This is a genomic window from Armatimonas sp. (assembly GCF_043757465.1).
Lineage (GTDB): Bacteria > Armatimonadota > Armatimonadia > Armatimonadales > Armatimonadaceae > Armatimonas.
In genome coordinates, this window is sequence record NZ_JAYVPL010000131.1 from 56,091 (window position 1) to 110,380 (window position 54,290).

The window sequence follows — 54,290 nt, forward strand, 5'->3', positions numbered from 1 at the left end:
TTCTACGAGCGCAATGAGGCTCAGACGATTAAAGTCACCCGCGATCCTGAGTTTAACTTCGTCAAGTCGGAGGATCGTGCGTGTGCAGGTACAGATCTAATCCAACGCTACTGTGATCTTTATCTCGCCAAGGCCAAGCGAATGGGCGCAGTGCCGGAGACCCTGGCGGCCTATGAGGACTACTTCAAGCGCTCATCGGCTGACATCCGGCAAGAGGAGCGTGACCGCCTCGCCGCCGAACAGGTGCACAAAAAAGCCCTGCTGGAGTTTGCCCAGAAGGCGTTTCGTCGCCCGCTCACCCAGGAAGACCGCACTGAGCTACTAGGCTTCTACACCAAGCTCCGCCAAAAAGAGGCACTTACGCACGAGGACGCGATCCGTGATACGGTCGTGTGGATCTTGATGTCGCCCAACTTCCTCTTCCGCCTTGATCAGGAAACGCCCCTCATGCCCGCAAAGCCTGTCAAGGGGCGAATCTTGACGGCTAACCAGGCTGCTCCCGCGCCTCAGAAAACGCAGCAGCTCTCTGACTACGCCATTGCCAGCCGCCTGAGCTACTTTCTTTGGTCTTCGAGTCCCGATGACGAGCTTCTAGCGCTCGCCGCAAAGGGCGAGCTTCGGAAGCCCCCCGTACTGATAGCGCAGGCACAGCGGATGCTCAAGAGCCCCAAGACCCGTGCACTTGCCACGGAGTTCGGGGGCAACTGGCTGGACTTCCGCCGCTTTGAGGAGCACAACGCTGTAGATAAAACGCGCTTCCCTAGCTTCAACAACAACCTCCGCCAGTCCATGTTCGAGGAGCCGCTCCACTTCATGCTCGACACGTTCCAGAACAATGGCTCGGTTCTTGACTGGCTCTTTGGCAAGCATACTTTTGTAAATGCTACCTTGGCCAAGCACTACGGCATGAGCGAGATAACCGTTAAGGCAGATGACTGGGTGCGGGTAGACAATGCGGCAAGCTATGGGCGTGGTGGGCTGCTCCCCATGGCGCTCTTTCTGACCCAGAACGCCTCGGGGCTTCGTACTAGCCCGGTCAAGCGCGGCTACTGGGTCGTGCGGCGTGTCTTGGGCGAGCAGATTCCTCCGCCCCCCGCAAAAGTCCCGGAGCTTCCCAAGGACGAGAGTGAGCTAGGGGAGAAGACCCTGCGTCAGGCACTGGAGATTCACCGTAAAAATCCTGCCTGTAGTGGCTGTCACGCACGCTTTGATTCCTACGGCCTGGTGTTTGAGAACTTCGGCCCCATCGGCGAGCGGCGCACCCAAGATGGCGGTGGAAAGGCAGTGGATAACCGCGCGCTCTTCCCCGGTGGCCAAGAGTTTGTGGGAGTCTCCGGCCTTCAGGAGTTCATTCGCCTCAAGCGCCAGCAAGATTTTGTTGGCACTTTTAGCCGAAAACTACTATCCTATGCACTAGGACGAACACTCTTGCCCTCGGATGAGCCCCTGCTCGCCGAGATAAGCAAGCGTCTGAGCACTAATAACTATCGTTTTAACACACTGGTGGAGGGGATTGTCACCAGCCCGCAGTTTCGTAACCGGCGGGTGTCATCGATCACTCCCACAAAGGACGCATAAGACCATGTCAAACGAAGAAGCAACGACAAAATCAAATCAAGCACTCTCACGGCGCATTCTGCTCCGGGGTGCCGGTGTTGCCATGACCCTCCCGTGGCTGGAGTCGGCGGCAGTGTGGGGCGCTCCCCTCGCTAGCAAGCAGACCACCCAGACACCGCCCAAGCGCTTTGTGGTTCAGTTCATGGGAACTGGCATCAGCCCCAACAACTGGGGAGCCAAGGGCGAGGGTGCTCAGATGGAGCTCGGCAAGTGTCTTGCGCCGCTGGAGCCTTTCAAGGCCAAGCTCAATGTGATCAGTGGTCTCTTCAACAAGCCCTCCACCGGTGTGGGGATTCACCCGGGCATGACCGGCGGCATTCTCTCCGGGGCTGCACTCACCCGAGGGGCCGTGCTCCATGGGGGTGTCAGTATGGATCAGGTGCTGGCCCAGCGCCTCGGGCAGGACACCGTTCAGCCAAGCCTGGTTCTCTCCTGCGAGAAGCCACTGACGGGCTACCATGAGTCCAACTTCTCCATGGCCTACAGCTCTTATATCTCCTGGCAAGACGCCGACTCGCCCGTCCCGAGCGAGGTCTACCCGTCACTGGCCTTCGATGGCCTCTTCGACAATAGTGGTAGTCAGCGCCTAGAGAGCGTCCTGGATCGTGTCGGCTCTGAGGCCGCCAGCCTGCGCCGCAAGATCAGCCGAGAGGACCGCTCCAAGCTCGATGAGTACCTCAACAGTGTCCGCGAGGTGGAGAAACGTGCCCAGAAGCTCCGCACCGAGATGTCCAAGGCCGCTGACAACGCTCGTGGGAAGGGCAAGCCGCTGGTGGCGATGAAGCGCCCCGACGACGGCCTGCCCGAAGACCTTCGGGAGCACATGCGGCTGATGTGCGATATTGTCGCACTCGCCATTCAGACCGACAAGACCCGGATCGCCTCAATGCTCATGTGCCGCGATCTCTCGGGCCTGTTCTACCCGTTCCTCAATGTCAACGACGGCCACCATATTGCCTCGCATAGCGATAACTCCGAGGGCTACCAGCGTATTGTTCACCACTACGTCACACAGCTGGCGTATCTGGCAGGAAAGCTGGACGCGATGCCCGAAGGCCAGCGAACAGTTCTAGACAACACCTGCATCCTCTGGCTCTCCAACATGTACTCCGGCTCCTCACACGATAACACGCACCTGCCGATTTTAACCGTCGGCGGTATGAGCGGTGCACTGGCAACGGGCCGCGTGCTGAACTACCGCGATAAAGGCGATGAGAACCGCAAGGTCTGTAGCCTCTACCTCTCGCTGATGGATCGAATGGGTGTCAAGCTAGACCGCTTCGGCGATGCCGACACGCGCCTCGCCGGAATCTAAAGCAAAACGAGGACAACCTGTTCTTAGCACAACAAACGCGGCGCTCGCCCCGATCCAGGTGGCGTCGCGGTTGTGGTCCACACCCAGCATCTTGCCGCGCCCGAGCCGAAGCAGCGCCGTCATGGCCTGGTAGGTCTCGCCGACACGCAGGAACATAATCCGAACCTCCACTTTGGTCGGGCCTTCGGGCGTCTCGATCGTCGGGATAAAGTTCACGCGCTCCTGCAAGATCCACTGGGTCTTCTCACTCTCGGGCACAGCAGCAATGTCCTCTTTCGTCGGCCCGACTTTCACACCGAGACCCGCGAACGAGAAAAGCGGCTTGAGGACGAAGTCTTCGAGGTTGTCGGGGAGACGTGCCACGTCCGACAGAAACTGCGTTTTGGGGACACTGGGGTGTTTCAGAAACGGCAGGGAGAACTTGCTGATCAGAAAATACCAGTTCGGGTGCCCCGCCCACTCCACATCGAGATCGTCGCGAAAATCAAAGGGCAGTGCGATATTCTTGCGGATTATCTCGTCCACGATCACCCGGTTGTAGAGGCGCTTGATCCGCGTGCCGTCGGGCGCGAAGAGCTGCTTGCCGCGCTTGGTCACGTGTGCGACGTCCAGCATCTGGACGCCGTAGTGCTGCTGTGTGAGAGCGAAGTCCGGCAGGGTCTTCTGGGTCTGGGGCGCAATCTCCAAGAGAAAGACCTCCCTTGGATCGTGGCCGTTGCAGAGCGCCTGGCCCAGTGTGGCATCGTAGCTCGCGCGTGTCCCGTGCTCTAAAAAAGCACTGAGGGTACTCTCCAGCCCGTACGCCTCCCGATAGATCTCCGCCAGTGTCGGCTGGAAGGCGTAGAGAGAGGGAAAACCCTGAATCTCGACGAGCTTTGGCTGTAAGTGCGCATCGAGCCCGAAGTCGGCTTGCACAAAAAGGGGCGTCGGGTCGGTGTTCGGAACGCGGAACGCCTCAGGAATCGCTTCGGCGGCACGGGATAGATAGTCAGAGTTTCCCAGAAGCTGTGCGATCAGCTCACAGCCCGCCGTCACCATGCTCTCCAGCGTCGCCGCCTCGAAAAAACACGGTGTCTCCGCGCAGCGAAACGGAATCGGAACCCCGCAGTGCTGTGTCAGCAAGCGCTGAAACGCCGCATAACGACTCGGTGTGAAGGCGGCATTAAACGCTGCACGATAGCTCTCAACCATAAAATTTCTCCCTGAGACTGCCCCGATAGAAACCGCCCCCATGAACGGGGGCGTGATATTGTCCTCGCAAGCTCCGACACGAAGGCCACTTCGGGCCATACAGAGTTGATTCGGGATGGGCGGGACGCCCTTTGTGTCCGAGGCACAAGGACAATAAGACGCCCCCGTTCATGGGGGCGAGTCCTAAATCAAAAAACCCCGCTACGATTGTAGCGGGGTTTGAGTTCCCGGACAAGGATTCGAACCTCGATTAACAGGGCCAGAACCTGTCGTCCTGCCGTTGAACGATCCGGGAATGCGCCAGCTAATATATCGTATCCTCGCATTGCGTGCAAGAGAAGGAAAACCCAGTGCGCGAGCCGAACTCTGCGGGTAGATTTCTTTGGGAGAAAAACAATGACACGACGAGGTTTTTTAGACGAGGCATTCTTTGCCGCTGCCATAGCATCGCTCACGGCGTCTGGCGCGTTTGCGGCAGAGCCCGCACCCGTGCGCTCGAAACGGCGCTTTGGTGCGGCGGACAGAGTGCGTATGGCGGTGATCGGAGTCCACGGGCGCGGCATGGCGCACGTGGAGGGTTACCTTGGCCTGGCTGATGCGGAGATCGTCGCGATCTGCGATGTGGATCTGAGCTCTGCGGAGAAGGCGGCGGCGGCGGTTGAGAAGAAGACCGGCAAGAAGCCTAAGATCTACCAGGATCTGCGCAAAGTTTTTGAGGACAAAGACATAGACGCGGTCTCGTGTGCGCTGCCGATTCACTGGCACTCGCTGGCGGCGTCTTGGGCGATGCAGGCGGGCAAGGATGTCTACGTGGAGAAGCCCTGTAGCCACAATGTGAGCGAGGGCCGACGCCTTGTGCAGATGCAGCAGCGCACCGGACGGATCTGCCAAGTAGGGACGCAGAGCCGATCCGCCAAGGCGGTTCAGGGGGGCATCAAGTTTCTCCACGACGGCAAGCTTGGTAAAGTTACCCTGGCGCGCGGTCTTTGCTACAAGCCACGCAAGAGCATCGGCATCAAGCCCGATGGCCCAGTGCCCTCTGGAGTGGACTACGATATCTGGCTTGGCCCCGCTCCCAAGCGGCCTTTCAATCCCAATCGCTTCCACTACGAGTGGCACTGGAACTTCGACTACGGCGCAGGCGATCTGGGCAACCAGGGAATCCACCAGATGGATATCGCGCGCTGGGCGCTAGACAAACACGAGCTGCCGCGCGGGGTCGAGTCCATCGGCTGTCGGCTGGGCTACGTGGACCAGGCCAATACTCCTAACACCGTGGTTTCCACCTACGACTACGGCGACAAGCAGCTTATCTTCGAAGTGCGCGGCCTGCCCACCGAGGGATTGATGGGCGCGAGCATCGGCGATATTGTCTACGGCGAGAACGGCTACGTGGTCTTCACCGCGAGCTATGGCAAGGCGGCGGCCTTTGACAAAGAGGGCAAGCCCCTAGAGACTTTCAGTGGTGGCGGCGATCACTTTGCCGCGTTTATCCGGGCAGTCAAGAGCCGCAAGCAGAGCGATCTAGCCGCACCCGTCTTAGAGGGGCACCTCTCCAGCGCTCTGTGCCACCTCGGTAATGTGAGCTACCGCTTGGGCACCGAAGGCGGTCCGGCAAAGAGCAACTTTGCCAACAAACCGTTTGGGGAGGCGTACTCGCGCATGATCACGCACCTGACGGCAAACAACGCCCTGACGCCTGATGCCAAGCTGCGCTTTGGAGCTAGCCTCACCCTTGACCCTAAACAAGAGCGTTTCATCGGGACGGGCGACAAGGAGGCAAACTTGCTCCTCACTCGCGAGTACCGAAAGGGCTTCGAGTTGCCCAAGGTATAGTCTCTTGTGATAAAATGCCCCACGTTTGCCGCGATGGCAAGCGTGGGGCGCTGTCGCCACAAAAAGTAGAGTTGTGGAAAAATTATGGGTGACAGCAGAGCATTTTTAAGTCTGACGCGGGAAGCGCCAAAAAAGCGCGCCGTGGGCGAGCGGGTGCGGGACTGGTCGGAGGTGTATCTTCCGATGGCCCCTGAGAAGCTACGTGCCCAGGCATCGCGCTGTATGGACTGTGGCGTTCCTTTCTGCCACAATGGCTGCCCGCTAGGCAACCTCATCCCGGACTGGAACGACTTAGTCTACCGGGGCCGCTGGCAGGAGGCGCTCACGGCGCTCCACGCCACCAATAACTTCCCTGAGTTCACCGGGCGGCTGTGTCCCGCACCGTGCGAGGATGCCTGTGTCTTAGCGATCAACGATAAAGCCGTCACGATCAAGACCGTCGAGCAGCGCATTATTGACCATGGTTTTGAAGAGGGCTGGGTCGTTCCGGAGCCCCCACAGAGCCGCACGGGCAAGCGTGTCGCAGTGATTGGCAGTGGCCCGGCGGGCCTCGCGGCGGCGCAGCAACTGAACCGGGTCGGGCACTGGGTGACAGTGTTTGAGCGGGACGATCGCTTGGGCGGGCTGATGCGCTACGGTATCCCCGACTTCAAGATGGACAAGGCCGTGCTGGACCGACGGCTCACGCAGCTTGCCGATGAGGGGATTTTCTTCTGCACGGGTGCCACGGTCGGGCAGAACGTAACAGTGATAGAGCTGCGCCGCGACTTTGAGGCGGTCTTACTCTGTACCGGGGCGCTGGAGCCACGTCTTCTGGAGCTACCCGGCGTCGAGCTGGCGGGCGTGCACTACGCCATGGATTATCTGGTGCCGCAGAACAAGCGCAACGCGGGCGACAGTCTTCCGACGATTGATGCCGAGGGCAAGCACGTCGTGATCATCGGGGGCGGCGACACGGGCGCGGACTGCTACGGCACGGCGCTACGGCAGGGCGCGGCCTCGGTGACCCAGTTCCAGATCCACCCGGAGCCGCCCGTGGAGATGCCTGAGCTCAACCCCTGGTGGCCACAGCCCGCGCATATTTTAAAGTCCGGCCCGGCGCACGAAGAGGGTGGCGAGCGCGAGTGGGGAATTCATACCACGCACTTCGAGGGCGATGCGAGCGGCACTGTCAAGTCCCTGCACGCGGTGCAAGTGGAGCGTATTGAGCGCGCGGAGGGTGGCCGATGCGTGGTCGCCGTTCCAGGCTCCGAGACGATCTTCCCTGCCGATTTAGTTCTGATCGCCATCGGCTACAACGGCCCGGAGCGAGCGCTGCTCACGCAGTTTGGGCTGGAGCTGAACCAGCGCGGCAACGTGAAAACCGACGAGAACTACATGTCGGTGAATGTTCCTGCCGTCTTTGCCGCAGGCGACTCGCGCCGGGGCCAGAGCCTGATTGTCTGGGCGATCGCCGAGGGCCGAGAAGCGGCGCACGGGGTGGATCAGTACCTCATGGGCGTCTCCAAACTGCCCCGCACCAGCGTGAAGTAGGTCTACAGACGGATACGCGGGGTGTAAAATCCACCCTGCGCCCGATGCGAGGCTTCCTAGACAACTCCTATAATAGGAGCATCATGAGGACAGCGAGTTTTGAGAATGCGGTTCTGCCCCACCGCGAGAATTTGATGCGCTTTGCACTGCATCTCACCCACGATTCGGCGGATGCCCAGGATCTGGTGCAGGACACGCTCCTGCGGGCCTACACCCGCTTCTACCAGCTTCGGACCCAGGATGCGACGCTGGCGTGGCTGCGCTGCATCTTGCGAAGCATCTTCCTCCACAAAATCCAGCGCAAGCGCCGCGACCGTGAGGGCACCAGTGAGATCGCGGAGTGGGAGTCTACCCGTGAGTTTGTCGGGCCAGAGAAACGTGCCATTGACGGGGTCGAGGCGAGCGCCGTTCTTCAAGTGGTGCAGACCCTGCCTCCGGGCTACCGTGATGTCCTTCTGCTCACCATCGCCGAGCTGAGCTACAATGAGATCGTCGAGCGCACCGGCCTGCCCATGGCCACTGTCAAAGCCCGTATCCACCGTGCCCGCAAGATGGTTCAAAAGCAGCTCGTGCCAGCCTAAAGCCCTCCCTCCCCCGTGGGGAACTTTTAGGAGGCATTGACAGGTACTAAAAATCGTGATAATCTGCACAGATGCAGGGTGCCTTCAAGGTACCCTGCTTTTTGTTGCCCGAAGATTGAGTTAGGGAGAAACTATGGCAAGCACCACCGCACCGCAGCAACCGGCCCCAAAAAAGAAGCCTTCTCGGCAAGGATTTGAGGAGTATGTGAAGGGAGTTCGGCACGAGCTGAAATCACCTCAGACTCACTGGCCGACTCGCCCTGAGCTGATCAAGATGACACAGATTGTGTTGTTGCTCATCGGGGTAGTGGCTATTTACTGCGGGGGAATTGATTTTGCCCTGTCGCAGTTCGCCCAGCGACTTCTAAGCCGCAAGTAGGCAGTGTTTTTTCGTTAGGAAACGTTTTAAAAGGACAGCACGATGCAGCGACACTGGTACGCAATTCATACCTATTCAGGCCATGAGATGAAGGTCAAAGTGACCATCGAGAAGCGCGCGGAGACAATGGGGCTCCGGCAGAAGCTTTTCCGCATCCTCGTCCCCACGGATACCGAGACCCGAAACCGTGGCGGGAAGAAGACCGAGTACAAGCGTAAAGTCTTCCCGGGTTACGTTCTGATTGACATGATCCTCGATGACGACACCTGGTATCTGATCAAGAGCACCACGGGAGTCACGGGATTTGTTTCCTCGGGCAACAAGCCCGTTCCGCTTCAGGACAAAGAGGTGCGCGACATCCTCGATGCCCTTGATCCCAACAATGCGGCCTCGCGGCCCAAGAAGATCTGGGAGAAGAACCAGGTGATTCGGATCAACTCCGGACCCTTTGCGGACTTCACCGGCAAGATTGATGAGGTCAACGACCAAAAAGAGAAGGCCAAGGTCATGATCTCTTTGTTTGGTCGCGACACACCGGTCGAGCTGGACTTCAACCAGATCGAAAAGATTTAACGGGAAACTGTTAAAGTAGGAGGCGGGCCTCACTAAAAACCCCGCCGTTAATACTACGGAGAAAAGAAAATGGCAAAAAAAGTAGTGGGCGTCGTCAAGCTGGCGCTCAGTGCAGGAAAAGCAACTCCTGCGCCTCCCGTTGGTCCGGCCCTTGGTGGCTACGGTATCAACATGATGGAGTTCATCAAGGGTTACAACGCGAAGACCGCCGACATGGTGGGCTCGATTGTGCCTGTGGTCATCACGATCTACGATGACCGCTCCTTCGTCTACGAGACCAAGACCCCGCCCGCGTCCGACCTGCTCAAGAAAGCGGCGGGCATCCCGTCGGGTTCCGGCAATCCGAACACCGTCAAGGTGGGCTCCATCACCAAGGCGCAGTTGAAGGACATCGCGGAGAAAAAACTCCCCGACCTCAACACGAATGATGTGGATGCGGCGATGCGGATTATCGAAGGCACGGCACGCTCAATGGGCGTGACGATCGCGGACTAGGAGCAAGACCCATGCGAAAACAAGATCGAAAGCATATTATCTCCGCTCGCTTCAAGACCGAGGCGGCCAAGGTGGAGCGCACGACACAGTACGAGCCCCTCGCGGCTCTGGAGCTGGTGAAAGCAACCTCCTCGACCAAGTTCGATTCCACGGTTGATGTTGCCATCAACCTCGGGGTTGACCCTCGCCAAGGCGACCAGATGGTGCGTGGCACCACCGAGCTGCCCTACGGCACGGGTAAGAGCCAGAAAGTGGCTGTCTTTGCCAAGGGCGCTAATGCCGAGGCAGCAACAGCAGCAGGGGCCGATGAGGTCGGAGCTGAAGAGCTGATCGCCAAGATTCAGAACGGCTGGCGTGACTTCGACGTGCTCGTGGCCACTCCGGACATGATGCCCGCCGTCGGTAAGCTGGGCCGCCTGCTTGCGGCGCGTATGCCCAACCCCAAGTCCGGCACCGTCACCACGGATGTCGCTAAGGTCGTCAATGCGATCAAGAAAGCAACTCGTGTGGCCTACCGTGTTGATAAGGGTGGCATTGTCCATGCGCCTATCGGCAAGGCAAGCTTCCCCGTGGAGCACCTCCAGGAGAACATGAAAGTGTTGATCAGCACGCTGGTCAAGGCTAAGCCATCGAGCTCTAAGGGCCGCTACATCCAGAAGATCACCGTCTCTTCCTCAATGGGGCCGGGGATCAGCGTGGATGTCGCCACCGCACAGCGCACCGTTGACAAGTAGTCGTCAGCAAGCCTTAAAGCAAAAAAATCTCCCTGGGTGCGTCGCACCCGGGGAGATTTTTGTTTTCTACTGTAGACGAATCCCAAGAACGATCAGAAGCACCAGAAAGATCGTCAGCACTAGTGCGGCAACCGCTCCAATACTGGCTCCCACGCGTGTCTTGCCTCCTAGAACACAGCCATGAGCAACAATCAATGCGGGGATGGCAACCCACATGGCCCAGATAGCCCCCATCAGAATCGCCTCCTGCCAGGCTCCTCCATAGGTCGCGCTTACCAGGCAGAGAATCCCCACCAATGCCAGCGCCGTATTGCGTGTTTCAGGCATCGGCACCGCGCTCTCGGGATCGCTCTCGCGCAGGGTGGAGCAGCGCACCGGGAGCAGAAAGAGTCCTGCCCCTCCCAGAAAAAGACTGGCGAGAATAATGTAGGGACTGAAGACTAAGACACTGAATGCGACGCTCGCCGACACCAGCGCCGCCAGCAGCTCACAGAGGCGGGCTTTTGCCTGCCGCACGAGGCCACGCCCCAGCACGTACGCAGCTAGAATCGGCAGGAGATAGTCTCCCCAGTCAAAGCGTGCGTTTTCTCCCATCAATCGCCAGTGGATCAGCCAGACAACCAGCGCCATGGGCAACATCGCCCGGACAACAACCTCACCTCGGTACATTTCTTATCCTCCTGACCACAGGATAACGGGAAAGGGGGTCTGGTTGCAACAAATTCGAGGCTAGGCAGCGACGCGTAGGCCGCTAGCCTCGCTAGTCTCTTCCTCGTCAACCTCTTCTGCTTCTTCTGCTTCTTCTGTGGGCGCACTCGCCAGCGTCAGATTCGCAACCGGCGTGACTTCAGGAAGGGCAGCCGTTTCCTGCTCGAAGAAGCTCAGGACACTCTCCAGGCGTCCAGTCTCGGTATCACAGAGGGTTCGGACACGCTCTTGCTTACCCTTTGTCACTGTAATTTGATCTTCTTTTTCGGTGATCTGTCGCTGGAGTTCGGCGATCTGTGCCTGCGTCTCCACCACATAGTCATCTGTTTTCTGACCCTGTGCATCCGCGTACTTCTGGAGAGTCGAGCGCTTCTGATCGGCATCTCCAACAATACTTTGGCGGTTGGCCCCGATAGCGGTTCCCAGAGCTGTGAGGGTTACCTGAACGGTCTGACGTTTCATTTCCAGAGGCATGGCAGCGGGAAGCTGCTCCAACATGCTCAGGGTTTGCTCGGCGGTAAACGGAGTGTTTACGACACGAGCAAACTGATAGATCGCCGGAAAATCAAGGGTTCCGTCCGTAGAGAGTGTCGGAGGTCCGGTGGCCACAGATGCCTTGGGAAGCGCGGGGGCAGTGGGGTGCGGAACGGACGGAGCAACGACGGGAGGGATCGAGGCGACGGGGGAAGCTAGGCGGACGGGAGGAGCATCGGAGTCCTGGCCATCCTCTTTTTTGTCATTATTGCGCGAGAAGAACTGCATAATTTTATCCTTTGCTAGAAGCGTACAAAGTTATTATGGTCAGACCCTGCTAAAAGTACAGGGTTCGGCGCAAAATATTGTCGTGATAAAATAACCCCTGGTATGGCATCTGACAAGCTTCTTGATCTGGCGGAAAAGTACAAAGATATTCCCTTCAACGATAGCCGCGTCGTGAAGTATAAAGAGACCCACGGCTGGGAAGTGCTGCTCCAGACGGCGCAAGAGATTAAGTTCGTGGACGGTGCTATCCGGGCGCTGGTTGCGGAGATGGCTGATATCATGTACGCCGCACACGGGGTCGGGCTTGCCGCACCTCAGGTGGGGCGTAGCCTGCGGCTCCTGGTCTACGATGCGGGCGGTGGGCTTCAGGCACTGATCAATCCTCAAGTCTCCAAGGAAAAAGGTGAGCAGTACGAACCCGAAGAGGGCTGTCTGTCTATCCCGGGCTTGCGCGGTGTGGTCCGTCGCCCCAGTCAGATCTACGTGCACGCGCTCACGGCCAACGGCCATCCGGTGCGCTTTAAGGCACGGGATTTCGAGGCACGGATTATCTGTCACGAGGTGGATCACCTCAACGGTATCCTCTTCACCGAACGCGCCGATCCCAAGACCCTGCACATGCTCACTCCTGAGGAGCAGGCCGCCGAGCGTGAACCAACCCCCTAATCCCCGCCGAGCGGAGGAATTATTGAAATGATGCGCCTCGTTTTTTTTGGGACTTCCCCGTTCGCGGTACCCACGCTTCAGGCGCTCCATGCGAGCCACCATGAGGTGCTTGCGATTGTCACACAGCCGGACCGACCGGCAGGGCGTGGGATGCAGCTCGCGGCATCTCCCGTGAAAAAAGCGGCGCTGGCGCTGGGCTATACCACGATTCTCCAGCCAGAGAAAGTGCGCCGAAAGCCCTTCCCTGAAGAACTGAGCATGCTGGCTCCCGACGTGCTGGTGGTTGTTTCCTTCGGGCAGATTATCCCGCAAAGAGTGCTCGACGGCCCGCGATACGGTGGCATCAATGTCCATGCGTCGCTCCTGCCGCGCTGGCGTGGTGCGGCCCCGATCCACCGAGCGATCATGGCGGGCGACCTCGAAACCGGTGTTGCCACGATGCGGATGGAGGCAACTTTAGACACTGGCCCGGTCTTTCTGGAAGCACGTACTCCGATTACTCCCCGCGACACTACCCTCTCGCTAGAGCCACGTCTTGCAGCGGCAGGGGCGGCAATTCTGATTCAGACATTGGATCGCCTGGAGCAGGAGCCTAACTGGCAGCCGAATCCCCAGAGCGAGACGGGCATGACCTATGCCGCCTTGCTCAGCCGCGAAGACGGCTTCCTGGATCCAACAACGGAGAGTGCGCTTCAGCTTGCAAACCGTGTCCGGGCGCTCACTCCGCGCCCGGGTGGCGTGATTATGCTCGCGGGTAAAGAGGTGAAGGTGCTGGAGGCGACCTATGCCCTTGAGACGGGGCCGGGGCCTTACTCTCCTGGGGAGCTTATCGCTGTCAACAAAGACGGGATTGAGATCGCCACTCTTGCGGGCAGCCTGCGCCTGGTGACGGTTCAGCCCGCCGGGAAACCCGCGATGGCGGCGACGGCATACGCCAACGGGGCACGCCTTAAACCTGGCGATCTTGCAGCCCGTCCGTAACTATTTTCCTCCAAAGAAGGATTCGCCGTGCCGACGTTGTATAATAGGCTGGCATTGTTGTCCGTTGTGCCGAAAGGAATCGAGTTTGAAGATGCGTGTTCTTAGCCACCGTTTCATGCGCTTTACCGCCGCTGCCATCGTGGGTGGCTTGGCGCTTACTGCCGCTCTGGCCCAGGAAGGTGTCGCTACCGTGGCTTTCTCCCTCTTTAAGGGTGAGGAAAGTTCGGTAAGCCTAGGGAGCTGGGGTAGTGGCCGTGCGGAACAGAGCAAGGGGGATAATGGGAAAGTCCTGGTTGGAGATTACTCCATCAAGGTAACGACTCATGGCACCCACCAGGGCGGGAAGATTAGCTTCGCCAAGCCCGTGGATCTCAGCGCCGCACTCGCAAACCCACACTGCTACTTGCGGATGCGTACCAGCTTTAATACCACTCAGGAAGTGATTGACCTTTCCGGGTTTGGAGAAAAGAAAGCGGCGGCTGGCTTTGAGCGAATGCGCTTTGTGTTCGTCATGGCAGATGGCTCCCAGTACGAGCTCGTGCGTCCGCTAGATATTGCCCCCACAGAAGACCCTGATTCCTATGTCCCTGTTCACGTACCTCTCGCGGCACTGAAGAAGGCGGCAAAGAAACCCCTGAGCGGAAATGGAGCCAAGCTCGCCTCGCTGATAATCTGTGGAGACAAGTATGAGCAGTTCCATATCGGCGAGATAGATGTCCTGACCGACGAAACAGAGGTCAGCGCGGCGGATCTTGAGGATCAGATTGCCTTCTCCGACAACGAGATGATCTTTGTCGCCGATGCAGAGGGCGGTGCCAGCACCCTCAAGTTCTCCTGGGACTGGGATGCGAACGATGGTATTCAGGAAGACGATACAGGGCGCACCATTAAACATGTGTTCCCGGCTTCCCTCTTCCGTGGCAACGAGCAGCTTCATAAAGTGGTGGTCACCCTGACTGTCACCGATGTAGACGGACTGAAAAAGGCTGTCTCGAAAAAACTGACGATGGAAGTGAGCAAGTAAACCCACATTGAGCACATCGCCTCTGCCTGTGCCAAGCCGACTCCCGGCTTGGCTGGAGGCGATGCGCCCAAAGCAGTGGGCGAAGAATGCTCTGCTCTTTGCAGGCCTGCTCTTTACCCAGGATCAGTACCACACCCTAAACCACTGGGTTAAAACCCTCGCAGGGTTCCTCCTCTTTTGTCTTCTCTCAGGCCTGACCTACTACATCAATGATCTGTTGGACGTGTCAGCAGACCGTCAGCACCCCAAGAAACGCTTCCGCCCCATCCCCTCAGGCCGCCTCCCCGTAGGAGTGGCAAAACTCCTGGCGGGCCTGGGAATACCGGCGTTACTGGTCGCAGCGCGCCTTATTGAGTACGATCAGAGTGGCGTGGCAGCCTGGAAGTTCTTCGGGGCCGCAACACTCTATCTTGTCACTACCCTGCTCTATTCTTTTGTCCTCAAACACCATGTGATCGTGGATGTGCTGACCCTCGCATCGCTCTTTGTGATCCGAGCGGTGGCGGGAGCCTTTGTGATCAATGTCCCGCTCTCGGAGTGGCTCCTGCTCTGTACTCTGCTGCTGGCGCTCTTTCTGGGGCTCTCCAAACGCCGAGGGGAGCTGGTTGCTCTGGGCGAAGAAACACCGACCCGCGCAATCCTCAAAGAATACAGCCTCCCGATGCTAGAGCAGATGATCACCATTGTGGCCTCCGCCTGCGTGATGTCCTACACCCTCTATACGTTCTTCTCCAAGTCACAGACCGGGCAGAGCCGCCCGTACTTAATGGCGACCATTCCCTTTGTGCTCTATGGGCTCTTTCGCTATCTCTACCTCACCCACAAAAAAGGCATGGGGGAAGCCCCTGAGGCGGTTCTCGTGGAGGATAAGCCCCTGGTAATTAATGTTCTACTCTGGGCGCTGGTGGCCACGATTGTCTTGCGCGTCTAAGCCACATCTTCAGGTACAATGCCGCGATATGTCTGCTTACGAAAGTTTACTCGCCCGCCTCGCTGAGCTGGGCCACCTGGGTCAGGCGGCGGCCTTAATGGGCTGGGATCATCAGTGCCACATGCCCCCCGGTGGCGCACTAGCCCGTGCCAATGCCATGGGGGCGATGGGCAAGCTGCTCCACGAGCGTTTCACCGATAGCGAGACCGGGCGCTTGCTGGCGGCGGCGGAAGCCGAAGGCGCTGAGGAAGGCTCGGACAAAGCGCTCACCCTGCGCGTCGTCCGCCGCGACTTCGACCGCTCTGTCAAGCTCCCCACGGAGCTGGTGGCGACCCTGGCACGGGAGACAGCTCTGGGCCATGAGGTCTGGGTGAAGGCACGCAAGGACAATGACTTCGCCTACTTCACCCCCACTCTGGAGCGCCTGCTGGACCTCTCACGCCAGGTCGCGGATCATCTGGGGCACAATGGCTGCCGCTACGATGCCCTACTGGATCAGTACGAACCCGGCATGACGACGGAGCAAGTGGCGACGGTTTTTGCCGAAGTACGCGACGGCCTCCTGCCGCTGATGGAGATTATTCGCGAGGGCGAGCCCGTGGACGAATCCTGCCTGAGGCGTCACTTCGATGAGAAAACCCAGCTCCAGTTCACCGAGTATGTCGCCAAGAAGCTGGGCTTCGACTTCACCCAGGGACGGCAGGATCTGGCTGTCCATCCCTTCTGCCAGAGCATGCACCGCACCGATGTGCGGCTCACGACCCGCGTCGAGCCCAACTGGCTACCCTGTGCCCTCATGGGGACGATCCATGAGGCAGGCCATGGCATGTACGAGCAGGGCTTTAACCCCGACGACGACGACACGCCGCTCTCGGGGGCGACAAGCCTGGGTTTTCATGAGTCGCAGTCTCGGCTTTGGGAGAATATTATCGGGCGCTCCCGCACGTTCTGGACGGTTTTCTATCCTGGCCTCCAGCGCCATTTCCCCAGCGTGCTCGCCGATACCGATATGCACCAGTTCTACCGGGCAATCAACCGAGTCGAGCCGTCGCTGATCCGTGTGGAGGCTGACGAAGTGACCTATTGCCTTCATATTTTCCTCCGCTTTGAGCTGGAGCAGGAGCTGATCGCGGGCACACTCGCCGTTAAAGACCTTCCCGAAGCCTGGAACAGCAAGATGCAGAGCTACCTGGGAATCACACCGCCCACCGATTCCGTGGGCTGCCTTCAGGATGTCCACTGGTCTGGCGGAATGTTTGGCTACTTTCCCACCTACGCGCTAGGGACAATGCTCTCGGCGCAGCTCTACGAGAAAGCTCTGGCAAGTGAGCCGAGTATCGAGCCCGGGCTCATCCGGGGAGACTACACGCCGCTTCTGGCCTGGCTACGGGAGAATGTCCACCGTCCGGGGCGACGCTATCTCCCCAGCGAGCTGACGGAGCGTATCTGTGGCGAGCCTCTCTCCGCCAAACCTCTGCTGCGCTACCTGCACAGTAAGTACCGCGAGATCTACTTCGCGGAGCGCCGCCAGCGCAGGCGAATCCTGTAGAGTCCTGCGGGTACAATTCCAGCATGATTCCCCTTCTGTGGCAGGAGCTGAGCGTGAGCGCCGCCCCCGTGCCGCCAGAGACCGAAGCGCTTCTGGCGGCACTACGACGTATCTACACCAATGGCGGCGCGGAGCTGCGCCTCTTTGAGCTGAGCACCCACCCGCTCTGGCTGGCCCACGCCGCCTACGATGACCTGGATCGCCTGGGCTTCCCAGACTTATTTTTGCGGCAGCCTGCCGTGGACGCCGTGTTGCCTGCGCCGCAGCGCGTGGTTCCGCCCGGCACGGAGTCGGGATTTTCGCGCCTCGGGGAGCCGCTGGAAGACCACCTGACGCTCCGCCTGATCAGCGGCGGTGCCTATGTCGCCTGTGATCTAAGCGCCGAAGAGGCGGAAGACACCGTGATTGCCTTCTGCCACGCACTTTTCTCCGACTCCAGTGGCAATCTCACCACCTACCTCTCCGAGCAGGGCTGGCACGGCTGGCTCCACGATATCGCCTGGGACACCACCCTGGTCACCGTGGACCGCACGCAGGGCCGTGTCTGGGTCTTGATGCTCACCGACATGGACTGACCCCGTAACCACGGTGCGCCTCTTTGCGTTATTCTACACATGAACCGTCGCCATTTCTTCTGGACACTCGGTTTGGGAGCCGCCGCCCTTGCCGCCCGTGTCACACTTGCTCGTCGTCAGTCCGGCTCCCGCCCGCCGCGCGTTGTCACCACCAAGACCAACGCCTATCTCATCGGCAAGATCGAGCCCGTACTGACGGGAAAGATTCGTGAGGTCGCGCCCGCGCCCGGTGGCCGGTATGCGCTTATCACACAAGACCTTCGCCCCGAGCCTACAGACGACGTGAAAGAGCCGTTCGGAGAGGAAAAGCTCTGGCTCTACGACGCGCTTCGGCGCACTACCAAGCTTCTTCACCGGGTGCAAGATAACGCCACGACACAGACCCGGCACACCATCCGGGAGATCATGTGGTTTCCAGAAGCGAGAAAAGCTGTCTTTCAAGAGATGAGTGTCCGGATGCTACCCGAGGGAAAAATGGAATTGTCCCTGAATTTAGGGTTAGTGGATGTAGAGCGACCAACGGTGCGCTGGTTAGCGTCCCCCTTCAAACAGGCTAACTCTGTTTTTTTGACACAAGCTATTCCGGGCACCCCTCTTCTTATTTTTCATGAGCTAAGCGCGACTTATGAGCCAACACACCAGTTTTGCTTTCTCTCCCCCGAGGGCAATTTCAGCTCCGTGATTACGGTGGGAGAGAAAGGCTCCGTGGTTCCAACGGGACTCAGCGCCAATGGCAAAGACGTTGTGTTTTATGAGCTGATCCGCTCCCCCCGCGAAGGGGAAACGAAACTGCAACGGGAAGAGCGCTGGCACTCCGTGCGACTGCTCAGTACACAAGTGACCCCACTTAAGGAGAAGCCTGGCGACATGATTGCGTTCAACAAGCTGGCCCCCAAAGTGCTTCCTCTCACCCTACACAGAAGTGCCGCCAAGCTGACCAGTGATTCGGGACGCAACGCGAGCGCCAATCCTATCTGGCTGGAGGCAACCGAGCCGGGCCTGGAGAAGAAATTTGCACGGGCCCTTGTCACGGCAAACTCGGATGACAGTTTCTCACGACGCAGCCAGCTCTTACCCGATCTCTCGGCGGTGCTCTTCACCCACGACGATGCGCTCTACGCTGCCCCGATTGTGAGTTTAGATCGCTTGGCCTTTGAGAAAATGATGAAGGAGCTGGCGATGCGCAATAGCAAGAAAGTGGGGCTAGGGTTGATGATGTACGCGCAGGACTACGACGAGAACTTCCCGCACGATCCGGCAAGCGTGAAAGGCGCGATCTTCCCCTACATCCAAAACAACGACGTGCTCGCGGACTTTGTCTACACCTACAGCGGCTCAACAAATCTAAGTAAGATCGAAAAGCCGTCTGAAACCGCACTGGGCTACATTCCCAGCCCCGGAGGCCGCGCAGTGATCTTTGCCGATGGCCACGTAAAATGGGAACCAATGCCAGAAAATTGAGTACAATAGGGCTATATGCCAACACGGATCGCGGATCGGCTGGCGGCGGCGCGGCGGCGCGTGGTGGGGCGGGAGAGTGAGCGTGCACTGTTTCGTACCGCACTTCTTGCGCCCGAGTTGCCTTTTTGTGTTCTGAGTGTCTTTGGCCCCGGCGGCGTGGGAAAGACGACACTACTGCACGCCTACGCTACGATCTGCACAGAGCTGGGGGTAGCCTGCGCCGCACTCTCCGGGCTGGAGCTGGAACCAACCCCTGAGGGCTTTCGGGCCGCGCTCGTACTGGCGGGCTTTGATGCGGGCGCGACCGGGCGGCAGGTGATCTTGCTCGATAGCTACGAGACCATTCAGCCGCTGGAAGGCTGGCTCCGTGCGACTCTGATTCCCGAGCTTCCTGGCGAGACCCTCGTGGTGGTCGCGGGGCGCAAGCCCGTGGCATCGGGCTGGCGATCCGATCCCGACTGGCAAGGCTTGGTGCGCGTCTTGCCGCTACGTAACCTCAGCCCCGACGAGAGCCGGGAGTTTTTGGAGCGCAGCGGTATCCCTGAGGGTTTGCATGCGAGCCTGCTAGCCTCGACCCATGGCTACCCGCTGGCGCTCACGCTTTCTCGCGATATGTTTGAGCAGCAGGGTGCGGCAGCCTTTCAAGGTACGGAACCCTCGCCGGATCTGGTGCAGGGGTTGATTGAGCGCTTCCTTGATGACACCCCCACACCGCTACACCGAGCAGCACTGGAGGCCACGGCGCTGCTGCGGGTCACCACGGAGCCTGTTCTTGGGCGCTTGCTAGAGCTAGAAGACAGTGAAACCCGCCCACTCTTCGACTGGCTGAGCTCGCTCTCATTGATGGAGCCCGCACTGCCGGGAGTCGCGCCGCATCCGATTGCCCGTGATGCCCTGCTTGCCGATCTGCGCTGGCGCAACCCTGACCGCTGGACGCACTTGCACCGCCGCGCCCGGAGCTACTACGGCGAGCGCCTTGCCGAGGCCAGTGACCGAGAGCAACAGCGCCTGCTCTGGGACTATGTCTTTCTGCACCGCGACAACCCGGTGATTCAGTCCGCCTTCACCTGGCAAGATGCCGGAGCCTACGCAGACAGCGCCCGGCCCGACGACGGCGCACTTCTGGCAAGCTGGGTTGAGAAGCACGAAGGCACTCTCGCTGCCACGCGGTTTCGCCACTGGTGGGGCCACCCCGCACTGAGTACCGCCGTTTTTCGGGGGGGTGAGGGCAACGCGCCGCTGGGCTTTCTTTGCTGGCTGGAGCTGGATAAAGTGCTGCCTGTGGACCGCAAGCAAGATCCCGTGGTAGATCGTGCCCTCGCTTTTCTCGAAACCAGCGCCCCACTACGCCCCGGCGAGACGGCACTGTACTTTCGCTTCTGGATGGCCGGGGACACCTACCATGCTGTCTCGCCGATCCAGAGCCTGGTGATGGTCAATGCCGTGCGGCAGTATCTGATTACGCCGCGCCTAGCCTACAGCTTCTTCCCGATTCGTGACCCCGAGCGCTGGGAGCCTGTCTTTGCCTACGCCGAATCGCCACGCTGCCACGCCGCCGAATCCGATGCCGATGGGTTTACACAGGGGATCTTTGCACACGACTGGCGTGTGCAGCCCGTGGCGCAGTGGCTGCACGTGCTGGGCGAGAAAGAAGTGGCAGGAACAGCCGTCAAAACGCGACCTAAACCCTCCGAGACCTATCTTGTGCTCAGCAAACCCGAGTTTGAAGTGGCTCTGCGCAATGCTCTCAAGTTTCTGGACCGCCCTGAGGCACTAACAGACAGCCCCCTCCTGCGCTCTAGAATCGTCGTCGAGCGCGCACGGGGAGTCGAGGCACCGTCCCGCGAGCGCGCCTCCGTTCTCCAGAGCCTGATCCGTGAGACCACCACCGGCTTACAAGGCCACCCAAAACGTGCGCGAGGCTACTACGCGCTTCTTCACACCTACCTGCGCCCCGCCGCCACGCAGGAGAGAGCTGCCGAGCTTCTGGACCTTCCCTTCAGCACGTACCGCCGTCATCTCGCCGAGGGAATCGCGCTTCTGACCGAGACACTCTGGCTACAAGAAATCGGCGAGGCGCTGAAGTGAGCTTCTTCACAGGGCAGTGAGCAGAAAATGAGCAGTTTTCGGTCTGGGCATTGAGCAGTGCTATAGCCTAAACTTCAAGGAACCTAAGGAGCTAGCTTTTAATAAGGCTAGCACCAGGGCTTTCACTTAAGAGAGCCCGGAAATCAACCAGGAGTATGGTCATGAAATCAGTAACAAAGCGCTCATTTGCCCTCGTAGGCACTGCGCTCATTTTCACCGCAGGGTGGATCGGAATCCGTAATGCACGCGGTTCCGACCACGCGGATACACCGCAGATCGCGGCGTCCCCCGGCACCGACATCACCGATGTCTTTGTCTTTCCCAGTGCAACCAATAGCAACAATGTCGTGCTGGCGATGTGTGTCTCCCCGCTGATTCCCACGGGCGGCACCCGCGCTTTTGATCCGACGGTTCTCTACCAGTTCAAGATAGACAACACGGGCGACAAAGTAGAAGACCTAGTGATCCAGGCACGCTTCGTGGGCACTGGAACCGGCCAGAAAGTAATTATCGCCGGACCGAGCGCCCCTTCTCGCACGGGGACGATGAGTGATGCGCTGATTCCTTCAACCATCACAGGGACGTTTAATAGCGCCTTCTCGCCAAATAGCGGCATGCAGGTATTTGCGGGAGTGCGCGAGGATCCGTTCTTCTTTGATCTGGAGCAGTTTTTCACCATCCTGCCCGACCGCGCCACCCCGATCAGTGGCACTGCTGTGGCCCTTGCTGATGCCAACACTCCCAAAGCCGCAACTTGGCGTGCGGCGGGTGTAGCCAAGGATTTTCTGATTGGCTACAACCTCCTCGCCATTGTCGTCGAGCTTCCCAAGAGTGCACTCAAGGGCTCAGCCGACGGCAAAATCGGTGTCTGGTGCACCACGAGCAAATAACTTCGCGGAGAAAAAACAAAATGAAACAACTTATGCTACTTATTCCCATCGCCGCTCTTGTTCCGATCACCATGCTGGTGGGCTGCGGCGCTAACACGGTCTCCCGTAACCCAGAGAGCTTCCAGCAGGTGGACCGTCTGGCACGGCCCGTGGTCAACGAGGTCTTTGCTTCCGTGGCCGGAGACCGTCACAAGACCAACAACGAGATCTCGCCCAGTCAGGACTCCGCGCAGCTTGCCAATGACATCCAGAACTTCATGCGCAACACGGCGGGCCGCTCGCAGGCTACCACCGATGTGGTGAAGGCGGTTCTCGTACCCGATGTGCTCGTGGCGGATCTGAACCAGACCGACTCGGCAGCGTACCTAGGCTCCGAGACAGGCGGGGCGACCGGCGGCAAGTTCGGCGGGCGCAAGCTCACCGACGATGTGGTGGATATCTCCCTGGGGGTTGTCTTTGGTAAGACTGTCTCCGCGCTCGGACTCGCTCCTGCTGATGGCAAGGACATCCCAAGCCTCACCAGCGACAATGTGGGGTCGGGAGGCAAGCACTTCACCGCCACCTTCCCCTACCTAGGAGCACCACGGTAATGCGACGCGGGATCGCGCATGTGCTTGTCTTTGCCGTCGGCGGCTTCTTCTGGGCGGGAAAGCACTTCTCGCCCAGGCCCAGTCCGGCAAAGACAAGCACGCACGTGGCCTATGACCCAACCGAGATCGAGAAGAGTGTGCGGTTTTTAGAAGGCCGTGCTCTCTCCGATCCGCAGGGGGCCACGGGGCTGGCAATGCTGGCGAGTGCGTATCTGCGCCGCCAGAGCGAGCTGGGCGATCCCGACGATCTGCTCCGGGCCGAGGCGAGCGCACGCCGCTCGCTCTCGGTGCGGAGCCACAACAACCCCATCGGCCTCTGGGCGCTCACCAAAGCGCTCATGGGCCGCCATGCTTTTGTCGAGGCACATGCAGTGGCAACGAAGCTCGGCGATGGTGCACTGGAGGCCGAGTGCGATCTTGAGCTTGGCAACTACGACCGGGCACGCAAGCGCCTCACTGAGGCCGCCGCCCTGCGCCCAACCGATCCGATTATCCGGGTTCTTCAGGCACGTGTCTGGGAGCTTGTCGGAAAAGTGCAGCTTGCAGAAGATGCCTACAAGAGTGCCCTCGCCCTCACCGAAATCAACTTCGAGACATCCGCCCCGAGCCGCGCCTGGTTTCACGGTCGCCTCGCCGCCTTTTTGGCCTCGCAAGGACGCTTGGCAGACGCAAAACAAGAGTACGAAACGGCGCTGGACGCCTTCCCCGGTGACCGACGTGCGACACTCGGCCTAGCGCAGCTTGCCGCGGAGCAGGGCGACAAAACCGAGGCCCGTAGGCTCGCAGAAACCGTCGCGCTTCCTGAGGCCGCGATGCTGCTCTACACCCTCGGCGACCCGTCTCAGTGGGAACGGATCACATCGGAGGCCAGCGGACGCCATGTCCATGGCCGCGCTCTCGCCCTGTTCTACGCCGACACGGGCCGCAACACCGACGAGGCCGTACGGCTGATGCGATCGGACTGGAGCGTCCGCAAAGACATCCACACCGCCGATGCACTTGGCTGGGCACTCTACAAAGCAGGCGAGCAAGACGAGGCGAAGATTTACGCCAGACTCGCCCTAGCCACGGGAACCTGTGATCACTCTATTCTTGAGCACGCAAAACAAATTCTCTCAGAGACCAAACCATGAAACGCGCCTTTACACTCATTGAGCTTCTCGTTGTTATTGCGATCATTGCGATACTTGCCGCGATTCTCTTCCCTGTCTTTTTCCAGGCGCGTGCCAAAGCCCGCCAGATCTCCTGCCTCTCGAACCAGCGTCAGCTCGGTGTGGCAGCGCGAATGTACATGGCCGACTGGGACGGCGAGCTTTTCCATCACCATGAAGAGTGGGTGCTAGACGATGGCACGACTGTCACGCAGCTTCCCACCAACCTGGATGCTTGCTCAGGTGGTGGTTTTGGCAATAGCCATGCCGAGAAGCCCTGGCTGGTAGCTTTCCAGCCCTATCTCAAGAACCAAAACGTGGCACACTGCCCTGATTCACCCGCAGGACAGAGCTACTTACTGAACTCCATCTTCACCCATAAGTCCTGTCGCTATGCGCTGGAAGGCGTACTAGGGGATTTTGCCTCGGAGCCCATTGTCGCGGCGCTACCCAACCCTAACTTAATCCTCTTCTCGGAGCGCAACTCCGAGGCAATGAACGCGGAGGACAACGAGGCATACGGCAGTCCTGACCAAGACGACTACGATACCTGGGGCGGCGAGGCGGCACTGGTGCGCTGGGGTGAGGGCAAGTACGGCGACCAAGGCTGGTTGCGCTACAACCGACACACGGGCGGTGCGAACTACACCTACGCCGATGGTCATGTCCGCTGGCTGCCCTGGAGCCGTGCCCGCCTTGATCAGTTCCCCGATCATATTGTCCGCAATCCCCTTGAGGAACCCGTCCGATGAGAGAAGCCCGTCCGATGAAGCACCTTCTTTATTGCCTCCTGCTACTGCTCAGCGTAGCAATCTCCGCGCGAGCCCACGACCCGCGCTACAGCAGTGTGATCTTGCGCCTTGAGGCCACAACGCTACGCATCAGCTTAGTCGCTCGGGTGGGCAAAGATGTCGGGCTACGCCAGCGGCTCGCGCTGGAGGCTGAGGGCAAGCCCGTAGCAACCGAGGGTGAGAGCCGGATTCAAGATGCCAGCAACCGCACGGTGCTGCTCGACACCCACGCCGCCGTGCTCGCTCCCAAGCAGCTCACCCTCACGCAGCGCCTCTTTCCGGAAGACCCACAGAGCCGCACGATTGTCTTGCTGTACTCCGGCGATAGGCTGGTGCAGGAGAGCGTTCTCGATGCCAGCCATCCGCGCTTTGTCTGGTCGGCTCAACAAGCACCTGAGCCGTCGCTCTCGGTGGTGCGGCGCTTTGTCCAAGAGGGCGTTGCACATATCTTCGCCGGACAAGACCATATTCTCTTCGTCATCGCACTGCTCTTGCTGGGAGGAAGCCTGCGTCAGCTTGCCAAGATTATCACGGCTTTTACCCTCGCTCACACGGTCACGCTCTGCCTGGCGGCGACGAAAACCCTAACACTCTCGCCCGCAATTGTGGAGCCGCTGATCGCGCTCTCTATTGTGGCGGTGGGAGTTGACAACTTGCTTGCCAAGCCCGGGGAGCGCGACTTTCGTGCCCTGATGGCGCTAGGCTTCGGGCTGATCCACGGCTTCGGGTTCGCCGGAGCACTCACGGAGATTGGGCTGCCCAAAGAGGCGTTAGGCCTCTCGCTGGGAGCGTTCAATATCGGCGTGGAGCTAGGACAACTGACCATTGTGTTGATGGTCGCACCGGCACTGGCACTCCTGACAAAACGAGCGCCCCGGGCCGGGCGACGGGCGCTGCTCGCGGGCACAGTTACCGTCATATTATTGGGAGCACTCTGGTTCTTCCAGCGGATCAGCTAGACTATTTGCCGGGCAGGCCAAGCTTGACACGGGCGGCGAGGATGCCCCCCTCGCGAATCGCGGAGGCATCCGTGCTCAGTGCTGTCAGGAGCGAGCCGCCGCCCCGATCCGTGAAGAACGACTGCACCTCCGTGAATAAGCGCTCTAGCGACGGGAAAGATTGAAGCTGCTGGGCTTCGTAGAGTGCGCCTAGGGCGGCCTCTGGCTCGGAGATATTGCCCAGTGCGGCTCCTTGCAAGCGGCGGGCCTCAGCCTGGCCCGCTGCATCGCCCAGGTTGGAAAAGTGCCCCGCCGACTCTTCCAGTAAGAGAACCGCACGGGCAGGCTCCTCCGTGAGTGTGATACGCCCCAGAACCAGCAGGGCACGGGCAAAGCCTTCCCGACTCTGGTCACCCCGCGCGACCGTGAGTGCGCGCTCCGCCAGATCAAAGGCGGCATTTACCTCGCCGCTACGCAAGTGCCCCAGCGCCAGGGCGAGCAACACTCCTGTGGGTCCGAGAAGCGCCTGGGGCGGCGACTCGGGAAGCGCGACTGCGAGCTGGTAGCGGCCCTCGTCCTCAGTGGCGAGTCCGGAGCGCAGGAGAACCTCCATGGCGCGCTGCCAGCCCTTGCCCCAGCTTGCCTCCAGATCCTCAGCTACTGCCCCCGTGGCAAAGAGCGAGAGTACCCCCAGCAGGCGACGGACTCCCTCAGGGAGGCGCTCCAGGAGGAGGTCACGGGCAATCGTGAGCGGGGTGGTTGTCCCTCCGTGCAGCGTGAGTGCCGTGAGCTGCGTCTCCATTCGTACACGAAGCGCCGTGAGGGGCTCGGTCTCCAGGAGTGCCGCCGTGAGCCGCGCCGCCTGCGGGTTGCCATCGAGCAAGCGCGCCAGCGAAGCAGTCTCCTCAGAGTCGAAATCTCGCCGCGCCCAGCCCACTAAAAGCCGTCGGGTATCACTGACAGAGAGAGGGGGTAGCTCCAGTGCCTGCTCCCCTGTGATATTCAGAGGCCGATGTGCCGCAATCAGCAAGTGAAGCTCAGGGAACTGGGTCAGTAGTGCAGGAACCACCGGCGCTTCCAGCCCATCCAGGATAAATAGTGCGGCACCACTGTCTGAAGGCACCCGCTGGGCCACCGCTTCCCGAATTGCGTCGGTGTGTCGAACCCCCTTCAGGCTGGCCCAGAAGACCCCCGCCGGGAAAGCCCCCGCCTCCGTGAGGCGCTGGGCAACGGCACGTACCAGAGTACTCTTACCCACTCCTGCCGGGCCATGGAGGGTGACAATCCGCGAGGAGCAGGCCGTTCGCACCAGTGCCCCCAACGCTTCATCCCTGCCTACCAGCTTGTCCGCAAACGCCCGCAGTCGGGCGAACGCCGCCTCTCTTGCTGAACCTTCCAAATCGTTAAACCGTCCGCTCCGCGCTCCAAGGCACTGCCCGGGCGCAAGAACACATTGTAGCATGAGAGAGTTTAGTTTGCAGGGTATACTGACACGTTAATCTATGGGTATCCAAGGCTCCCCCTCACTACAGCAACTAACACTGCTCTCCCATGCGGCTGTCGCAAACTGGTCCGCACAGGAGCTACTAGAGCACTACGTTCTGGAAGCCACGCAGGCAACCGGTGCGACACGCGGCTTTGTTGCGCTTGCCGAGGCTGAGGTTGGGGGACTGGTTCTGCTGGCCACAGCGGGAGATGGCTGGACGGATGAAGCGCGGCAGAACCGCCTCTCCGAGCGCGACCGCACAAACACGATCACCTCGCTGGTGGCCCGCACCGGCGCACCCGTGCGGGTGGCTAATGCCCCTGTGGATGTGCCCGGCTACGCCCCCTTCTTCCCCGGGATTTGCTCGGTACTGGCGGTCCCCCTTGCCCTGGAGCGCGATGAGCGAGTCCGAGGCGTGCTCAACCTGGAGTCGGATCGCCTGGACGCCTTCACGGGGGAGCACGAGGCCTTCGCTCAGACCGTGGCGGATCTAGCGGCGCTACGGCTCTCCATGGACGATCTCCGGGAGCGGGAGACGGCGCTGGTACAGATCGGTAAGGAGCTCTCGGGTTCGCCGGATCTGGATGCCATGCTGGATCGGGTGGTGGAGATTACCAGCCAGGTACTGCGTGCCGAGGAGTGCTCGCTCTATTTTCTGGATCAAGCCAGCCAGCAGCTCACTCTGGCAGCCACCCGGGGCAAAGGCGTGCGCCCCGCCCGCAAAGCCTATGTACGCGGTGAAGGCCAGACAGGAACGGTTGCGACTACCGGTGCTGTGGTGCGCGATCTCGATGACATGCGAGCGTTTCTGGGAGCCCCGATTCCATCGGTGGCGGGCGTGGTCGGGGTGCTACGGGTGATCCGCAAGGAGTCCAGCTCCCCCTGGTTTCCCAATGACTTTACGGATGCGGAAGAGGAGGCACTACTCACCATCGCCGCGCAAGTGGGGGCGGCAATGGACAACGCGCGGCTCTTTGCACGGCTGATGCAGTCGGAGCGCATGGCCACTTGGGGTGAGATGAGCGCGATGTCCAGCCACATGATCGGCAATCGGGTCTTTGCCATTAAAGGCGAGCTCAATGAGCTGGAGTATGTCCTCCGAACGGGAGGCGAGGTGCGCCCGCTTGTCGAGGGCATGAAGCGAGGCATCTTCCGGCTGGAGGAGCTGCTGGCAGAATTTCGAGACTTTGTGCGGGCGGGCAACCTGGCTCCTACACCCGGGGATCTCAACGAGCTGACGCAAGCCGCGCTGGGAGAGACTTTCCCAAAGCGGAGCACAGTGGTTCTGGAGGCCAGCTACACCGCCAAGACTCTTCCCGTGGTCGCGGATGGAGCGAAGCTGAAGCGGGCGTTCTCGGAGCTGATTGAAAACGCGGTAACTTTCATGGAAGCAATGGGGGGAGGGACTCTAAAAGTGACGACACGCATCGTCTCGCGCCGGGAGCCCCTGCCCACCCGGCTGTCACTGCCTCGAAGCGACTACGCACTCCTAAGCTTCGAGGACACCGGCCCCGGCATACCAGAGTCGGAAAAAGAGCGGATATTCCGCCCGTTTGTAACCTCGCGGGCACGTGGGATGGGCCTGGGGCTAGCGATTGTAAAGGGTATCATCGAGGCGCACCACGGCGGCATCGTCGAGACAGGCGCAGAGGGAGAGGGGGCGCGCTTTGAGATCGCGCTGCCGCTCAAAAAGGGAGGAAAATGAGGATGATTCGAGTTCTGGTTGTAGACGATGAAGACGAGGTAAGGGCGGCACTGGCACGACGGTTGGAGCGTGATGGCTATGCCGTAGCAACAGCGGGGTCCGAGCGAGAAGGGCTGAGTGCACTCAAGAGTGTTGAGCACCCCTATGATGTCGTTATCACTGACATGAACATGGGCGACCCCAACTCGGGGATGCATATACTGGAAGGGGCGGTCGCACGCGATGTCTTCACCGAGGTGATCGTGCTCACAGCCTATGGAAATGTCGCTAATGCCGTGGAGTGCATGCGGCGCGGGGCCTACGACTACATCGAGAAGAACATGCCCGGCGTGGATGTCTTCGAGCTGCTGGTGATGAAGCTGGAGCAAGCCTGTCAGCGCCGCCGCCAGTCCGTGCAGACCGTGCGGCGGCTAGAGGAGTTCCACAAGCGCCACGGTGATTCGTGACAATGAGTGTTAGTAATTAATGACTAGTTAGGCGGCTACGGCCAAGGAGTCTTTGCTCTGAGGAGTCGCAAGGCAGCGCTCGCGGATAAGTGCTGTCCAGTCTTTGTGGCAGGTCGTGATCATTAGTGTCTCAAAGCCATAGCGCCTCCCCGCCTGCGCCGTGGCCTCTTTGTCATCGGCAATCAGAGTGAGACCAAACGCAGGAGCATGTTTAAGAGTTGCCACCGGAGCGCGGCCCGCCCGGACGGCGCTCCGGTGCTCCTGCCCCGTAATAATTCCCCCCAGCCGAACCCCATTGAGTGCGAAGAAAAGACGCACACGGCGTGTGGGCATCTCTGCCAGCGTGTAGATCCAAATCTCCCAGCCATCGCGCTGGAGGGAGCGCATCAGCCCGAGCGCTCCACAGCGCAAGCCGTGGCTCAGCAGTAGTGCCTGCACGCCCTGTGGATGATCACAGCGAAACTCGGCGACCTCAGGGAGAAGTGTGCCATTCCAGCCAAAAGCAATTCGTTTTGTCATCATAGTCGTATGGAAATTGCTTATGCATTTTCCATACCAAATTTCCTATGCACGCCAGAATTGTTATAATAGGCTGTGCCGACCCCTTTTCGACCTGATTTTCTATCTGATGCGCTAAGCGATCATGTCGTGGTCTGTGGCCTGGGACGCTTTGGGCTACGCATTGTGGAGCTGCTGCGCGAGCAGGGAGTCTCTGTGGTTGCCATTACCAGCCCAGAGACACGGGAGGATCGGCGGGTGGCAGCGCTTGACCGTGGGGCCGATCTGATCACAGGTGATTTCCGTTTCCCCGATACGCGTGAGGCCGCCCGTCTGGACCAGGCACGAGCGCTGATCTTGGCAACCTCCGACGACTTGGTAAACTTAGAGACCGCTCTGGATGTGCGAGGGCAGCACCCCAAGCTGTGTATCGTCATGCGCCACTCTGAGGAGCGCCTTGCCTCCCGGCTAGAGCAAGACTTTGATCTCACCCATGTCCTAGTTCCGTCATTGCTCGCCGCGCCGCACTTCGCCGAGGCGGCTCTCGCCCCTCCCCCAGAGCCAAGCACGACACGCCACCGAGTGCGGAGACAGCGGCTCCGGCGTGCCAAGCAACCGGATTTAAGTCTTTTATTTTTGTTGCTCTGCCTGCTTTTTCTAGGGGGAGTGCTGATCTTCCATCAGAATATCGGTCTGAGCTACATGGACGCGGCCTACTTCACCGTGACTATTTTGACCACCGTGGGCTTTGGGGATTTCAACCTACAGAGCGAGTCCGCGGCGGTAAAGTTATTTGGGATGGTGCTGATGTTCGGTGGCGTTTTACTTCTTGCCACGCTCTCGTCGCTCCTGACCAACTATATTCTCTCCGGGGCAGCGCAACAGGCGCGGGCGGAGCGGACAATCCGGCGCTACCGGGGGCATATTATTCTTTGTGGCCTGGGAAGTGTGGGATTTGCGATTGCGGAACGCCTCCGGGCACGGAATGTGCGAGTGGTCGTGATAGACATGACTTTGGAGGATGCTCTCTTCCGCGATCTGGCGACGCGTGTTCCGATTTTGCTAGGGGATGCGACCCGACCCGAGACACTACTGAGAGCGGGCTTTCGACGGGCAAGCGCGGTGGTAGCCGCGACGTCCAGCGATGCCTTGAACCTGGAGATCGGACTCATGGCACAGACTCTAGTAGAGGACTACCGCCCGGAGAACCCGGTTCGCCTAGTGCTACGCTGCTTCGATCCCCATCTGGCACGGCGCATCCATCGTGTCTCGCAGAACTACACGCTGCTGTCCTCAGCGGAGATCGCGGCTCCCCTCTTTGTAGAAGCCGCATTGCACCCTAAAAAGGGTGCTGCTTCAGAAGCTATTCTGGAAGGAAGTACTTAAGATGCGGGTTCGTAGCCTACTGACAATCGGTGTGCTCCTCGGGGCGCTCTCCAGTGCCTTTGGCCAGTCTGTTTCCTCGGAGACTAAAGATAAAGTGCTCCTGAGTATGCAAAACACGATCCAGCGGCAGGCATTTGTCCCAGGCATAGACTTCACGCAGTGGCCCGCCTTCCTAGCAAAGCGCCAGACCGAGATAGAGCATGCCGGAGATATCCCAACCTTTGTCAATACCATCAATGGAGCGCTCCGCGACTTTGGCATCAGCCACATTCGGCTCCTCTCGCCTCAGAATGTCAAGACCCGTGTGAGCGGAGTGACTCAGGGTTTCGGCATGGCGACCCAAAAGAGCGAGAGTGGCCTGCTCATCACCACGATTGCCCCCAAGAGTCCGGCGGCGCAGCTTGGTCTGGAGCAGGGCGATGAGATTATCCAGGTAGAGGGCATCGAAAAACCCGTCTCCTACCCCATCCCCCCCGACAACGACACCACCGCTCTCACTATCAAGCGCAAGAGCACGGGGGCGATCAAGCACTACATGCTCGCCAAGAAAGCCTACTCCACCGACCAGCCCAATACGCTCACCTGGATCAACAAAGACACTGCGGTTCTGCGCATCCCCTCTTTCTCACGCACGTACAGTGAGAAGCAGATCGAGGGCTTTGTCGCGGAGGTTAGCCAGAGAAGAGCCAAGGCACTTATTTTGGATCTGCGCAGCAACGGCGGCGGCCTCGTTCGTAACTGCCAGCACCTACTCTCGCTGCTCAGTCAGCCGGGAACTCCCATCGGCACCAGCGTGGACCGTCGCATCTCGGAGCGCTATGTCCAGACCACCGGCGGCGATAGTAAGGACATGGTGGCGATCGCCAAGTGGTGTGGACCCACCAGTAAGACCGTCAAGCTGGCGCAGCAACCCTTTATGGGCAAGCTTGCCATTCTTTTGGACTCCCGCTCCGCCAGCGCTTCGGAGATTACCAGCGCGGTGCTTAAAGAGCAGCGCGGCGCGGTGCTCATCGGACGGCAGTCGGCGGGTGCCGTGCTTGTTTCCCTGTTTCTCCCGCTGGCAAACACCGAGGGCTTCGAGGTGCAGGTGCCTCTGTCGGACTATGTCTCGCCGGGGGGAATGCGCCTGGAGAAGAACCCCCTCAAGCCCGATGTTGCCGTCGAAGGCATCATCACTGAGTCCGGCGACCCTGTTCTAGAGAGTGCCCTCAAGGCAATTAAGTAGCCCTATGGCCTTGACACCAAGGACAAATATAGATATACTTCTGGCCTAAGCGATGCAAAAATCTCAAACAAACCGTCGCCGCGTCCGTCGTCCCTCAGAGGTCACGGGCTAGGCGCATCAAAAACGCGAACCGTGACCGGAAGGGGGTTGACCTTTCTGGAAAGCGGCTACGTGTGAGTGCATCGAGAAAATAGTGTTTGGCGTGGCCGCAGGGGAAACCCTGGCGGCTTTTTTTGTTTTATGACCATGAAAAAAATTGCGATTATTGGTGTAACAGGCTACGGCGGCGGGGAGCTGGCGCGGCTTTTAGCGAGGCACCCAAATGTCGAAGTGACGCAAGTCATCTCAGACAGCTCGGCGGGCAAGCCGCTGGCGAGTGCATTTCCGGGGCTGGCCGGGACAAAACTCGGGCGGCTGATCTGCGAGAAAAAAGGCGGGGAGATAGCGGCGGACGTGGTCTTTCTGGCGCAGGAGAACGGCTACGCCATGACAGTCGCCGGGGCGCTTCTGGCGCAGGGCAAGCGGGTGATTGATCTGTCTGCGGACTTTCGGCTAACGGACACGGCGGATTGGGAAAAGTTCTACAAAATGCCTCCGGCGTCGCCTGAGCTTCTAGAGCAAGCAGTTTATGGGATGCCGGAGTTGGTAGGCAAAGAGAAGATTGCCGGGGCGCGGCTGATCGCCAATCCGGGGTGTTATGTCACGGCCAGCAGCCTCGCTCTCGCGCCGCTGGTGAAGCATCACGGACTGTCAGGAATTATCATTGATGCCAAGTCCGGGGTCAGTGGCGCGGGCCGCTCTAAATCCGACACGATCTACCGCTACGCCGAGATGAACGAGACCGTCCGGCCTTATGCCGTGGGCGGGAGCCACCGGCATACGCCTGAGATTGCACAAAATATCGGCGCAAATGTGCTCTTCACGCCGCACCTTATTCCAATGACGCGCGGGATTCTGGCGACGTGCTACGGCCAGACAAAAGCCAGCGCCACCGAGCTCACAGAAACCCTCCGCACTGCCTACGCCGACTGCCCGTTTGTGGTCGTTCGGGAGCCGGGCGACTGGCCTTCCACGAAAGATGTGGCGGGGAGCAACTTCTGCCACTTGGCCGTCGCCAGCACAGGAGAGCAGGCGATTGTCGTTTCCGTGATTGATAACCTGGTCAAGGGCGCGGCGGGACAGGCGATTCACAATATGAACATCATGCTCGGCTTTGAGGAGACAGCGGGCTTAGAAGGAGGCGGTCTGTGGCCGTAACATTTCCACATGGGTTTCAAGCCCACGGCGTTGCTGCGGGGGTCAAGAAGAGCGGCGCTCTGGATATGGGGCATATTCATGTTTTAGGTTCTCCTGATGGAAAGCCTGCTGCGATGGTGGGGACGCAGAACCAGATGTGTGCCCCGTCCGTCACGCGAAATCGGCGTGTATTGGCGGAGACGGGCGGCTATGTCACAGATGTCATCGTTAATGCGGGCTGTGCAAATGTGGCAACCGGCCCTGAAGGTGTTGCGGATAACGAGCAGATGGCCGAGTTGGCTGGCGAGGAAAACGATACTTTACCCACAACCGTTCTAACCGCTTCAACCGGCGTGATTGGCGTGCGCCTGCCGATGGATAAAATCGACGCAGGTATTCACAGGCTCGGTCGGACACAGGGAACCGCAGAGAGCTTCGCGGAAGCGATCATGACGACCGATCTTGTTCCCAAAATGGCTCAGGCTACTTTTGAGTTAAATGGACGAGAAATTCGGATCGGTGGGGCGTGCAAGGGCAGTGGTATGATTGCGCCGAATATGGCAACCATGCTGGCGTTTCTGACGACCGATGCAGACATTTCCCCCAAAGCTCTGGATGCTGCCCTGCGCCGCGCCGTGGAGGTGAGCTTCAACTGCATGACCGTGGACGGCGACACGTCTACCAGCGACCAGTGTATTCTCCTCGCCTCGGGCTGGGCGGACAACGAGACCATTGAGGAGCCAGAGGGGGCAGATTTCGAGATCTTTGTTTCTGCGCTTTCCGAGGTCTGTACTACGCTGGCCAAGAAAGTGGCACGCGATGGCGAAGGTGCGACCAAGCTGGTGACGGTTGAGGTGACCGGAGCTCCCTCCGATACCGACGCCAAGAAAGTAGGGCGCACGATTGCCGAGTCGCCACTGGTCAAGACCGCGCTCTTTGGCAACGACCCGAACTGGGGCCGCCTGATGATGGCCGCCGGTCGTGCAGGTGTCCCGTTTGACCCCGACAAAGCGTCTGCCACTCTCGCAGGCATCGAAGTCTTCAAAAACGGCGTCCCGGCTGCCTTCGACAAAGCCGCCGCCTCCGAAGCCATGAAGACCGACGAGGTTCTTGTGACCGTGGATCTAGGCGCAGGCGAGGGCAAAGCCACTTTTTACACCTGTGACTTTTCCTACGAGTATGTCAAAATCAATGCGGAATACACGACATAACCCACTTCTTACTCCCCTCCCTTCGCCCCTCGGAACGAGGGTTTTAGGCGAAGGGAGGGGCTGGGGGAGGGATGCAAGGGATGCGAGGGATGCAATGAAGCGAGCGATTCTGGTTGCAACAATAACGGCACTGTGCGGGGCGATGGCCTCGGCGACACCGGCGAACAAGGCGGCTCTGGGCGTGCGCTACGGGCGCTTCCTGCCCGCACGCCTCGATGCATGCTCTACCTGTCATCAGAGCGCTCCGGGCACCAAGCCGGGTGTGACACTCGACGAGTTCCCTCACAATCCCTTTGGCGCACGCCTCAAGGCCATCGCCGTACAGCTCCGGCAATCCGGCCAGCGCACCGATCTGGGTCGGCGGCTGGAGAAAATTGCGGGCGAGGACTGGTTCACGAACATCGGCACCTGCGCCGATGATCTGGCGATTGTGCGCTCGCTCTGGACGCTTGACAACGACCACGGGGCACAGCTGACGTTCCAGACGGGTCGCCATGTTCGTGAGGGCGCGCACCCGACAGTCGGTTCCTGGGCCTGCTATGGCCTCGGCACGCTCAACGAGAACCTCCCCGAGTATGTCGTGCTGGGTACCCCGACCGGCGACTGCTGCGGCGGAGCCTGGACGCACGGAGCCTCGTATCTGGGGCCACAGTATGCCGGAGTGAAGCTCAGTGCCGACCCGAAAAAGCCCCTGCCCTTCCTCAAGCCCGCCGATAACTTAAGCGCCGACGAGCAAGCGGCGAACTTCTCGCTGATGGGTCGCCTCAACCAGCTCGCGGGCATTGACTACCCCGATGACAAAGACCTCCAGGCGCGGATAAAAGCCTACGAGCTCGCCTTCCAGATGCAGACCTCGGTGCCGGAAACGCTCCAGCTTGAAAAAGAGTCGGCGGAGACCCGTGCGCTCTACGGGCTGGACCAGGCACACACGAAAGCCTTCGGGGAGCAGTGCCTCGCGGCCCGGCGGCTGGTCGAGCGCGGCGTCCGGTTTATCCAGCTCTTCCACGGCGGCGGCGGCGGCGGGGCATGGGACGCGCACAGCGATGTCAAGGGCAACCACACCACGCTTGCCGCGCAAGTGGATAAGCCGATTGCGGGCCTGCTCAAAGACCTCAAGCGGCGCGGTCTGCTCGACGAAACTCTAGTGGTCTTTGGCACCGAGTTCGGGCGCACCCCCGGAGCCGAGGGCACGGGCCGCGATCACCATCCCCAGGGCTTCTGCGCCTGGCTGGCCGGTGGCGGGATAAAAGGTGGCATCACCCATGGTGCCACCGACGAGCTCGGCTTCCACGCCGTCGAGAGCCCCCACTACCTCACCGACCTCCACGCCACGGTGCTGCACCAGCTCGGCCTGGACTCTCGCAAGCTCGAAGTGCCGGGCAGAAAGCGCCTCGAAATAGACCACGGCCAACCCATCCGGGAGATTCTCGCGTAAGAAGGAAAACAGTATGATTTCATCTGATTGGAATGAGTTTATAAAGCTACAACACGATATTGTAAGTAGTCGTGAGGTACACCCACGATTAGGATTGCCCCAGCCAAGCTGGGTCGGTAAGAATTACTCAGCAGGTGGAATTCTCATCGTTGGAATCAACCCAGGGAATGGAAATCTGGATAATGGCCTTGATTTAGATGAAACAAAAGTTCAGGACTGCTTATCAGAGTTCAAATTTTCAGGATCACTAGATGACTACACTAGCTATGTCAATGAAATGCACAGGCAACAAGTCTCTTCATGGGCACGTTGGACTCGGTTTACAGGTGCATTACTTGAAGGTTTAGAACTGACTTTAAATGATGTTGGCTGGCTCAACTCATGGAAATACAGAACACTGAATGGCTCGGAGGATCTATCAATTTCTGCATTTAGACCACATATCAAGCGTTTTATTTTTAATGAACTTAAAGTTTTGAAACCACAGTTTGTTGTAACACATGGTTGGTGGGCAAAATATGCGCTTGAAGAATTCAATAAAATATCAACGACTAAAATCAGAAATCAAGATATTCCCCAAAGAGGATCTGGTTCGGCTCGCCAAGATGCTATTTTGCTTGGACAACAAATAAGAGCGGAGTATTCGACAAATCTCTAGAGAAATAGGAGAAAGGTAAATGGCATATTCAAAGTTCACACTGACGCAGGTGCTGGAGGCATTTGACCTGGTTACCGATGACACGCGGGACTTATTTCCTGACGTGATGCCCGTCGAGCCGAGTGCGCTCCTGCGGGAGACGCTGGAGCAGAACGTGGCGGTGGCGCGGCGGATCGCGACGGAAAAAGCACGCTCGGAGCTGATCGTAGCACCCATTCTGATGGAAGCCTACCGTCGCAACCAGCCCGAGATCGGGTTCTTCTCCGGGGTGGACTTTACCGTGGACGATAAGCAAGGGCTCTCGGGGGTCTGTGACTTTCTCTTCACCCGCTCTCGGGAGCACGCGGTGATTGTCTCGCCCGTGCTCGCCGTCGTCGAGGCAAAAAAAGAAGACCTGAAGCCAGGACTGGGGCAGTGCATCGCGGAATTAGTCGCGGCACGAATCTTCAACGAGCGCAAGGGCAAGATAATCCCCGAAGTCTACGGCGTAGTGACAACCGGCACCAACTGGCAGTTTCTCAAGCTCTCCGGCCAGACGGTCTTTCTCGACCGCGAGGAGCGCTACCTCAACGGAGCTAGCCGGATTCTGGGGATTTTATTTGAAATTTTACGGGGAGAAGTTTGATGCCAGAGCAGATTGCGGCAACCTTGATGCAGGCGCTGCCTTATATCCGGATCTTTGCCGGGAAGACGATTGTGATCAAGTACGGCGGCAACGCCATGATTGATGCGGAGCTAAAAAAAGCGGTGATGCGCGACTTGGTGCTGATGCGCCTGGTAGGGATCAACCCGATTCTGGTGCACGGCGGCGGGCCGGAGATCAACGAGGCGATGAAGAAGCTCGGCAAGGAGCCGGAGTTTGTGGCGGGGCGGCGTGTGACGGACGCGGAGACGATGGAGATTGTGGAGATGGTGCTCACGGGCAAGACCAACAAGAGTATTGTCGCGCACTTGAATAGTGAGGGGGTGCAGGCAGTCGGTCTGTCGGGAAAAGACGCCAACTTGCTGATCGCGGCCAAGGACACCGACAACGGCGATCTGGGTTTTGTGGGCAAGATCACGCACGTGAACCCGGAGATTATCCACGTGCTCACCCAGAACGGCTACATTCCCGTGATCTCGTCGGTGGCGGTGGGTGCGGACGGCCAGGCGTACAACGTGAACGCGGACACGGCGGCGGCGGCGCTGGCGGCGGCGCTCCATGCCGAGAAGCTGATCCTCATGACCGATGTTGAGGGACTGTACCGGGACTTCTCCGACAAGAGTAGCTTGGTCAGCGAGATGACGACAAGCGAGGCGCGGCAGTGGATCGCCGAGGGGATCGTGGACAAGGGCATGATTCCCAAACTGGAGGCGTGCGCGGCGGCGGTGGAGGACGGGGTGCCGCGTGCACACATCATTGATGGTCGCCGTGCCCATGCGCTGCTCATAGAGCTTTTCACAGACAGTGGCATCGGAACTATGGTGCGATAGTTTGGAGATTCGAGAGGCGCGGGCGGGCGAAGCGGCGCGGGTCTATGCCATCACGCGCTCGGCGTTTCTGGAGTACGCCAGCGATGTCCCGCCGCCGTCAGCGCTCTTTGAAAACGAGGCGGAGGTCGTGGGGGAGCTGGCGGAAGGCAGCCACCACGCGCTTCTGGCCGAGCGCGATGGCAAGGCGCTGGGCTGCGTCCGCTACGAGCTCGACCGGCGCGGTCTGCACTTCTTTCGGCTGGCAGTCTTGCCATCGGCGCGTCGCCAAGGCGTCGCCAAGGCGCTCTTAGCGCGACTCGAAGAAGTGGCACGGACTCACGAGAAGTCGCGGATCTGGTGCCATGTGCGGCCAAAAGTGAGCCAGAATGTCGCGCTGTACGAGAGTGTTGGTTATATGCGGAATGGTGAGGATGTGATGGTGCGCAATGGGTTCGTGATCCCGGTCGGAGTGATGGAAAAATGGATTTGAGAATAGAGAAAACAGAAGATGTGGCCCTGATTCACGCTCTCACGCAAGCCGCGTTTGCTGAGTACGGGCGCGAGCCAGGCACATCTACTGCGCTCAAGGAGACCGAGGCTGATATTGCAAGACATTTTGAGGGCGGAATGCAGGCACTGGTGGTTTACCCCTCGCCAACCTCTCCCCTAGCCTGCGTCCGCTACCAGATAGAGAGTGATGCGCTCTACTTCCACCGCCTCGCCGTCCACCCCGATTACCGACGGAAGGGGCTGGCGAAAAAGCTAGTCGGGCACTTAGAGGCCTTGGCGCGAGCGCAGGGTCTAGCTCGGCTCACTTGCTCCGTCCGCCTCGCCAAAACCGATAATGTCGTGCTCTACACCAGCTTGGGCTTTCGGCTCCTCGGCGAACGGAGCGTCTGCCGCGATGGCACGGCAGTTCCGACCGGCGACTTCGAGAAGAGGCTGACCTAGATGTACATCCCGCCGCATTTTCAGGTAAACGATCCCGAGACGCTCACGGCGTTTCTGCATGCTAATAGCTTTGCAAGCGTGGTAACCATTGCTAATGGCGAGCCGTTTGCCACGCACCTGCCGCTGCTCTACCAGCCGGAGACAAACACGCTCATCGGGCACTTGGCCAAGGCCAACCCGCAGTGTGCACACCTGACCAGCGCCGAGAGCGTCTTGGCGATCTTCACCGGGCCGCACGGCTATATCTCGCCGCGCTGGTACACGCACGCGCCCGCCGTCCCGACCTGGAATTATACTGCGGTGCATGTTTATGGGAAGCCCAAGCTCGTCACAGAACCCGAAGCGCTGACACAGATTTTACTCACGCTGGAGGCGCACTACGAACCGGAGCCTATCGCCTACGATGACGCGTTTTTCGCGCCCAAGCTCAAGGGAATTGTGGGCGTAGAGATTGAGATTTCGCGCCTCGAAGGCAAGTTCAAGCTCTCCCAAAACATCCCCGCCGAGAGCCGTGCCAGAGTTATCGAACACCTTAAACTATCCGAGCGAAGCGAGGCGGCTGAGGAACGAAGCCCCACAGCCGGACGATTTCCGTCCAGGCTTGCCGAGATAATGGAAAGCATATAATGACAACTACAGAAGCAACGAAAACGGGAGCTGATGCCCGGCTCTGGGATCAGTCCCATGTGATGACGACTTACGCACGTCAGCCGATTGAGTTGGTGCGTGGCGAGGGCTGCTGGCTCTTCGACAGTGACGGCAAGCGCTATTTGGACTTCCTCGCTGGAATCGCGGTCTGCTCCGTGGGGCACGCGCATCCGTATCTCACAAAAGCGATTTCGGACCAGGCGGCGACACTTATGCATGCAAGCAACCTCTACCTCACCCAACCCCAGGCGCGGCTGGCGCGGCGGCTAATGGAGCTCTCGGACTTTGAGCGGGTGTTCTTCTGCAACTCCGGCGCGGAGGCAATCGAGGCGGCGATCAAGCTGTCACGTAAGTATGGCAGGGCGATTGCCCAGAGCAAGGTGCGGATCGTCACGGCGATCAACTCGTTTCACGGGCGAACACTGGCGGCAGTGACGGCAACGGGCCAGCCCAAGTACCACGAGCCGTTTGCGCCCCTCCCGCCCGGCTTTGACTATGTGCCGTTCAATGACTTAGAGGCACTAGAGGCCATCATCACCGATGACACCTGTGCGGTGCTTTTAGAGCCGATTCAAGGTGAGAGCGGGGTGCATCCGGCGACCCTGGAGTACTTAACCAAAGCGCGAGAGCTCTGTGATAAACACAAGGCACTGCTGATCCTCGATGAGGTGCAGACCGGCGTGGGGCGGACGGGGAAGATGTGGGCCTACCAACAGTACGGTGTCGTTCCCGATGTCATGACGCTCGCTAAGGGCCTGGGCGGGGGCGTGCCGATTGGCGCGTGCCTCGCCCGAGGAGCCGCCGCCGAGACCCTCAAGCCCGGCGACCACGGCTCCACTTTTGCGGGTAACCCTCTGTGCACCGCCGCCGCCAATGCCGTCTTAGATATTCTCGCTGATGAGCGCCTGACCCAGAACGCCGCGACAGTTGGGGCCCATCTCAAAGAGCGACTCAAGCCGCTCGGGGCACCACGTGGCATGGGGCTGATGATCGGGCTGGAACTGGACAAGCCGATTGCTAAGAAAGTGGTCGCAGAAGCACTCGCACTGGGCCTGATTATCAACGCCACCGGAGATACCACACTGCGAATCATCCCCCCGCTGATCCTCACCAAGGAATTAGCCGACGAAGGGGTGAAACTTCTGGAACAAGCGATTGAGAAAGCAACGGAATAATTCATGGCGATTCAATTTACACGAAACGGACGAAAAGCGATGCTCTGGGCGCAGGTTGAGGCCATGCGACGGGGTGATATCTATGTGGAGCGGGAGCACTTGCTACTCGGGCTCTTGCACGGGGAGGAGACCAGTGCTTTGCAGCTTCTCGCGCGCATCGGCTATGCCCCCGAGGAGCTACGGATGCGTATCTCCGGTCTGCTGAAACCTGAGAATGGCGCGGCCCGCACCGAGTCGGCCACGCTCTCGCCGGGAGCTAAGCAGGTTGTTGAGCAGGCGCGGCGCGAGACCGAGTCCACGGGACATGACTATGTAGGCACAGAGCATCTTCTGCTAGCGCTGCTCCACGAGGCACCCGCGAGCGTTGAGAGCGTCGGGCTAAGCTATGAAGGGGTCGCCCAAGCGCTCTCGTCGGGGCTGGCGGGCGCCCTCACGGAGGAGTTCAATCCTGCTCCGCTTGTTGCGCCCACTCGGCTCACGCCCCGTGCGAGCTTCCTCAAAGGCCGACACTTTCTGTCAGTCAACGACCTGAGCACGGAGGAGATCGAGCAGCTCTTTGACTTAACGCGGGAGATCAAGCTCGGGAAGGCGCAGAATGTGGCATCGGGCAAGTGCGCCGCGCTTCTCTTTGAGAAACCCAGCCTGCGCACCAAGCTCTCGTTCTCGGTGGGAATGAGTCGGCTTGGGGGCCAAGCGCTGTATTTTGCAAAGGAAGAGGTGGGCCTGGGTCACCGAGAGTCTGTGAAAGATGCCGCGCGGGTGCTCTCGCGCATGGTGGACGTGATTATTATTCGGACTTTTGACCATCGCAATATTGTCGAGCTGGCCCACTATGCCAGTGTTCCCGTGATCAATGCACTGACAGACCTTGAGCATCCCTGTCAGGCACTGGCAGATTTTTATACGATCTTGGAGTACCGTTCCGAGACCCGGGGCCAGAAGCTGGTCTATATCGGCGATGGCTGTAATACCGCAATTAGCTTAATGCTGCTTGCGCCACGCCTCGGGACGCACTTCACGCTGGCCTGTCCGCCCGGCTACGAGCCGCCTGCGCCTCTGATCGCGCAGGCTCGGGAGCTGGCCGCCTGGCATAGCACCACGTTTGAGATAAGCCACGACCCCGTAGCCGCCTCTAACGATGCCGATATCCTCTACACCGATGTCTGGACTTCGATGGGGCAAGAGGACGAGAAGGCCAAGCGTCTCGCCGATTTTGCGGGCTTCCAGATCGGCGCAAAAACGCTCAGAGAAGCCAAAGAGGACGCTTTAATTCTGCACTGCCTGCCCGCTCACTATGGCGAGGAGATCACCGAGGACGCCGTGGACAGTCCGCAGTCGGGCATCTTCGACCAGGCTGAAAATCGCCTCCACGTGCAGCAGGCACTTCTGGCTGCGGTATTGTAGCAGTGATATTTCCCACTGTAACCTAGATAGGGTACGGTGGTTCTATTGAGAGGAGAATTGATATTATGCAACGACAGCAGCTACAAAAACTACAGAGTAACAAGTTGGTTCAGTGGGGAATGCTCTTTTTGGTGGGGGGAATCGCTATTCAGTTGGTCATTACCCTTGCAAGGCTACTTTCACCCTTTACGGGTTGGGCAATCTTAGCGGGGATTATTCTGATTGTGGTGGGGCTGATTCGCGGGAAGTAGCCTTTGAAGCGACTTGAGCTCTAGCTCCCACCAGTGGCGCGAACTCCGTGGGGCCGAAGCTGGCGTTGAGCGAGTACTGGAAAGTGACGCTCTCGCCCTCAAACGTGCAGAGAACCTCCGCGATAAAGGGGGTCTCGACCGAGCACAGGCGCAGGGTGAGGGTTGTGCGGTCTTCACTCCAGGCGGCGGCTCCTGAGGTTTCGTGGGGCTTGCCATGCCACTGGCGGAAGCTCGTCTCGCCGAGAAGCCACATTCCAAAGCCACCGCTAAGCGTGTGGTCATCGAGCGTGAGCGTGAGCTGCGACTCCGTGCTCTCGAGACGCAGGCTCTTGAGACCCTGGTCGTTGGCGGGGAAGCTGTAGGCGCTGGAGAAGACGTGCCCGGCTCCGGTGGGCCGATGTAGCTCACGCCGTGCCCCGAACGCGGGCAGAATGTGCTTCCAGACCTGGTTCAGAACCTCCTGCATGTTCTTCACGCCCGACGTGATCGCGAGCACGGCGTTCTGCTCCGGGAAGACCACGCAGTACTGACCAAATGCGCCGTCACCACGGTACGCACCGTGCTGGCAGCGCCAGAACTGGAAGCCGTAGCCCTGCGCCCAGTCGCTGGCGGGGTCATCGCCGTTGGAGATGTGCTTGCGGGTGGCATTGCGAACCCAGCCCTCGGGCAGGAGCCGCACCCCGTTCCAGAGGCCATCGCTCAGGTAGAGCTGGCCGAACTTGGCGATATCTTCCGTACGGACACTCAGCCCCCAGCCGCCCACATCCATTCCCAGCGGGCACTGCTCCCAGGTCGGGCTCTCGATTCCCAGCGGCACAAACAGACGCGGCGTGAGGTAGCTCAGGAGCCGCTCGCCGGTGAGCTTGTGCAAAATCGCCGAGAGCATATACGTCGCAAGGCTGTTGTAGAGAAAGTGCGTCCCCGGTGCATGGGGAACGGCGGCGGCGAGGAAAGACTTCACCCAATTATTTGTCTCGCTACGCAGCCCGCTCATCGGCTCGACCGCGTGCCCTGTGGACATGGTCAGCAGGTCGTGCACCCGCATCGCCGCTAAGTTCTCCGAGATCGTTTCGGGCGTGCTCTCCGGGAAGAATGAGATCACTTTATCGTCGAGGCTCAGCCGTCCCTCACCCACCGCCAGCCCGACTGCCGTGGCCGTGAAGCTCTTGGAGAGGGAAAAGAGCATGTGCGGCTTCGCAGGCGTGTACGGATGCCACCAGCTCTCAGCAATCACCCTGCCGTGGCGCAGGAGCATCACACTGTGCAGCTCCAGCCCGGCGCTTTGGCAGTGTGCCAGAAACGCGGCGATACCAGATGACGAAACACCCTGCGCTTCGGGCGTGCTACGGGGAAGAGTGGTCATTCGCCCATTGTACCCAAGCGCTCTAAAAATCGGCCCATGCGCTCTAAAGCCTCCGTGAGCTTACTTGTGGCGGTGGCGTAGCAGCAGCGGACGTGGCCGATGCCGCCGTCGCCAAAGACATCACCGGGGACGACCAAGACTCTCTCTTCGCGTAGCAAGCGCTCGGCGAACTCCTCGGAGGTGAGGCCCGTTTTTTCGATACTCGGGAAGGCGTAGAACGCACCGCCGGGCAGGCGGCACTCCAGGCCCAAATCATTCAGGCCCTTGACAAACAAGCGCCGCCGCCTATCATAGTCCGCAACCATCTCGGCGGTGTCCTGCTCGGCGTTTTTCAGAGCCTCAATCGCGGCGATCTGCGCGGTGATCGGAGCGCAGAGCATGGTGTACTGATGAATCTTCATCATCATCTCGATGATAGGCGCGGGCGCACAGGCATAGCCAATCCGCCAGCCGGTCATGGCGTAGGCTTTGGAGAATCCATTGAGTAGAATTGTCCGCTCTTTTGCACCCTGGAGCGCCGGAACCGAGACATGCTCGGAGTCGTAGCAGAGCCGATCGTAGATCTCATCGCTGAGGATGTAGAGATCGTTGGCGACAGCGATATCCACGACGCGTTGTAGGCCCTCGCGGCTCATGACGGCCCCCGTCGGGTTGGTGGGGTACGAGAGCAAAATAGCCTTGGTCTTCTCCGTGATCCGCTCCGCGATTGCCTCGGGATGCGTGACGAAACCGTCGCTTGCCCGTGTGGGAACCGGCACGGGAACGCCGCCCGCGAACAGCACACAGGGGGCGTAGCTGACGTAGCACGGCTCGGGGATCAGCACTTCGTCGCCAGGATTGAGGATCGCACGAAACGCCGTGTCCAGCGCCTCGGAGACCCCCACGGTCACTAATACTTCGGTGCGTGGGTTCCAGCCCGTTCCGTAGCGCTCGATGTGCTTTGCGACAATCGCCTCTCGAAGTTCCAGAAGTCCATAATTGCTGGTATAGGTAGTGCGGCCCTTCTCCAGCGAGTAAATTGCGGCCTCCCGGATGCGCCAGGGAGTGACATAATCCGGCTCCCCGACCCCAAGCGAGATCACGTCATCGAGCTCGGCGACGAGGTCGAAAAACCGACGAATCCCCGATGCCGGGGTGTTCTGCACAATCTGTGAGAGCGATTTCACGGGGTCACCGCCAGTCGCTCATCGGTCGCCACCTCGCCAAAGATATCACCGTCGTCTTTGTACTTCTTGAGCAGAAAATGCGTCGCTGTGCCGCGCACACCTTCAATGGTTGCTAGTTTCTCCGCCACAAAATTGGCCACTTCCTGCATCGTCTTGCCCGCGACCACGACCCGAAGATCCTGCGAGCCGGAGACCAGATAGACGCTATGCACCTCGGGATACCGGTAGATGCGCTCGGCGATTTTATCGTAGCCGGTGCCGCGCTCGGGCTGTGCGGCGACATCAATAAAGGCGTAGACTCGCCCGTCGCCCGCTTTCTCCCAGTCAATGCGCGTTCGGTACGAGCGAATCACACCCGCGCCCTCCGCCGCAGAGATCGCCGCCGCAACCTCGGCCTCGCTCTTGCCCGTCATGGCTGCAATTTGCGCCGCGCTCCGGCGGGCATCGTGCTCCAGAATCCGCAACACTTCCAGATTCATACTCTCCCCCTAACCAAAAAAAGACCGGCTCACTTGCGTGGGCCGGTCGTCAATCGTTTCTCTCGCTCTAAAGGTTTCCACGCAACTCCGGCATCACACAACGGCCACAGCAGCAGGAGCCGCCGCAGCCAGAAGAGCCGATGCCAGATTTTTTGTGAAACACCTCACTGCTCCGCAGTGTACCATAGAGAAAGCCATGTTCACTACTAGCACCGACAAAACACTTTTGGATTTCCCCACGATCCACCACTATCTCTCCCAGGACTCCTACTGGGCACAGGGAATCCCTGAGGAGATCGAGCGACGCGCCATCGAAAACTCCGTCTGCTTTGGAGTCTATGTGGAAGAAACACACCAGCAGGTCGGCTTCGCCCGGCTCATCACGGACCACGCCACTTTTGCCTATGTCTGCGATGTGTTTATTGTCCCCGCGTTTCAGGGCCAGAGCCTAGGCAAGCAGCTTATGGCGGCGATTGAGACCTATCTCTTGCCCTGGGGCTGCCGCCGCTGGGGCTTAGTCACCAAAGATGCCCACGGTCTCTACGAGCAGTTTGGCTTCGAAGTCGAAAACAACGGGCGCTGGATGACCCGCAAATTCCCCGCTGTGTATCGCTAGACTCGATTAGACCGCCCCGTTTGTGTTCTCGCCCCCATGAACGGGGGCGTCTTTTTGACGGCTTCGCCGACACGAAGGCCACTTCGGGCCATATTGGGTCTGCCCACAAAAAAGAAAAAATCGTACGAGCCGTTTTCGCGAATCCTTTTCGTGCCCCAGATGTTCCAAAAAACAGCAGGAAAACCCCGTGAACAGATCCCCATGGGCGGCACGCCCTTCGTGTCCGAGGAACGAGGACAATAAGACGCCCCCGTTCATGGGGGCGAAAACACAAACGGGGCGAAACACACGACGCGAAACTAAAACGCGGGCGAGATTCTAATATCCCAGCTCCGGGTTGACAATATTCTTCAGCGGCTCACCCGCCTGCATCCGGCGCACTTGCTCGGCCACTAAAGCCGCGAGGCGCTCGGCGACGGTGTCGGTCTGGCCGCCGGTGTGGGGGGTGATGAGCACATTGTCTAGCTCCCACCAGGGGGAGTTCGGGGGAAGCGGCTCGTCCTCGAAGACATCCAGGCCCGCGCCCGCCAGCCATTTATTTTTGAGCGCCTTCCAGACATATTTTTCATCAATCAAGCCGCCACGCCCAATATTGAACAGATAAGTCCCCCTCTGCACGATCTCAATCTCGTCCTCGCCAAAGAACCAGCGCGTGGACGGCGTGAGCGGGAGCGCGAGCACAATCATGTTGCTACGCAGAACCAGCTCGTGGTACTGCAAGTGCGACAAGACCACATCAAAGCCCTCGGCGGGGAGCTCGGGGTTGCGCCTGAGGCCGATGGTATTCATTCCAAAGGCTTTACAGCGGGTCGCGATTCCCTGCCCAATCTGCCCCGCTCCCACAATTCCGACGGTCTTGCCTTCGAGCTGAAACCCTGACTGCGCGATGCCCCAGTGTTTTTCTTTCTGTGCCAGTGTGCTTGCGGGAATCTGCCGCGCGACGGCCAGCATCAGCGCCAGCACATGCTCCGCGCAAGCGCTCGCATGGACATCCGAGCCTGTCACCACTTGCACGCCGCTTTCAAATAATTCCGGGTAGAGCTTGCCATCCACGCCCGCGCTCGTGATCTGCACCACTTTGAGCTTCGGCAACCGCGTCAGAAGCTCTGGCTCCAGCTTCGCCGTCACCACCAGCTCAGATTCGGCCAGCGCTTTTTCGTCGGGGGCTTTCGGGTCGCTGAAGTGCAGAACAACCGATTCGCCAAGCGCCTCGGTGAGGGCCTCGCGGAGCTTCGTGCTGGTAGAAAGACAGAGAACATGCATGGCTTGATTGTACCCGCGCCCCGCAGATTGAAAGAGGGGACAGGATTTTTAGGGGGTATCGGTGAACATGGCCTTACTCTATGATTCTGATTGACCCACGTGATGCGCTAATTGAAGCACTTCTTGCCGCTGCCGAACAAGGCACGCTTGCTGAGATCCCCACGGCTCAGTACGTTGAGGCGCTGCAAGTGAAGTGGGATGAGGGGACATTGAGCGGCTACAGCTTCTGGTGCACTCTAGTACTGCTTGTCCGCCACCGCTCCGCCTTTCCTGATGATACGCAAGCCCTCCTCACCAAGCTAGCCCTCGCGCTTTGCCAGCATGCTCGCCCGGTTCGCGCCGCACACCACTTCTACGATGTCCGTGGCTACCTTGAAGCACTTGTCGTACTGCGTTTGTTGGCACAAGAGGACATCGGGCAAGACTTCGAGGACGCTGCCCACGAGTGGATTTTCTTTGAGTGGGGCTGTGGTGCGCACCTGAGCAATACCCATGAGCTTCTGCACTTACTCGGCCTGCTCCTTACCCTCGATACGCAGCCGCCCCGTCGAGCAGAAATGCTCTTCCGGCGGCTGGTGAAACTAGAGGAAGACCTCGCCAATCCCGTCTCTCGGACGTTCCGAAGGGGCCTCAGTGAGGCCGAGGGCATACTTTGGAGCCTGCTCGCAGGCCTTGGTTTACAGAATCACCTGCTCCCGCAAACCTCTCCGCCCGACATGCTGATGATTCCTTGTTTCGGCGGGGCTGTCTTTCGGCAACACCGTAGCCAACACGGAACTCTGGCGACGCTCTCACGCTACCCACTTACCCCCTCGACACCACAGAACTGGCTCAGCCTAGACGCTGTTTTTTGTCGAACAAACACCAAGAATAGTGGCAGTTTTAGCGATGGTGAGGTGATGACATTCACCCGTCCCCCCTTTCAGAGTGCCACGCTCCAGCGGGGGGCAGAAGCGCTGGCGCTTCGCTTCTATGACCATCGCACCTCGACAGCTCAGGATGTCCAGGATGGCTGGGAGCAACCTGAAGCGGGGGGAATAGGAATCTTCCCCTGGTGCCTGTCGGGCCATGCGGTCACCGAAGAGAGGCGAGATGGTCACTGGCTTCTCGCTGCCCGATTGGAAGCCCCCTGTCTTTTCGTCGTGCTCTGGGCGATCTCGCTGGAGGGGGAGATTGAGGGGGTTCCTGTTGTCACTCCCGCCCGCGTAGTACCGTCGGTGCCGCGCCGCACAGGGGAGGAGGCGTGGGACATTGACTGGGAACTGCCAGGCGGGCTTTGGAAGGTGCGTGTGGATCCGCTGGCGAAAGAGCCTCTCTGTGGAAGATAGACAGCTTCAATCGGCGGCGGGAATCCTGCCTGATGACGTTGTCTTGAGCCGCAGAATGCTGACCGAATAAGGCGGAGCCTGGTAGGTGAAACGAGCCGCGACTCCGGTGAGTGGCTTGGTGACGGGAGTGATCTTGGTGGGCTGTGCGAAAGAGTTCTCCTCCAGCGGACCGCTCCCTGTGAGCACGGTAACACTCCCCTTGCCCGTGAGTTTGCCAATATTATTGAGCGTAATCCCTGCCGCGTGGGCACTCTTGCCCCCATTGACGAGTTTGACCAGAATATCGCCGGTTTTTTCGTCGCGCGTGGTCACGGCGTGCATGGGCGAGGACGGCGGGGGCAGCGTGACATCGTGCATCAGCTTGCCGTCGAGGTAGCACTTGATACGCGTCCCCTGGCACTCGACCTTGATGTTGTACCAGCGCCCCGTCTCGATCTTGCCCTGCACCGAAGGCCGCAGAAGCGCACTCTTGCCGCCGCCGATAGAGCGCTCGATCTCATGGCGTGTGTTGCCCCAGCCGCCCAGGTTCCACCAGAGAAAGTCCCCCGCGCTACGGTTGTAGAACAGCACGAGGAAACCTTCATCGCCGCCATTTTTCTTCGCCTTGAGTGTGAGCGTGTAGTTGGCAGCATTCGGGTCGCCGCCTATAGCGCGGAAGTTCTCACCCTGAGCGTTGCTCTGGCGCAGGCCACCGTCTGCGGTTTTCTCCCAGCGCCCTTGTTCAGGCTTGAGGGGCACGGACTGACCGTTCACTTCAATGTCCTTGTACTCAGCGTCCGTGCGCCATGTCCCCACCCCAACGCCGCCTTTGGCTTCTGCCGAGAGTGTGTCGCGAACCGCAGGCGCAGTGAGGGTGGTCGGGAGTACCACATCGCCCCGGTTGGTGGAGAAGAGCTGTTGTACCCAGAACGACGGTGTCCCAAACGCCTGGCTGGAGTTGAAGACAATGGCATCGGGGTTCCACTTTCTATCGTTTGCGTTCACAAAGAGTGGGGCGTAGCTCGCCATCACGACCACATCGGAGTTGCGCTCTATGCCCGTGATAAACGCGGCTTCGCCCAGCGCCGCGATTAAGTTGCCCTCACCGCAGCCCTGGGTCACGGCGTACTCCCCCACATAGACTTTATGCTTACTGCGATCATAACGATCGTAGCGGTTGGCCTGCTCGAAGAAGAACTGCGGGTTGTTGTAGTAGTGTTCATCCACAATCTCAATGGGCGCGGAGGTCGGTAGGCCACCCCAGTCGTTGGCGATGGTGCGCACGTACGGGTGCTTCTTCTTAATGGCATCAAAGAGCAGCTTGTAGCGCTCGTTATAGCGTGGGCCGCCGTTCTCATTACCGATCTCGATAAGCTTCAGGCCAAAAGGCTTCGGGTGGCCGTTTTTCGCCCGCTCCGCGCCCCACTTCGTGGTGTTCGGAGCGCCGTTGGCGTACTCCAAAGCATCAAGCGCGTCTTGGACAACACCGTCCATCTGGCTAAGGGGGGTGGTGTCTTTGTGGCTCATGCCGCAGTTGACCACGAAGAGCGGCTCAGCCTTGAGATCCTCGCACCACTGAAGGTACTCATGGTAGCCCAGGCCATTGGTGGCTTTGTAGCCCCAGATACAGCGATTGCCCGCGCGTTGGCTCGGCTCACCCAACGAGAGCTTCCAGTTGAAGCGCTGGGCGAGCGTGTCGCCCTCCACAAAGCAGCCGCCGGGGAAGCGCACAAAGCTCGGCTTCATTCCGGCCACTAAGCCCGCCAGATCTTTGCGCAGCTTCGCCTTCCCGAGCGTGTCGGTGGGCAGCAGCGACGGATTTTTCAGCACAGCGGGGAACGCTGTGGGCCGCAGCTCTAGCCGCGCATCGGGGCAGCTTGCGCTGGGCGTGAGTGCGACGGCGTTCTTGCCCGGCTTGATGCTTGCACGCACTAACACTGCGCCTTGCGGGCTCACGAGCGTGGCGGCGAGGGGCTGGGTCGTCTCCAGCGAGAGAATCAGCTTCTTGCCACGCTCCACCCCAATTCCCCAGTAGCCCTCAGTGCGAACGCCACCCGGGCCGGTGAGTGTGAGCGCACTGCCGCTCGCTGCTAGCTTCGCGCCCCCGAAGGCTTCCCAGTAGGCGGCGTTCTCGGCAAAATCACGGTTGCGAAGCTTCTCGGGATAGAGTCCACCATCGCCCGCGTGGTTGATCTCCTCAAAAAAGATACCGTGTAGGATCGGAGAGAGGCGCGGGCCGGGATGAGCACCGTCCACCGTGAGAGTTAGATCAGCTTGCATGAGGCCATTATACCAAATTGCTAAAGATTGCTTACTATCTCCCTGCCTTGCCTTCCAGGTCACGGAGTTTTTTCTGCGTGTGGGCATCAAAGAGTGTCCCTAAAGATGGCCGACTGCGGTAGCCACCACCGTTGGCCCTCGGACGTGCTCATAATGCAGCGCACCTGCCCGGTCTGGGCGTCCCAGAGTGTCGCCGCGCCCCAAGTCTTGCCGCCTTCCCCTGCATAAACACTCTGCACACCTGCGGTCAGAAGGGTCGTGCCATCGGGGCTGAGTCCAAGGCGCTGCACAGGGCCTTCGACCTTTTGTCAGGGGAAAAGACCAGGTGCCGGGTCTGGGTGCCAAACCACTTCCCCTGCACCACGGAGGTGGTGACTCCCCAAAGCCCCCCCAGAAGCGCCAGCCCGCCCAGGCAGCCCAGTCCTCCTTTTTGCAGCAGTGTCACCGTGGATCGCCAATGAGCACGAAGGGAGCCCAGTAGTAGGGGTGGGTGTAGCGCTGGCTCTGGCGAAGCTGAAGTGCGGCACTTCGTAGGGCACTTGCCTTGCTCTGCCCCTTGCCCATCCCCGCATAGAACTGGTTCATGAGGGTTGCGGTGCTGGCATCGTCCACGGCCCACTGCGAGAGAACTTGGGTGGGGCAGCCCGCGGCAAAGAGTGCCCAGGTCAGCCCGACCACGCCCTCACCGCCTTGTTTCTGACCACGTGCCGTGTTACACGCGGAGAGCACCACCAGCTCGACGCCGGAGAGATCCAGCTCAAAGATCTCGCGGGCGGTGAGGAAGCCATCATCGCCGCTACACGGTGTGGGGTTGGCGAGCACGATGGACGAGAGCAGCGGCGCGGCATCATTGACAAAGGCATGGGAGGCCAGATGGATGCGCTGGAACTGACGGGCTGTGTTTTTGACCACGCTCTCCTGTGCCTTGCTTCGGGTGTAGATTACGGCGTGTGGGAAGCGCTTGGCGAGGGCATCCGCCTCGCGCTGGGTGCCAGGAAGATCCACCAAACGGGTAGCACGGGGCACGAATAAGTCTCGGTCGGGTACGGTGATGGGACGGTCGGGTACCGTGATCGGGCGCTGTCCGGGCACCGTGATCGGGCGCTGTCCGGGCACCGTGGGGCCGTTTTCGAAGCGCTTTTCGGCATCGAACTGCGGATTGGCGAGCACGAGGAGCTTGGAAGAGCCCGACGCTTTGCGAGGCACGGACTGTGCGGCGTGCCAAGTCGCCGCCGAGCTGGCGTAGGAGAGGGCAAATCGGGAGAGAAGTGGCGTTTGGTGCTTGTCGAGCAGTACGGCAAAGGGAACGTCCCAGAGCGAGCGATCCGGGCAGACAACGAGCTGCGCTTTGCCCAACAAGCGAGCCTCAATGGGCGCAAGCAGAGCTTGATATAGGCGGCTTGCCTCGGCTTTCCAGGGCTTCTTGGGGTTGGTACACGCCTCGCGCAGTGCCCGCATGGGTTGCTCCAGAGAGTGGGGTACTTTGTGCGCGGTGACAGTCGGCTTACCTGTGCGATCCCGCGTCAGGACAAAAAGCACGGTGCGGTTGCCGTCGAGAGGCGCGAACTCAAGCAGAGCCGCATCGGTGGGGAGAGCCTTGGCGATCTGATCCAGACTTGCAATCTTCGCCACGCGCCGCTGCTGGAGGCTAGGATACTTGGCGTAGAGCTGATCTTGAAAGAGGGCCAGCTCCCGTTCGGCCACGGCGAGCTCCGCCTTTCTCGCCTCAAAGCGCTTCTTGCTCCCGACCTCATTGCGAGCCGCTTCTTGCACCATGATAGTGGAGAGCTGCTCACACTGCGCCCGCTTCTGTTGCTCCTGGGCTCGCTCTGCATCCGTGAGTTGAGCACTCAGATCTATCTTGCCGCCCGCCATCAAGTCCAGAAGACCACGTGCCTTGGTCTTCTGGGCGAGAGTAAATGCCTCCGTTGTGCGGCCTTGCCCCAAAAGAAGTGTCAGGTAGCCTAGATACGGATCGCGCAGACTCTCAAAAAACGTCCCTTGCGCGGATGTCCCATTGCCCGCATCGCGACGGAGCTGCTCCACAAGGGAGAGTGCCTGCTGATACGACTTCTCTGCTGCGGTGCGATGTCCCTGCTGGTACGCCAGGTGACCAAGTCGGGTTAGTACTCCTGCTTCCCCAATACGGTTCGCCTGTGTCTGATAGAGCTTCTGTGCCTGGAGAAAGTAAGAACGAGCGATCTCAGGGCGGGAGATAGAGAGCTCGCCCAAGTTTTGCAGTGTGAAGACCTCCGCCTCGGGAACCCCTGCCTCTCGCTGAAGACGAAGCGCTTTCTCGTACCACTCCCGTGCCTTTTGCGGCTGCTTGAGGCGCTCATAGAGCTGTCCCACCGCAGGTGTCAGCTCCGCCTCGAACTTCGGGTTTTTGGTGGTACGGCTGATCTGGAGGGCTTCCTCAAGACACTTCAGACCTTTCTCGGGCTGTTTCAGCTCTGCGTGAAGGCTTGCCTGCCTCCCAAGCTCCCAGGCGAGCGCCAGAGGAGTCCCATCCTGTCGGCGTGCCCTCGCAGCGCCCTGACTGTATTCCAGCGCCTTTCCGAGCTCGCCCAGCCCCTGGTAGATCAGGCCCAGATGCGAGAGAGTCTCCCCCAGGATACGGGTATCGTGCTGTGATTCTCCCTGCTGTAGGGTCTGGTTCAGATAGGCGATGGCTTTTTGTGGATCTCCCAGGTCCTGGTACATCAGGGCGATCTTGTTCAGGGCGATCATCGCTTTAAGGCCCTCTTTCAGTTCCTGATAGAGATGAAGAGAGGCAAGCGCCGCATCCAGGGCTTTCTGAAGCTGGTTGCTCCTTCGGCAGACATGGCTTTTCAGATCCAGCGTATCGGCGATTCCTTTAGCATTTCCTTGCTCGCGCCACAGTTGCTCCGCCTCTTCCAAAGCCACGAGCGCTTCCGCTGGTTCCCCGAGCAAGCTTAAGGAATAACCGCAGTCTTGCAGAAAAACCGCTTTTTCAAGCTTACTCTCCAGAGTGCGGTTGAGGCGAATTCCCTCCTGAAAGGCGGTGTGTGCTTTTTCTCTCTGCCCCAACGCGATATAAAGGCGGCCCAGCCCCACCAAGGCATGCGTCTCCCGGCCTAGTGAGGGAATCTGCTGTGCGACTCGCCGTGCCTGCTGCCAGTACTCCAAAGATCGGGCAAGCTCCCCTTCTTGATGGGCAGTCTCTCCCAGAATAACCATCCGACCGGAGCAAGCTCCGGGGTATTTATCCGAAGGCTTCGGCCTGAGAGCCGAAGCCACAGAAGAAGTGGGCATCCTAAGAGATGCCC

At 59.7% G+C, this 54,290-nt stretch carries 52 protein-coding genes, 1 tRNA gene and 1 pseudogene (1 of these 54 only partly in view); 41 read left to right on the forward strand and 13 right to left on the reverse strand.

Annotated elements, in window-relative coordinates; all coding sequences use genetic code 11:
* Both ACH2ED_RS18330 and ACH2ED_RS18335 read left to right on the forward strand, forming a co-directional pair.
* On the forward strand, window positions 1-1,578 hold the 3' portion of the coding sequence (locus tag ACH2ED_RS18330) for a DUF1592 domain-containing protein (protein WP_395094155.1). The gene continues 1,545 nt to the left of window position 1, outside the view; only the last 1,578 of its 3,123 coding nucleotides appear in the window; the start codon falls outside the window, past its left edge; it ends in the stop codon at window positions 1,576-1,578.
* A gap of 4 nt (window positions 1,579-1,582) precedes the next feature.
* Window positions 1,583-2,932, forward strand: coding sequence for a DUF1552 domain-containing protein (locus ACH2ED_RS18335; protein WP_395094156.1), 1,350 nt, complete (start codon window positions 1,583-1,585; stop codon window positions 2,930-2,932).
* Here the strand turns inward: ACH2ED_RS18335 and ACH2ED_RS18340 are convergent.
* Window positions 2,888-4,123 carry a hypothetical protein gene (locus tag ACH2ED_RS18340; protein ID WP_395094157.1) on the reverse strand — a complete coding sequence of 412 codons (1,236 nt, stop codon included), beginning with the start codon at window positions 4,121-4,123 and terminating at the stop codon, window positions 2,888-2,890. The genes ACH2ED_RS18335 and ACH2ED_RS18340 overlap by 45 nt on opposite strands.
* 224 nt (window positions 4,124-4,347) lie before the next feature.
* Window positions 4,348-4,418, reverse strand: a tRNA-Gln gene (locus ACH2ED_RS18345).
* 101 nt (window positions 4,419-4,519) lie between these two features.
* On the opposite strand from ACH2ED_RS18345, the gene ACH2ED_RS18350 reads away from it, so the two are divergent.
* The 7 genes from ACH2ED_RS18350 to rplA all read left to right on the forward strand — a co-directional run bounded on the left by ACH2ED_RS18350 (window position 4,520) and on the right by rplA (window position 10,254).
* Window positions 4,520-5,959, forward strand: coding sequence for a Gfo/Idh/MocA family protein (locus ACH2ED_RS18350; protein ID WP_395094158.1), 1,440 nt, complete (start codon window positions 4,520-4,522; stop codon window positions 5,957-5,959).
* 84 nt (window positions 5,960-6,043) lie between these two features.
* A complete protein-coding gene (locus tag ACH2ED_RS18355) occupies window positions 6,044-7,492 on the forward strand; it encodes a glutamate synthase subunit beta (RefSeq protein WP_395094159.1) in 1,449 nt (482 codons plus the stop codon).
* A gap of 83 nt (window positions 7,493-7,575) precedes the next feature.
* Window positions 7,576-8,073 carry an RNA polymerase sigma factor gene (locus tag ACH2ED_RS18360; protein WP_395094160.1) on the forward strand — a complete coding sequence of 166 codons (498 nt, stop codon included), beginning with the start codon at window positions 7,576-7,578 and terminating at the stop codon, window positions 8,071-8,073.
* Window positions 8,074-8,206: 133 nt separating this feature from the next.
* Window positions 8,207-8,452 (forward strand): preprotein translocase subunit SecE, encoded by a 246-nt coding sequence (gene secE, locus ACH2ED_RS18365; protein ID WP_395094161.1) that lies wholly within the window; start codon window positions 8,207-8,209, stop codon window positions 8,450-8,452.
* Between the two features lie 42 nt (window positions 8,453-8,494).
* Window positions 8,495-9,025 (forward strand): transcription termination/antitermination protein NusG, encoded by a 531-nt coding sequence (gene nusG, locus ACH2ED_RS18370; protein WP_309698048.1) that lies wholly within the window; start codon window positions 8,495-8,497, stop codon window positions 9,023-9,025.
* A 69-nt stretch (window positions 9,026-9,094) separates the two neighbouring features.
* The gene (gene rplK / locus ACH2ED_RS18375; RefSeq protein WP_395094162.1) at window positions 9,095-9,520 is read left to right on the forward strand and encodes a 50S ribosomal protein L11; all 426 of its coding nucleotides are present in this window, start codon (window positions 9,095-9,097) and stop codon (window positions 9,518-9,520) included.
* An 11-nt stretch (window positions 9,521-9,531) separates the two neighbouring features.
* Window positions 9,532-10,254, forward strand: coding sequence for a 50S ribosomal protein L1 (gene rplA, locus ACH2ED_RS18380; RefSeq protein ID WP_395094163.1), 723 nt, complete (start codon window positions 9,532-9,534; stop codon window positions 10,252-10,254).
* Between the two features lie 66 nt (window positions 10,255-10,320).
* Here rplA and ACH2ED_RS18385 read toward each other — a convergent pair whose 3' ends face one another.
* Both ACH2ED_RS18385 and ACH2ED_RS18390 read right to left on the reverse strand, forming a co-directional pair.
* Complete coding sequence (locus ACH2ED_RS18385) at window positions 10,321-10,923, reverse strand: hypothetical protein (protein ID WP_395094164.1); 603 nt, start codon at window positions 10,921-10,923, stop codon at window positions 10,321-10,323.
* Between the two features lie 60 nt (window positions 10,924-10,983).
* A complete protein-coding gene (locus ACH2ED_RS18390) occupies window positions 10,984-11,724 on the reverse strand; it encodes a hypothetical protein (RefSeq protein WP_395094165.1) in 741 nt (246 codons plus the stop codon).
* Window positions 11,725-11,826: 102 nt separating this feature from the next.
* On the opposite strand from ACH2ED_RS18390, the gene def reads away from it, so the two are divergent.
* The 13 genes from def (at window position 11,827) to ACH2ED_RS18455 (ending at window position 25,380) form a co-directional block, all read left to right on the forward strand.
* A complete protein-coding gene (gene def / locus ACH2ED_RS18395; protein ID WP_395094166.1) occupies window positions 11,827-12,390 on the forward strand; it encodes a peptide deformylase in 564 nt (187 codons plus the stop codon).
* Between the two features lie 27 nt (window positions 12,391-12,417).
* Window positions 12,418-13,371: a methionyl-tRNA formyltransferase gene (gene fmt, locus ACH2ED_RS18400; protein ID WP_395094167.1), complete on the forward strand. Its 954-nt coding sequence runs from the start codon at window positions 12,418-12,420 to the stop codon at window positions 13,369-13,371.
* 91 nt (window positions 13,372-13,462) lie between these two features.
* On the forward strand, window positions 13,463-14,395 hold the full coding sequence (locus ACH2ED_RS18405; protein ID WP_395094168.1) for a hypothetical protein: 933 nt from the start codon (window positions 13,463-13,465) through the stop codon (window positions 14,393-14,395).
* A 7-nt stretch (window positions 14,396-14,402) separates the two neighbouring features.
* Window positions 14,403-15,326 (forward strand): decaprenyl-phosphate phosphoribosyltransferase, encoded by a 924-nt coding sequence (locus tag ACH2ED_RS18410; protein WP_395094169.1) that lies wholly within the window; start codon window positions 14,403-14,405, stop codon window positions 15,324-15,326.
* Window positions 15,327-15,354: 28 nt separating this feature from the next.
* The gene (locus tag ACH2ED_RS18415) at window positions 15,355-16,875 is read left to right on the forward strand and encodes a carboxypeptidase M32 (protein WP_395094170.1); all 1,521 of its coding nucleotides are present in this window, start codon (window positions 15,355-15,357) and stop codon (window positions 16,873-16,875) included.
* Window positions 16,876-16,898: 23 nt separating this feature from the next.
* On the forward strand, window positions 16,899-17,450 hold the full coding sequence (locus ACH2ED_RS18420; RefSeq protein WP_395094171.1) for a hypothetical protein: 552 nt from the start codon (window positions 16,899-16,901) through the stop codon (window positions 17,448-17,450).
* A 39-nt stretch (window positions 17,451-17,489) separates the two neighbouring features.
* Window positions 17,490-18,911 carry a hypothetical protein gene (locus ACH2ED_RS18425; RefSeq protein WP_395094172.1) on the forward strand — a complete coding sequence of 474 codons (1,422 nt, stop codon included), beginning with the start codon at window positions 17,490-17,492 and terminating at the stop codon, window positions 18,909-18,911.
* A 15-nt stretch (window positions 18,912-18,926) separates the two neighbouring features.
* A complete protein-coding gene (locus ACH2ED_RS18430) occupies window positions 18,927-20,999 on the forward strand; it encodes an ATP-binding protein (protein ID WP_395094173.1) in 2,073 nt (690 codons plus the stop codon).
* A gap of 161 nt (window positions 21,000-21,160) precedes the next feature.
* On the forward strand, window positions 21,161-21,889 hold the full coding sequence (locus ACH2ED_RS18435; RefSeq protein ID WP_395094174.1) for a DUF4331 family protein: 729 nt from the start codon (window positions 21,161-21,163) through the stop codon (window positions 21,887-21,889).
* A gap of 20 nt (window positions 21,890-21,909) precedes the next feature.
* On the forward strand, window positions 21,910-22,479 hold the full coding sequence (locus ACH2ED_RS18440; protein ID WP_395094175.1) for a DUF4331 family protein: 570 nt from the start codon (window positions 21,910-21,912) through the stop codon (window positions 22,477-22,479).
* Window positions 22,479-23,612 (forward strand): tetratricopeptide repeat protein, encoded by a 1,134-nt coding sequence (locus tag ACH2ED_RS18445; RefSeq protein ID WP_395094176.1) that lies wholly within the window; start codon window positions 22,479-22,481, stop codon window positions 23,610-23,612. The genes ACH2ED_RS18440 and ACH2ED_RS18445 overlap by 1 nt, the downstream gene beginning before the upstream one ends.
* Window positions 23,609-24,382: an H-X9-DG-CTERM domain-containing protein gene (locus ACH2ED_RS18450; protein WP_395094177.1), complete on the forward strand. Its 774-nt coding sequence runs from the start codon at window positions 23,609-23,611 to the stop codon at window positions 24,380-24,382. Before ACH2ED_RS18445 ends, ACH2ED_RS18450 begins: the two co-directional genes overlap by 4 nt.
* Window positions 24,383-24,396: 14 nt before the next feature.
* Complete coding sequence (locus tag ACH2ED_RS18455; RefSeq protein WP_395094178.1) at window positions 24,397-25,380, forward strand: HupE/UreJ family protein; 984 nt, start codon at window positions 24,397-24,399, stop codon at window positions 25,378-25,380.
* 1 nt (window position 25,381) lies between these two features.
* Here the strand turns inward: ACH2ED_RS18455 and ACH2ED_RS18460 are convergent, their stop codons facing one another.
* A complete protein-coding gene (locus ACH2ED_RS18460; RefSeq protein ID WP_395094179.1) occupies window positions 25,382-26,821 on the reverse strand; it encodes an AAA family ATPase in 1,440 nt (479 codons plus the stop codon).
* Window positions 26,822-26,861: 40 nt separating this feature from the next.
* On the opposite strand from ACH2ED_RS18460, the gene ACH2ED_RS18465 reads away from it, so the two are divergent.
* Window positions 26,862-28,550: a GAF domain-containing protein gene (locus ACH2ED_RS18465; protein ID WP_395094180.1), complete on the forward strand. Its 1,689-nt coding sequence runs from the start codon at window positions 26,862-26,864 to the stop codon at window positions 28,548-28,550.
* A gap of 2 nt (window positions 28,551-28,552) precedes the next feature.
* Window positions 28,553-28,996, forward strand: a complete 444-nt coding sequence (locus ACH2ED_RS18470) for a response regulator (protein WP_395094181.1) — start codon at window positions 28,553-28,555, stop codon at window positions 28,994-28,996.
* Between the two features lie 27 nt (window positions 28,997-29,023).
* Here the strand turns inward: ACH2ED_RS18470 and ACH2ED_RS18475 are convergent, their stop codons facing one another.
* Window positions 29,024-29,518, reverse strand: coding sequence for a hypothetical protein (locus ACH2ED_RS18475; protein ID WP_395094182.1), 495 nt, complete (start codon window positions 29,516-29,518; stop codon window positions 29,024-29,026).
* A gap of 72 nt (window positions 29,519-29,590) precedes the next feature.
* On the opposite strand from ACH2ED_RS18475, the gene ACH2ED_RS18480 reads away from it, so the two are divergent.
* The 15 genes and pseudogenes from ACH2ED_RS18480 to ACH2ED_RS18550 all read left to right on the forward strand — a co-directional run bounded on the left by ACH2ED_RS18480 (window position 29,591) and on the right by ACH2ED_RS18550 (window position 42,526).
* Entirely contained in the window at window positions 29,591-30,880 is a 1,290-nt protein-coding gene (locus ACH2ED_RS18480) for a potassium channel family protein (RefSeq protein ID WP_395094183.1), read from the forward strand.
* A gap of 1 nt (window position 30,881) precedes the next feature.
* Window positions 30,882-32,105: a S41 family peptidase gene (locus tag ACH2ED_RS18485; RefSeq protein WP_395094184.1), complete on the forward strand. Its 1,224-nt coding sequence runs from the start codon at window positions 30,882-30,884 to the stop codon at window positions 32,103-32,105.
* A gap of 240 nt (window positions 32,106-32,345) precedes the next feature.
* Entirely contained in the window at window positions 32,346-33,362 is a 1,017-nt protein-coding gene (gene argC, locus ACH2ED_RS18490) for an N-acetyl-gamma-glutamyl-phosphate reductase (RefSeq protein WP_395094185.1), read from the forward strand.
* Window positions 33,353-34,552, forward strand: a complete 1,200-nt coding sequence (argJ, locus tag ACH2ED_RS18495; protein ID WP_395094186.1) for a bifunctional glutamate N-acetyltransferase/amino-acid acetyltransferase ArgJ — start codon at window positions 33,353-33,355, stop codon at window positions 34,550-34,552. Before argC ends, argJ begins: the two co-directional genes overlap by 10 nt.
* A gap of 94 nt (window positions 34,553-34,646) precedes the next feature.
* The gene (locus tag ACH2ED_RS18500) at window positions 34,647-35,987 is read left to right on the forward strand and encodes a DUF1501 domain-containing protein (RefSeq protein ID WP_395094187.1); all 1,341 of its coding nucleotides are present in this window, start codon (window positions 34,647-34,649) and stop codon (window positions 35,985-35,987) included.
* 13 nt (window positions 35,988-36,000) lie between these two features.
* Window positions 36,001-36,645: a hypothetical protein gene (locus ACH2ED_RS18505; protein ID WP_395094188.1), complete on the forward strand. Its 645-nt coding sequence runs from the start codon at window positions 36,001-36,003 to the stop codon at window positions 36,643-36,645.
* A 19-nt stretch (window positions 36,646-36,664) separates the two neighbouring features.
* Complete coding sequence (locus ACH2ED_RS18510) at window positions 36,665-37,270, forward strand: hypothetical protein (RefSeq protein WP_395094189.1); 606 nt, start codon at window positions 36,665-36,667, stop codon at window positions 37,268-37,270.
* A complete protein-coding gene (gene argB / locus ACH2ED_RS18515; protein ID WP_395094190.1) occupies window positions 37,270-38,118 on the forward strand; it encodes an acetylglutamate kinase in 849 nt (282 codons plus the stop codon). The genes ACH2ED_RS18510 and argB overlap by 1 nt, the downstream gene beginning before the upstream one ends.
* A 1-nt stretch (window position 38,119) precedes the next feature.
* Window positions 38,120-38,587, forward strand: coding sequence for a GNAT family N-acetyltransferase (locus ACH2ED_RS18520; RefSeq protein WP_395094191.1), 468 nt, complete (start codon window positions 38,120-38,122; stop codon window positions 38,585-38,587).
* Complete coding sequence (locus tag ACH2ED_RS18525; RefSeq protein WP_395094192.1) at window positions 38,578-39,048, forward strand: GNAT family N-acetyltransferase; 471 nt, start codon at window positions 38,578-38,580, stop codon at window positions 39,046-39,048. Before ACH2ED_RS18520 ends, ACH2ED_RS18525 begins: the two co-directional genes overlap by 10 nt.
* The gene (locus ACH2ED_RS18530) at window positions 39,049-39,675 is read left to right on the forward strand and encodes an FMN-binding negative transcriptional regulator (RefSeq protein ID WP_395094193.1); all 627 of its coding nucleotides are present in this window, start codon (window positions 39,049-39,051) and stop codon (window positions 39,673-39,675) included.
* On the forward strand, window positions 39,675-40,871 hold the full coding sequence (locus ACH2ED_RS18535) for an acetylornithine transaminase (protein WP_395094194.1): 1,197 nt from the start codon (window positions 39,675-39,677) through the stop codon (window positions 40,869-40,871). Before ACH2ED_RS18530 ends, ACH2ED_RS18535 begins: the two co-directional genes overlap by 1 nt.
* A gap of 39 nt (window positions 40,872-40,910) precedes the next feature.
* Window positions 40,911-41,267 (forward strand): annotated as a pseudogene (locus ACH2ED_RS18540) (Clp protease N-terminal domain-containing protein); the annotation flags it as partial.
* A gap of 21 nt (window positions 41,268-41,288) precedes the next feature.
* A complete protein-coding gene (gene argF, locus ACH2ED_RS18545) occupies window positions 41,289-42,275 on the forward strand; it encodes an ornithine carbamoyltransferase (RefSeq protein ID WP_395094205.1) in 987 nt (328 codons plus the stop codon).
* A gap of 65 nt (window positions 42,276-42,340) precedes the next feature.
* Entirely contained in the window at window positions 42,341-42,526 is a 186-nt protein-coding gene (locus tag ACH2ED_RS18550; RefSeq protein WP_395094195.1) for a hypothetical protein, read from the forward strand.
* Here the strand turns inward: ACH2ED_RS18550 and ACH2ED_RS18555 are convergent.
* From ACH2ED_RS18555 to ACH2ED_RS18565, 3 genes are read right to left on the reverse strand one after another with little or no spacing between them, the layout of a single operon-like run.
* On the reverse strand, window positions 42,489-43,889 hold the full coding sequence (locus tag ACH2ED_RS18555) for a serine hydrolase domain-containing protein (protein WP_395094196.1): 1,401 nt from the start codon (window positions 43,887-43,889) through the stop codon (window positions 42,489-42,491). The two genes, ACH2ED_RS18550 and ACH2ED_RS18555, sit on opposite strands and share 38 nt — an antisense overlap.
* On the reverse strand, window positions 43,886-45,055 hold the full coding sequence (locus ACH2ED_RS18560) for an aminotransferase class I/II-fold pyridoxal phosphate-dependent enzyme (protein WP_395094197.1): 1,170 nt from the start codon (window positions 45,053-45,055) through the stop codon (window positions 43,886-43,888). The genes ACH2ED_RS18555 and ACH2ED_RS18560 overlap by 4 nt, the downstream gene beginning before the upstream one ends.
* Complete coding sequence (locus ACH2ED_RS18565; RefSeq protein WP_395094198.1) at window positions 45,052-45,534, reverse strand: Lrp/AsnC family transcriptional regulator; 483 nt, start codon at window positions 45,532-45,534, stop codon at window positions 45,052-45,054. Before ACH2ED_RS18565 ends, ACH2ED_RS18560 begins: the two co-directional genes overlap by 4 nt.
* A gap of 196 nt (window positions 45,535-45,730) precedes the next feature.
* Between ACH2ED_RS18565 and ACH2ED_RS18570 the strand changes: the two genes are divergently transcribed.
* Window positions 45,731-46,150, forward strand: a complete 420-nt coding sequence (locus ACH2ED_RS18570) for a GNAT family N-acetyltransferase (RefSeq protein ID WP_395094199.1) — start codon at window positions 45,731-45,733, stop codon at window positions 46,148-46,150.
* A 318-nt stretch (window positions 46,151-46,468) separates the two neighbouring features.
* Here ACH2ED_RS18570 and ACH2ED_RS18575 read toward each other — a convergent pair whose 3' ends face one another.
* Window positions 46,469-47,413, reverse strand: a complete 945-nt coding sequence (locus ACH2ED_RS18575; RefSeq protein ID WP_395094200.1) for a D-2-hydroxyacid dehydrogenase — start codon at window positions 47,411-47,413, stop codon at window positions 46,469-46,471.
* 80 nt (window positions 47,414-47,493) lie between these two features.
* Between ACH2ED_RS18575 and ACH2ED_RS18580 the strand changes: the two genes are divergently transcribed.
* Window positions 47,494-48,741, forward strand: a complete 1,248-nt coding sequence (locus ACH2ED_RS18580) for a hypothetical protein (protein WP_395094201.1) — start codon at window positions 47,494-47,496, stop codon at window positions 48,739-48,741.
* 6 nt (window positions 48,742-48,747) lie between these two features.
* Here the strand turns inward: ACH2ED_RS18580 and ACH2ED_RS18585 are convergent, their stop codons facing one another.
* The 3 genes from ACH2ED_RS18585 to ACH2ED_RS18595 all read right to left on the reverse strand — a co-directional run bounded on the left by ACH2ED_RS18585 (window position 48,748) and on the right by ACH2ED_RS18595 (window position 54,201).
* Complete coding sequence (locus ACH2ED_RS18585; protein WP_395094202.1) at window positions 48,748-51,000, reverse strand: alpha-L-arabinofuranosidase C-terminal domain-containing protein; 2,253 nt, start codon at window positions 50,998-51,000, stop codon at window positions 48,748-48,750.
* A gap of 86 nt (window positions 51,001-51,086) precedes the next feature.
* A complete protein-coding gene (locus tag ACH2ED_RS18590) occupies window positions 51,087-51,290 on the reverse strand; it encodes a hypothetical protein (RefSeq protein WP_395094203.1) in 204 nt (67 codons plus the stop codon).
* 151 nt (window positions 51,291-51,441) lie between these two features.
* Window positions 51,442-54,201, reverse strand: a complete 2,760-nt coding sequence (locus ACH2ED_RS18595) for a CHAT domain-containing protein (protein ID WP_395094204.1) — start codon at window positions 54,199-54,201, stop codon at window positions 51,442-51,444.
* Window positions 54,202-54,290: the final 89 nt, after the last annotated feature.

What these genes read in the sequence shown, in the direction of transcription:
- ACH2ED_RS18440 (WP_395094175.1), top strand. Translation starts at nt 21,910, where the DNA reads ATGAAACAACTTATGCTACTTATTCCCATCGCCGCTCTTGTTCCGATC.
- ACH2ED_RS18405 (WP_395094168.1), top strand. Translation starts at nt 13,463, where the DNA reads ATGCGTGTTCTTAGCCACCGTTTCATGCGCTTTACCGCCGCTGCCATC.
- ACH2ED_RS18595 (WP_395094204.1), bottom strand. Translation starts at nt 54,201, where the DNA reads ATGGTTATTCTGGGAGAGACTGCCCATCAAGAAGGGGAGCTTGCCCGA.
- argC (WP_395094185.1), top strand. Translation starts at nt 32,346, where the DNA reads ATGACCATGAAAAAAATTGCGATTATTGGTGTAACAGGCTACGGCGGC.
- ACH2ED_RS18465 (WP_395094180.1), top strand. Translation starts at nt 26,862, where the DNA reads ATGGGTATCCAAGGCTCCCCCTCACTACAGCAACTAACACTGCTCTCC.
- ACH2ED_RS18350 (WP_395094158.1), top strand. Translation starts at nt 4,520, where the DNA reads ATGACACGACGAGGTTTTTTAGACGAGGCATTCTTTGCCGCTGCCATA.
- ACH2ED_RS18355 (WP_395094159.1), top strand. Translation starts at nt 6,044, where the DNA reads ATGGGTGACAGCAGAGCATTTTTAAGTCTGACGCGGGAAGCGCCAAAA.
- ACH2ED_RS18510 (WP_395094189.1), top strand. Translation starts at nt 36,665, where the DNA reads ATGGCATATTCAAAGTTCACACTGACGCAGGTGCTGGAGGCATTTGAC.
- ACH2ED_RS18435 (WP_395094174.1), top strand. Translation starts at nt 21,161, where the DNA reads ATGAAATCAGTAACAAAGCGCTCATTTGCCCTCGTAGGCACTGCGCTC.
- ACH2ED_RS18415 (WP_395094170.1), top strand. Translation starts at nt 15,355, where the DNA reads ATGTCTGCTTACGAAAGTTTACTCGCCCGCCTCGCTGAGCTGGGCCAC.
- rplK (WP_395094162.1), top strand. Translation starts at nt 9,095, where the DNA reads ATGGCAAAAAAAGTAGTGGGCGTCGTCAAGCTGGCGCTCAGTGCAGGA.
- ACH2ED_RS18505 (WP_395094188.1), top strand. Translation starts at nt 36,001, where the DNA reads ATGATTTCATCTGATTGGAATGAGTTTATAAAGCTACAACACGATATT.
- ACH2ED_RS18575 (WP_395094200.1), bottom strand. Translation starts at nt 47,413, where the DNA reads ATGCATGTTCTCTGTCTTTCTACCAGCACGAAGCTCCGCGAGGCCCTC.
- ACH2ED_RS18565 (WP_395094198.1), bottom strand. Translation starts at nt 45,534, where the DNA reads ATGAATCTGGAAGTGTTGCGGATTCTGGAGCACGATGCCCGCCGGAGC.
- ACH2ED_RS18580 (WP_395094201.1), top strand. Translation starts at nt 47,494, where the DNA reads ATGATTCTGATTGACCCACGTGATGCGCTAATTGAAGCACTTCTTGCC.
- secE (WP_395094161.1), top strand. Translation starts at nt 8,207, where the DNA reads ATGGCAAGCACCACCGCACCGCAGCAACCGGCCCCAAAAAAGAAGCCT.
- ACH2ED_RS18430 (WP_395094173.1), top strand. Translation starts at nt 18,927, where the DNA reads ATGCCAACACGGATCGCGGATCGGCTGGCGGCGGCGCGGCGGCGCGTG.
- ACH2ED_RS18550 (WP_395094195.1), top strand. Translation starts at nt 42,341, where the DNA reads ATGCAACGACAGCAGCTACAAAAACTACAGAGTAACAAGTTGGTTCAG.
- ACH2ED_RS18535 (WP_395094194.1), top strand. Translation starts at nt 39,675, where the DNA reads ATGACAACTACAGAAGCAACGAAAACGGGAGCTGATGCCCGGCTCTGG.
- def (WP_395094166.1), top strand. Translation starts at nt 11,827, where the DNA reads ATGGCATCTGACAAGCTTCTTGATCTGGCGGAAAAGTACAAAGATATT.
- ACH2ED_RS18340 (WP_395094157.1), bottom strand. Translation starts at nt 4,123, where the DNA reads ATGGTTGAGAGCTATCGTGCAGCGTTTAATGCCGCCTTCACACCGAGT.
- ACH2ED_RS18555 (WP_395094196.1), bottom strand. Translation starts at nt 43,889, where the DNA reads ATGACCACTCTTCCCCGTAGCACGCCCGAAGCGCAGGGTGTTTCGTCA.
- ACH2ED_RS18335 (WP_395094156.1), top strand. Translation starts at nt 1,583, where the DNA reads ATGTCAAACGAAGAAGCAACGACAAAATCAAATCAAGCACTCTCACGG.
- ACH2ED_RS18470 (WP_395094181.1), top strand. Translation starts at nt 28,553, where the DNA reads ATGATTCGAGTTCTGGTTGTAGACGATGAAGACGAGGTAAGGGCGGCA.
- ACH2ED_RS18390 (WP_395094165.1), bottom strand. Translation starts at nt 11,724, where the DNA reads ATGCAGTTCTTCTCGCGCAATAATGACAAAAAAGAGGATGGCCAGGAC.
- ACH2ED_RS18530 (WP_395094193.1), top strand. Translation starts at nt 39,049, where the DNA reads ATGTACATCCCGCCGCATTTTCAGGTAAACGATCCCGAGACGCTCACG.
- fmt (WP_395094167.1), top strand. Translation starts at nt 12,418, where the DNA reads ATGATGCGCCTCGTTTTTTTTGGGACTTCCCCGTTCGCGGTACCCACG.
- ACH2ED_RS18460 (WP_395094179.1), bottom strand. Translation starts at nt 26,821, where the DNA reads ATGCTACAATGTGTTCTTGCGCCCGGGCAGTGCCTTGGAGCGCGGAGC.
- ACH2ED_RS18525 (WP_395094192.1), top strand. Translation starts at nt 38,578, where the DNA reads ATGGATTTGAGAATAGAGAAAACAGAAGATGTGGCCCTGATTCACGCT.
- ACH2ED_RS18475 (WP_395094182.1), bottom strand. Translation starts at nt 29,518, where the DNA reads ATGATGACAAAACGAATTGCTTTTGGCTGGAATGGCACACTTCTCCCT.
- ACH2ED_RS18450 (WP_395094177.1), top strand. Translation starts at nt 23,609, where the DNA reads ATGAAACGCGCCTTTACACTCATTGAGCTTCTCGTTGTTATTGCGATC.
- ACH2ED_RS18455 (WP_395094178.1), top strand. Translation starts at nt 24,397, where the DNA reads ATGAAGCACCTTCTTTATTGCCTCCTGCTACTGCTCAGCGTAGCAATC.
- ACH2ED_RS18570 (WP_395094199.1), top strand. Translation starts at nt 45,731, where the DNA reads ATGTTCACTACTAGCACCGACAAAACACTTTTGGATTTCCCCACGATC.
- nusG (WP_309698048.1), top strand. Translation starts at nt 8,495, where the DNA reads ATGCAGCGACACTGGTACGCAATTCATACCTATTCAGGCCATGAGATG.
- ACH2ED_RS18385 (WP_395094164.1), bottom strand. Translation starts at nt 10,923, where the DNA reads ATGTACCGAGGTGAGGTTGTTGTCCGGGCGATGTTGCCCATGGCGCTG.
- rplA (WP_395094163.1), top strand. Translation starts at nt 9,532, where the DNA reads ATGCGAAAACAAGATCGAAAGCATATTATCTCCGCTCGCTTCAAGACC.
- ACH2ED_RS18445 (WP_395094176.1), top strand. Translation starts at nt 22,479, where the DNA reads ATGCGACGCGGGATCGCGCATGTGCTTGTCTTTGCCGTCGGCGGCTTC.
- ACH2ED_RS18420 (WP_395094171.1), top strand. Translation starts at nt 16,899, where the DNA reads ATGATTCCCCTTCTGTGGCAGGAGCTGAGCGTGAGCGCCGCCCCCGTG.
- argB (WP_395094190.1), top strand. Translation starts at nt 37,270, where the DNA reads ATGCCAGAGCAGATTGCGGCAACCTTGATGCAGGCGCTGCCTTATATC.
- ACH2ED_RS18485 (WP_395094184.1), top strand. Translation starts at nt 30,882, where the DNA reads ATGCGGGTTCGTAGCCTACTGACAATCGGTGTGCTCCTCGGGGCGCTC.
- ACH2ED_RS18360 (WP_395094160.1), top strand. Translation starts at nt 7,576, where the DNA reads ATGAGGACAGCGAGTTTTGAGAATGCGGTTCTGCCCCACCGCGAGAAT.
- ACH2ED_RS18425 (WP_395094172.1), top strand. Translation starts at nt 17,490, where the DNA reads ATGAACCGTCGCCATTTCTTCTGGACACTCGGTTTGGGAGCCGCCGCC.
- ACH2ED_RS18585 (WP_395094202.1), bottom strand. Translation starts at nt 51,000, where the DNA reads ATGCAAGCTGATCTAACTCTCACGGTGGACGGTGCTCATCCCGGCCCG.
- ACH2ED_RS18500 (WP_395094187.1), top strand. Translation starts at nt 34,647, where the DNA reads ATGAAGCGAGCGATTCTGGTTGCAACAATAACGGCACTGTGCGGGGCG.